This window comes from Bacillus sp. AFS041924 (assembly GCF_002577195.1).
Taxonomy (GTDB): domain Bacteria; phylum Bacillota; class Bacilli; order Bacillales; family Bacillaceae_G; genus Gottfriedia.
Window position 1 is genome coordinate 1 of the sequence record NZ_NULG01000056.1, and the last position, 53,274, is coordinate 53,274.

At 34.2% G+C, this 53,274-nt stretch carries 54 protein-coding genes and 2 tRNA genes; 1 reads left to right on the forward strand and 55 read right to left on the reverse strand.

Annotation, left to right across the window (positions count from 1 at the left end; translation table 11 throughout):
* Positions 1-351: 351 nt before the first annotated feature.
* From lysS to metG, 45 genes are all read right to left on the reverse strand, one after another.
* Positions 352-1,833 carry a lysine--tRNA ligase gene (lysS, locus tag COC46_RS14865; protein ID WP_098810487.1) on the reverse strand — a complete coding sequence of 494 codons (1,482 nt, stop codon included), beginning with the start codon at positions 1,831-1,833 and terminating at the stop codon, positions 352-354.
* A gap of 134 nt (positions 1,834-1,967) precedes the next feature.
* The gene (gene dusB, locus COC46_RS14870) at positions 1,968-2,966 is read right to left on the reverse strand and encodes a tRNA dihydrouridine synthase DusB (RefSeq protein ID WP_141550911.1); all 999 of its coding nucleotides are present in this window, start codon (positions 2,964-2,966) and stop codon (positions 1,968-1,970) included.
* 33 nt (positions 2,967-2,999) lie between these two features.
* Entirely contained in the window at positions 3,000-3,200 is a 201-nt protein-coding gene (locus tag COC46_RS14875) for a helix-turn-helix domain-containing protein (RefSeq protein ID WP_098810489.1), read from the reverse strand.
* Positions 3,152-3,649 (reverse strand): 2-amino-4-hydroxy-6-hydroxymethyldihydropteridine diphosphokinase, encoded by a 498-nt coding sequence (gene folK, locus COC46_RS14880; RefSeq protein WP_098810490.1) that lies wholly within the window; start codon positions 3,647-3,649, stop codon positions 3,152-3,154. Before folK ends, COC46_RS14875 begins: the two co-directional genes overlap by 49 nt.
* Complete coding sequence (gene folB / locus COC46_RS14885) at positions 3,646-4,008, reverse strand: dihydroneopterin aldolase (RefSeq protein ID WP_098810491.1); 363 nt, start codon at positions 4,006-4,008, stop codon at positions 3,646-3,648. The genes folK and folB overlap by 4 nt, the downstream gene beginning before the upstream one ends.
* A gap of 1 nt (position 4,009) precedes the next feature.
* Positions 4,010-4,843: a dihydropteroate synthase gene (gene folP / locus COC46_RS14890; RefSeq protein ID WP_098810492.1), complete on the reverse strand. Its 834-nt coding sequence runs from the start codon at positions 4,841-4,843 to the stop codon at positions 4,010-4,012.
* Positions 4,840-5,712 carry an aminodeoxychorismate lyase gene (pabC, locus tag COC46_RS14895; RefSeq protein WP_098810493.1) on the reverse strand — a complete coding sequence of 291 codons (873 nt, stop codon included), beginning with the start codon at positions 5,710-5,712 and terminating at the stop codon, positions 4,840-4,842. The genes folP and pabC overlap by 4 nt, the downstream gene beginning before the upstream one ends.
* Positions 5,709-6,296 (reverse strand): aminodeoxychorismate/anthranilate synthase component II, encoded by a 588-nt coding sequence (pabA, locus tag COC46_RS14900; RefSeq protein ID WP_098810494.1) that lies wholly within the window; start codon positions 6,294-6,296, stop codon positions 5,709-5,711. Before pabA ends, pabC begins: the two co-directional genes overlap by 4 nt.
* Positions 6,293-7,723, reverse strand: a complete 1,431-nt coding sequence (locus COC46_RS14905; RefSeq protein WP_369700059.1) for an anthranilate synthase component I family protein — start codon at positions 7,721-7,723, stop codon at positions 6,293-6,295. The genes pabA and COC46_RS14905 overlap by 4 nt, the downstream gene beginning before the upstream one ends.
* A gap of 135 nt (positions 7,724-7,858) precedes the next feature.
* Positions 7,859-8,779: a cysteine synthase A gene (gene cysK / locus COC46_RS14910; protein WP_098810495.1), complete on the reverse strand. Its 921-nt coding sequence runs from the start codon at positions 8,777-8,779 to the stop codon at positions 7,859-7,861.
* A gap of 154 nt (positions 8,780-8,933) precedes the next feature.
* Positions 8,934-9,809, reverse strand: a complete 876-nt coding sequence (gene hslO / locus COC46_RS14915) for an Hsp33 family molecular chaperone HslO (protein ID WP_098810497.1) — start codon at positions 9,807-9,809, stop codon at positions 8,934-8,936.
* 13 nt (positions 9,810-9,822) lie between these two features.
* Positions 9,823-10,587 (reverse strand): type III pantothenate kinase, encoded by a 765-nt coding sequence (locus COC46_RS14920; RefSeq protein ID WP_098810498.1) that lies wholly within the window; start codon positions 10,585-10,587, stop codon positions 9,823-9,825.
* A gap of 183 nt (positions 10,588-10,770) precedes the next feature.
* Positions 10,771-12,690, reverse strand: a complete 1,920-nt coding sequence (ftsH, locus tag COC46_RS14925) for an ATP-dependent zinc metalloprotease FtsH (protein WP_098810500.1) — start codon at positions 12,688-12,690, stop codon at positions 10,771-10,773.
* Between the two features lie 81 nt (positions 12,691-12,771).
* Positions 12,772-13,311, reverse strand: a complete 540-nt coding sequence (hpt, locus tag COC46_RS14930; protein WP_088014785.1) for a hypoxanthine phosphoribosyltransferase — start codon at positions 13,309-13,311, stop codon at positions 12,772-12,774.
* Positions 13,312-13,320: 9 nt separating this feature from the next.
* Positions 13,321-14,709 (reverse strand): tRNA lysidine(34) synthetase TilS, encoded by a 1,389-nt coding sequence (gene tilS, locus COC46_RS14935; RefSeq protein WP_098810501.1) that lies wholly within the window; start codon positions 14,707-14,709, stop codon positions 13,321-13,323.
* A 72-nt stretch (positions 14,710-14,781) separates the two neighbouring features.
* Entirely contained in the window at positions 14,782-15,867 is a 1,086-nt protein-coding gene (locus COC46_RS14940; RefSeq protein ID WP_176545169.1) for a protein kinase domain-containing protein, read from the reverse strand.
* Positions 15,836-16,570: a vWA domain-containing protein gene (locus COC46_RS14945; RefSeq protein WP_098810504.1), complete on the reverse strand. Its 735-nt coding sequence runs from the start codon at positions 16,568-16,570 to the stop codon at positions 15,836-15,838. Before COC46_RS14945 ends, COC46_RS14940 begins: the two co-directional genes overlap by 32 nt.
* Positions 16,571-16,649: 79 nt before the next feature.
* The gene (spoIIE, locus tag COC46_RS14950) at positions 16,650-19,124 is read right to left on the reverse strand and encodes a stage II sporulation protein E (protein WP_098810505.1); all 2,475 of its coding nucleotides are present in this window, start codon (positions 19,122-19,124) and stop codon (positions 16,650-16,652) included.
* 389 nt (positions 19,125-19,513) lie between these two features.
* Positions 19,514-19,585: transfer RNA gene (locus tag COC46_RS14955), tRNA-Glu, on the reverse strand.
* Positions 19,586-19,596: 11 nt separating this feature from the next.
* Positions 19,597-19,673 (reverse strand) — tRNA-Met (locus COC46_RS14960).
* Positions 19,674-19,825: 152 nt separating this feature from the next.
* Positions 19,826-20,296: a S1 domain-containing RNA-binding protein gene (locus tag COC46_RS14965; protein ID WP_098810507.1), complete on the reverse strand. Its 471-nt coding sequence runs from the start codon at positions 20,294-20,296 to the stop codon at positions 19,826-19,828.
* 84 nt (positions 20,297-20,380) lie between these two features.
* Positions 20,381-20,761 carry an FtsB family cell division protein gene (locus COC46_RS14970; RefSeq protein WP_141550912.1) on the reverse strand — a complete coding sequence of 127 codons (381 nt, stop codon included), beginning with the start codon at positions 20,759-20,761 and terminating at the stop codon, positions 20,381-20,383.
* Positions 20,762-21,373: a spore cortex biosynthesis protein YabQ gene (gene yabQ / locus COC46_RS14975; RefSeq protein ID WP_098810508.1), complete on the reverse strand. Its 612-nt coding sequence runs from the start codon at positions 21,371-21,373 to the stop codon at positions 20,762-20,764.
* On the reverse strand, positions 21,370-21,675 hold the full coding sequence (gene yabP / locus COC46_RS14980; RefSeq protein ID WP_098810510.1) for a sporulation protein YabP: 306 nt from the start codon (positions 21,673-21,675) through the stop codon (positions 21,370-21,372). Before yabP ends, yabQ begins: the two co-directional genes overlap by 4 nt.
* Positions 21,676-21,765: 90 nt before the next feature.
* A complete protein-coding gene (locus COC46_RS14985) occupies positions 21,766-22,035 on the reverse strand; it encodes an RNA-binding S4 domain-containing protein (RefSeq protein ID WP_056474461.1) in 270 nt (89 codons plus the stop codon).
* 33 nt (positions 22,036-22,068) lie between these two features.
* The gene (gene yabN / locus COC46_RS14990; protein ID WP_098810511.1) at positions 22,069-23,523 is read right to left on the reverse strand and encodes a bifunctional methyltransferase/pyrophosphohydrolase YabN; all 1,455 of its coding nucleotides are present in this window, start codon (positions 23,521-23,523) and stop codon (positions 22,069-22,071) included.
* Positions 23,524-23,541: 18 nt separating this feature from the next.
* Positions 23,542-25,131 carry a putative polysaccharide biosynthesis protein gene (locus COC46_RS14995; RefSeq protein WP_098810513.1) on the reverse strand — a complete coding sequence of 530 codons (1,590 nt, stop codon included), beginning with the start codon at positions 25,129-25,131 and terminating at the stop codon, positions 23,542-23,544.
* A 227-nt stretch (positions 25,132-25,358) separates the two neighbouring features.
* Positions 25,359-25,895, reverse strand: a complete 537-nt coding sequence (gene spoVT, locus COC46_RS15000; RefSeq protein ID WP_098810514.1) for a stage V sporulation protein T — start codon at positions 25,893-25,895, stop codon at positions 25,359-25,361.
* Between the two features lie 240 nt (positions 25,896-26,135).
* On the reverse strand, positions 26,136-29,666 hold the full coding sequence (gene mfd, locus COC46_RS15005; protein WP_098810515.1) for a transcription-repair coupling factor: 3,531 nt from the start codon (positions 29,664-29,666) through the stop codon (positions 26,136-26,138).
* A 218-nt stretch (positions 29,667-29,884) separates the two neighbouring features.
* Complete coding sequence (locus tag COC46_RS23145; protein WP_098810517.1) at positions 29,885-30,130, reverse strand: anti-sigma-F factor Fin; 246 nt, start codon at positions 30,128-30,130, stop codon at positions 29,885-29,887.
* Between the two features lie 78 nt (positions 30,131-30,208).
* The gene (gene pth / locus COC46_RS15015) at positions 30,209-30,772 is read right to left on the reverse strand and encodes an aminoacyl-tRNA hydrolase (RefSeq protein ID WP_098810518.1); all 564 of its coding nucleotides are present in this window, start codon (positions 30,770-30,772) and stop codon (positions 30,209-30,211) included.
* 104 nt (positions 30,773-30,876) lie between these two features.
* On the reverse strand, positions 30,877-31,830 hold the full coding sequence (locus COC46_RS15020; RefSeq protein WP_098810520.1) for a ribose-phosphate diphosphokinase: 954 nt from the start codon (positions 31,828-31,830) through the stop codon (positions 30,877-30,879).
* Positions 31,831-31,874: 44 nt separating this feature from the next.
* Positions 31,875-33,233: a bifunctional UDP-N-acetylglucosamine diphosphorylase/glucosamine-1-phosphate N-acetyltransferase GlmU gene (gene glmU / locus COC46_RS15025; protein ID WP_098810521.1), complete on the reverse strand. Its 1,359-nt coding sequence runs from the start codon at positions 33,231-33,233 to the stop codon at positions 31,875-31,877.
* A 142-nt stretch (positions 33,234-33,375) separates the two neighbouring features.
* On the reverse strand, positions 33,376-33,666 hold the full coding sequence (gene spoVG / locus COC46_RS15030; protein ID WP_056474486.1) for a septation regulator SpoVG: 291 nt from the start codon (positions 33,664-33,666) through the stop codon (positions 33,376-33,378).
* Positions 33,667-34,256: 590 nt separating this feature from the next.
* The gene (locus tag COC46_RS15035) at positions 34,257-34,628 is read right to left on the reverse strand and encodes a RidA family protein (RefSeq protein ID WP_098810522.1); all 372 of its coding nucleotides are present in this window, start codon (positions 34,626-34,628) and stop codon (positions 34,257-34,259) included.
* Between the two features lie 50 nt (positions 34,629-34,678).
* Entirely contained in the window at positions 34,679-35,521 is an 843-nt protein-coding gene (gene purR / locus COC46_RS15040; RefSeq protein WP_098810523.1) for a pur operon repressor, read from the reverse strand.
* A 53-nt stretch (positions 35,522-35,574) separates the two neighbouring features.
* Positions 35,575-36,444: a 4-(cytidine 5'-diphospho)-2-C-methyl-D-erythritol kinase gene (gene ispE / locus COC46_RS15045; protein WP_098810524.1), complete on the reverse strand. Its 870-nt coding sequence runs from the start codon at positions 36,442-36,444 to the stop codon at positions 35,575-35,577.
* 185 nt (positions 36,445-36,629) lie between these two features.
* Entirely contained in the window at positions 36,630-36,809 is a 180-nt protein-coding gene (locus COC46_RS15050; RefSeq protein WP_098810525.1) for a small, acid-soluble spore protein, alpha/beta type, read from the reverse strand.
* 94 nt (positions 36,810-36,903) lie between these two features.
* Positions 36,904-37,173: a biofilm formation stimulator Veg gene (gene veg, locus COC46_RS15055; RefSeq protein WP_097979271.1), complete on the reverse strand. Its 270-nt coding sequence runs from the start codon at positions 37,171-37,173 to the stop codon at positions 36,904-36,906.
* A 205-nt stretch (positions 37,174-37,378) separates the two neighbouring features.
* Complete coding sequence (yabG, locus tag COC46_RS15060) at positions 37,379-38,257, reverse strand: sporulation peptidase YabG (protein WP_098810526.1); 879 nt, start codon at positions 38,255-38,257, stop codon at positions 37,379-37,381.
* Between the two features lie 189 nt (positions 38,258-38,446).
* Positions 38,447-39,322, reverse strand: coding sequence for a 16S rRNA (adenine(1518)-N(6)/adenine(1519)-N(6))-dimethyltransferase RsmA (gene rsmA, locus COC46_RS15065; RefSeq protein ID WP_098810528.1), 876 nt, complete (start codon positions 39,320-39,322; stop codon positions 38,447-38,449).
* Positions 39,322-39,876 (reverse strand): ribonuclease M5, encoded by a 555-nt coding sequence (rnmV, locus tag COC46_RS15070; RefSeq protein ID WP_098810531.1) that lies wholly within the window; start codon positions 39,874-39,876, stop codon positions 39,322-39,324. The genes rsmA and rnmV overlap by 1 nt, the downstream gene beginning before the upstream one ends.
* A 137-nt stretch (positions 39,877-40,013) precedes the next feature.
* Positions 40,014-41,222 carry a resuscitation-promoting factor gene (locus COC46_RS15075; RefSeq protein ID WP_141550913.1) on the reverse strand — a complete coding sequence of 403 codons (1,209 nt, stop codon included), beginning with the start codon at positions 41,220-41,222 and terminating at the stop codon, positions 40,014-40,016.
* Between the two features lie 188 nt (positions 41,223-41,410).
* A complete protein-coding gene (locus tag COC46_RS15080) occupies positions 41,411-42,181 on the reverse strand; it encodes a TatD family hydrolase (protein WP_098810536.1) in 771 nt (256 codons plus the stop codon).
* 421 nt (positions 42,182-42,602) lie between these two features.
* On the reverse strand, positions 42,603-44,579 hold the full coding sequence (gene metG, locus COC46_RS15085; RefSeq protein ID WP_098810538.1) for a methionine--tRNA ligase: 1,977 nt from the start codon (positions 44,577-44,579) through the stop codon (positions 42,603-42,605).
* A gap of 301 nt (positions 44,580-44,880) precedes the next feature.
* Between metG and COC46_RS15090 the strand changes: the two genes are divergently transcribed.
* A complete protein-coding gene (locus COC46_RS15090) occupies positions 44,881-45,165 on the forward strand; it encodes a transition state genes transcriptional regulator AbrB (RefSeq protein WP_098810540.1) in 285 nt (94 codons plus the stop codon).
* A gap of 107 nt (positions 45,166-45,272) precedes the next feature.
* Here the strand turns inward: COC46_RS15090 and rsmI are convergent, their stop codons facing one another.
* From rsmI to COC46_RS15140, 10 genes are all read right to left on the reverse strand, one after another.
* Complete coding sequence (gene rsmI, locus COC46_RS15095) at positions 45,273-46,148, reverse strand: 16S rRNA (cytidine(1402)-2'-O)-methyltransferase (RefSeq protein WP_098810561.1); 876 nt, start codon at positions 46,146-46,148, stop codon at positions 45,273-45,275.
* A complete protein-coding gene (locus COC46_RS15100) occupies positions 46,120-46,410 on the reverse strand; it encodes a GIY-YIG nuclease family protein (protein ID WP_098810542.1) in 291 nt (96 codons plus the stop codon). The genes rsmI and COC46_RS15100 overlap by 29 nt, the downstream gene beginning before the upstream one ends.
* Positions 46,397-47,137: a tRNA1(Val) (adenine(37)-N6)-methyltransferase gene (locus COC46_RS15105; protein WP_098810544.1), complete on the reverse strand. Its 741-nt coding sequence runs from the start codon at positions 47,135-47,137 to the stop codon at positions 46,397-46,399. Before COC46_RS15105 ends, COC46_RS15100 begins: the two co-directional genes overlap by 14 nt.
* 183 nt (positions 47,138-47,320) lie before the next feature.
* On the reverse strand, positions 47,321-47,680 hold the full coding sequence (gene yabA, locus COC46_RS15110) for a DNA replication initiation control protein YabA (RefSeq protein ID WP_141550914.1): 360 nt from the start codon (positions 47,678-47,680) through the stop codon (positions 47,321-47,323).
* A 12-nt stretch (positions 47,681-47,692) separates the two neighbouring features.
* On the reverse strand, positions 47,693-48,520 hold the full coding sequence (locus COC46_RS15115) for a PSP1 domain-containing protein (protein WP_098810546.1): 828 nt from the start codon (positions 48,518-48,520) through the stop codon (positions 47,693-47,695).
* A gap of 3 nt (positions 48,521-48,523) precedes the next feature.
* The gene (gene holB, locus COC46_RS15120) at positions 48,524-49,519 is read right to left on the reverse strand and encodes a DNA polymerase III subunit delta' (protein WP_098810548.1); all 996 of its coding nucleotides are present in this window, start codon (positions 49,517-49,519) and stop codon (positions 48,524-48,526) included.
* A 151-nt stretch (positions 49,520-49,670) separates the two neighbouring features.
* On the reverse strand, positions 49,671-50,303 hold the full coding sequence (tmk, locus tag COC46_RS15125) for a dTMP kinase (protein ID WP_098810550.1): 633 nt from the start codon (positions 50,301-50,303) through the stop codon (positions 49,671-49,673).
* A gap of 11 nt (positions 50,304-50,314) precedes the next feature.
* A complete protein-coding gene (locus tag COC46_RS15130; protein WP_098810551.1) occupies positions 50,315-51,733 on the reverse strand; it encodes an aminotransferase class I/II-fold pyridoxal phosphate-dependent enzyme in 1,419 nt (472 codons plus the stop codon).
* 357 nt (positions 51,734-52,090) lie between these two features.
* A complete protein-coding gene (locus COC46_RS15135; RefSeq protein ID WP_255294920.1) occupies positions 52,091-52,279 on the reverse strand; it encodes a sigma factor G inhibitor Gin in 189 nt (62 codons plus the stop codon).
* Between the two features lie 651 nt (positions 52,280-52,930).
* The gene (locus tag COC46_RS15140; RefSeq protein WP_098810555.1) at positions 52,931-53,125 is read right to left on the reverse strand and encodes a hypothetical protein; all 195 of its coding nucleotides are present in this window, start codon (positions 53,123-53,125) and stop codon (positions 52,931-52,933) included.
* Positions 53,126-53,274 lie beyond the last annotated feature (149 nt).

The following is a 53,274-nucleotide window of genomic DNA, read 5'->3' on the forward strand; positions in this document are numbered from 1 at the left end:
ATCTTGTATTGCTCAAAAAAACTAATAATTGACGTTTACTTCATGTTTTGTTTAGTTTTCAAAGTTCACCTTGTCGCTCTGAGGCGACTTAAACATCTTAACACTTTCTTTCGAATGTTGTCAATGTTTTTTTAAAAAGTTTTTTCGTTGTTGTTTCGTATTAACGTGACAACGTTTAATAATATAACACCTAGAAAAACAAAATACAATAGCAAATATTAAATTCTTTTTATTCAGATATTTAATATCGGATTCCAATAAATAAATAATGTCCTTATTCCTTTAAAAAGATACATGCAAACATAAAAAAACTGGCTAAAATGTACTCTTTTAGCCAGTTTTGTAACTTATTTATTTATGTCTCATTAACGGGAACAATAGAACGTCACGAATTGATGGAGAATTAGTTAATAACATAACTAATCGATCAATACCAATTCCAAGACCTCCAGTAGGTGGCATACCATGCTCTAATGCTTCGATGTAATCATCATCCATCATATGAGCTTCATCGTTACCAAGTTCACGTTCTTTAAGCTGTGCTTCAAAGCGTTCTTTTTGATCAATCGGATCATTTAACTCAGTAAATGCGTTAGCATGTTCACGCGCTACGATAAATAACTCGAAACGATCAGTAAAACGTGGATCGTCAGCGTTCTTTTTCGCTAGCGGTGAAATTTCAACTGGGTGACCATAAATGAAAGTTGGTTGAATTAATGTTTCTTCTACTTTTTGTTCAAAGAATTCATTAATAATATGCCCTACAGACATATTCTCATTAATTTCAACATTTTGTTCTTTAGCATATACTCTTGCTTGTTCAACTGACATCTCTGGCCAGAAATCTACTCCACAAGCTTCTTTAATCGCATCAACCATATGAAGTCTAGTCCACTTTGGCTCAAGATTTACAGTATATTCACCGTAAGGAATAGTAGTAGTACCTAAAACTTCTTTTGCAATATGAGCAATTAGATTTTCAGTTAGTTCCATAATATCAGCATAATCAGCATAAGCTTCATATAATTCGATCATCGTAAACTCAGGGTTATGTCGAGTAGAAATACCTTCATTACGGAATACACGACCAATTTCGTAAACTTTCTCTAGTCCACCTACAATTAGTCGTTTTAAGTGTAACTCGATTGCAATACGCATATATAATTCCATATCAAGCGCGTTATGGTGTGTGATAAACGGTCTTGCAGAAGCTCCACCTGCAATTGCATGCAGCATAGGTGTTTCAACTTCTAAGTAACCTTGGCTATCTAAATAACGTCTCATAGATTGGATAATTTTACTGCGAGCAATAAACGTTTTACGGCTATCCATATTCATTAAGTCTAGATATCTTTGACGGTAGCGTTGTTCAACATCTTGTAGACCATGGAATTTATCAGGAAGTGGTAATAATGCTTTTGATAGGAATGTATATTCTTTAACTTTAATAGATAATTCCCCAACATTTGTTTTAAATACCACACCAGAAACACCAACAATATCACCTAAGTCAGTAATATCAAAGATTTCATATTGCTCTTCGCCTACAGCATCTTTACGCACATAGATTTGAACTTGTCCATTTAAATCTTGAACATGTGCAAATCCAGCTTTACCTTTTCCACGTTTAGTCATTACTCGACCTGCAAAAGATACAACAATTGCTTTTTCTTCTAATTCTTCTTTAGAAAATTGGTCAAATTGTGCTAATAAATCATTTGAAGAATGCGTGCGCACAAATTTTTTACCGAATGGGTCGATACCTTTTCCTTCAAGTGTTTTTAATTTTTCCCTACGTATTAGGGCTTGATCATTTAATTCTTCGTGACTCATTTTCTCAACTCCACGTTATTATTCATTAAGTATTTAAATACAATATGATTTTAATAGAAAAACTGCCAGTAATTCGATCTGGCAGTTTTGTTTACTATAACTTATTATATTTTGTCAAGCGAAACCTGTCAAACTTACAAAGCTTGGGCAGCTTTCATTTTTGTTTCAACTTCATTTACGTATGTTGTTAATAGCTCAACCATTTGAGCACGAGTGCTAGCCTCGTTAATTTGGCTGCGTAATATCGTAGTACCTTTCAAGCCTTTTAAATACCAAGCTGCATGTTTTCTCATTTCCATTACAGCTACATGTTCATTTTTCAATTCAATTAATCGTTCTAAATGCAATAAACATACATCAATTTTTTCACGAGGGGTTGGTTCTGGCATTAATATACCAGATTCCAAATACTTAACAGTACGATAAATCATCCATGGATTTCCTAATGCAGCGCGACCAATCATTACCCCGTCGCAACCAGTTTCATCTAGCATACGTTTAGCATCCTGAGGAGTCTCTACATCACCATTACCGATTACTGGAATCGAAACATTATTTTTAACTTCTTTAATCCAGCTCCAATCAGATTTTCCTTCATACATTTGATAGCGAGTGCGACCGTGGATAGCTACAGCTTTTCCACCCGCTGCTTCTACTGCTTTTGCATTTTCTACAACGTAAATGTGATCGTCGTCCCAACCAAGACGCATTTTAACTGTAACCGGCTTACTAACATTTTGTGCTACAGCATAGACCATTTCATGAATCTTATTTGGGTCTAAAAGCCACTTAGCCCCAGCGTCTACTTTTGTAATCTTTGGAACGGGACACCCCATATTAATATCTATAATATCTGCATTCGTGTTTTCATCAACGTACTTAGCAGCTTCAACAAGTGAAGATTTTTCGCCACCAAAAATTTGTAAGCTTAATGGCTTTTCTCGTTCATCCATATAAAGCATCTCTAACGTCCTTTTGTTATTGTTAAGAATCGCTTTATCACTTACCATTTCTGCACATACTAAACCTGCACCAAACTCTTTTACTGTTAGACGGAAGGCTGAATTACAAACTCCCGCCATCGGCGCTAATACGACGGGATTTTTCATCTCGATGTCACCAATTTTTAGCACATCCCATCCTCCTTCTTCCAATACATTAAAAATCTATATTGATAATTCCTCTACACTTACTTTTAACTGCTTTGCACAATCATGTAAAAACTGTTCAGTTGGCATACGATTTCCTCGCTCAACTTCCCCTAATACTGAAACAGAAACGCCAAGATTTTCCGCAAAACCTTCTTGGGTATAACCTTTTAATTTTCTAAAAGCCCTAATCCGTCTCCCCCACTTTTCAGCTTCCATAATCGAACTCCTTTATCCTCTAAAAATTTAGTTTCAATCTTAATTGAATCGTTAATTTCTTTTAAAGGGATTAGTACAAAGCTTCTTTCAAACATTCTAGGGTGAGGTATTCTTAGATGCTCAACTTCTATATTCTCGTGATTATAAAGTAAAATGTCAAGGTCTATTGTCCTTGGACCCCAACGTAATTCCCTTTTTCTACCAAGACTTTGTTCAATTCCTTGTGTAACCTCAAGCAATTGTAATGGTTTCAAATTGGTAGAAATTTTAATGACGAGGTTTAGAAATGGATCTTGGTCTATGTATCCAACTGGGTCCGTTTCATATATAGAAGAAATATGTTCTACTTGAATATCAGAATGATTCTCTAATTCCTTAATAGCCTTTGTAAGAAATCCTTCTCGATCGCCTATATTCGTACCTAAACTTAAATAAGATTCATTTTTCATATGCGACCTCTTGTTATTTCAACTGCTACGTAATCATAATGCCCCGGTATTGGTGGATCCGGCTTTATGACTTTTACAGTACATTGTTGAATTAAATCATATGTAACTAATATTTGTTTAGCTACCTTTTCAGCCACTGATTCAACTAAATCATACGACTGACCTTGAACTACTTCCTCACAGGTTTTAAATAAGTCTGCGTAACTTACTGAATACGCCAAATCATCGGTTTCTCCTGCTTTTTTTGTATCTAATTCGACAATTAAATCAACGTTAAATCGTTGACCTAATGTTTTCTCCTCTTTAAAAACGCCATGGTACCCATAGAATTTCATACCTGTTACATAAATTTTATCCATTTTATACTCCAATCTTTAACATCGCATCCATCATTTTAGTCATACGAGAAATCGCTAATACATCATGTACTCGTACAATTTCGCAACCTTTTGTTATGCCTAAACAGACTGTAGCACCTGTACCTTCCATTCGTTCATGCACTTCCGTACCAAGAACCTCTCCTATAAACCTTTTACGTGAAGTACCAAGTAACACTGGATAATCCAATGCTTTGATTTGCTCCATTTGGTTTAATACTTCTAAGTTCTGCTGTGCCGATTTAGCAAAACCTACACCAGGATCCAAGATAATCATTTCATCTTTTACTCCTGCACGTTTTGCAATATTAATACTTTCGACTAAATCACAGACAAGATCACTCATTAAGCTATAATAGTTTTCGTCTGTTCGATTGTGCATTAAACAAATTGGTACATTGTATGCCGCTGCCACTTCAGCTATTTTAGGGTCTTTCTTCGCTCCCCAAACATCATTTATTATTGTAGCTCCCGCTTCTACAGCTTGTTTAGCCACTTCAGATTTATATGTATCAATTGATATCGGAACGTCTATTTCTTTAGATAAAGCTTTAATAATCGGTACTACTCTTCTTAATTCTTCCTCTTCATCAACAAAAGCAGCTCCGGGTCTAGTTGATTCGCCACCTATATCGATTATTTTTGCTCCATCTGCAATTAACTTCTTTGCATGCTGAACTGCTAATTCGATTTCATTGTATCGACCACCATCAGAAAACGAGTCTGGTGTTACATTTAAAATTCCCATAACGATCGTTTCATTTTGGATTGCTAATGAGTAATTTCCACAAATCAAAGGTTTTGTTGCTCTTCTCATCCTAGTTCACTTCTTTCCATTTCATTCATGCTTAATAAGGATCTACTGTAATATCGATAATCCTTTTGCAATTTCTTAATTATGCTACTTTCGCTAACGCTGTAGAAACGCTCACCAATTACAGTGACAGGAATGATTTCTTGGATTGAGTTAGAAATAAATATTTCATCCGCTTCTAACAACTCTTGCTCTGCGTAAAAACCTTCCTCCACTGATATCCCGTTTATTTTGGACCAATAGATGACAAACTGTCTCGTTATTCCATTCAAGATCCCTGTATCAACATGTGGCGTAAATAATCGTTCTTGTTTAATAAAGAATAGATTTGAAACGATTCCTTCTGAAAGAATTCCATCTTTATTCAAGAAAATACCCTCTATATTCGGAGAGTTACCAATCTCCTTTTTTCCAATAATATTATTTAAATAATGATGAGACTTTAAACGCTCTTTGCCTTCAGGAGAGTTTCGAGGGGTATTTAAGATTACCCCTTCCTTCTCTACAACATTACTTTCATGCATAGGCTTTATAAAAATGATTGTATTTGGATTCGTATACGTGCCGGTGTATAGACCTATTTCTCCTTCACCTGCTGAAACATTTAAACGTATATACGCATCCTCTATTCCGTTTAGTTCAAGCAAATTACTCAAAATCGTTTGAACTTCCTCGTTTGACAAATTCCATTCAATATTCAAGTTTAATAATGACTTTCTTAAACGCTTTAGGTGATCAAACAATAAAAATGGATGTCCATTATAGATACGAAATGTTTCAAATACTCCTAATCCATATAAAAACCCGTGATCATAAGGAGATATTTTCACTTCATCATCGTTCATGAATTCCCCATTACAATATATTTTCATACTGTACTCCTAGAAGGTTTATATAGTTGCAAAAAGTTTCTAAGCATCTCTTTACCGAATTGCGACATAATTGATTCCGGGTGAAATTGCACTCCTTCGATCGGTAATGTCTTATGTTTTAAAGCCATAATTTCTCCTTCATTTGTCCAAGCTGTTATTTGAAGGTCTTCAGGAAAAGTTTCTTTCTTAACGATTAAAGAGTGATATCGCGTAACGTCAATTGGCGATGGTAAATCACGAAACAAACCTAAACCTTCGTGTGTAATCGCCGATGTTTTTCCGTGCATTAAACGTTCTGCACGTACTACATCTCCACCGAATACTTGAGCGATTGATTGGTGGCCTAAACATACGCCTAAAATTGGAATTTTCCCAGCAAAGTGTTCAATTGCTTTTAAACTAATCCCTGCTTCGTTCGGTGTACAAGGACCAGGTGAAATCATTAAATAAGAAGGTGCTAATGCTTCAATTTCTTCTAGCGTAATTTCATCATTTCGTTTTACAATTAGCTCTTCCCCTAATTCTCCTAAATATTGGACCAGATTATAGGTAAACGAATCATAATTATCAATCATTAGTATCATTTTACATTACCACCCAACTTAGCTTTTTCTTCACTTATTTTCTTTGCTGTCCATAAAGCTTGAGCTTTCTTTAGGCTTTCTAAATACTCATGTTTTGGATTTGAATCAATGACAATACCAGCACCTGCTTGTACAAATGCTTGTTTGTCCTTTGTAATCATCGTTCGAATCGTGATATTTAATTCCATATCCCCAGTGAAGCTGATCCATCCGACTGAACCTGTATAAATACCTCGTTTCGTTGGCTCTAATTCTTCAATAATTTCCATCGTACGAATTTTTGGAGCTCCAGTGATTGTTCCCCCGGGAAATACTGCCTTTAATAAATCAAATGAATCTTTATCCTTTTTCAGCTTACCTCTTACATTCGAAACAAGATGCATTACATGCGAGTACTTCTCAATAACTAATAATTCATCTACTTCAACAGTTCCGTAATCACATACTCTTCCTAAATCATTACGTTCTAAATCAACTAGCATAATATGCTCAGCTTGTTCTTTTTCATTTGAACGTAATTCTTCCATTAGTTGCTGCTCTTCTTCAATTGTTTTCCCACGAGATCTTGTACCAGCAATTGGTCTTGTCCATACTTCTTGATCACGTTTTGCCACTAATAATTCTGGTGAACAACTAACAATTTGAAATTCTTCAAAATCTAAATACGACATATACGGTGATGGATTGATATCTCTAAGCTGCTCATATATATACAATGGATCCGTAACCAATGTTTCTGACTGCAGTACAGATAAATTCACTTGGAATACATCTCCTGCACCGATATACTCTTTTACTTGCCCGACAGCATCCGTAAACTTTTGCTCAGACATGTATATCGTTTTTTCCAATACTTCAGTAGAAGTTAGACTAGCTAAATCTATTTTTTTCGATTCATTACTAAATAACTTTTCAAGAGAGTCTAGTCGTTCATTTGCCATTTGTTCATTTTCCAGCTCATCAATAACAATAAAATATAATTGCTTTTCTTGATGATCAAAAATGACCGCTTCGTGGAAGATTAATAAATAAACGTCCGGAATGTTATAGACATCCTCAGCTAGTGATGGTAACTCTTCAATATACTGGTTGCAGTCATATGTGAAATAGCCAATCGCACCACCTTGAAATGGTGGTAATTCGTCTCTTTTTTTTACTGCGTACTTAGTAATATACTCTTTTGCTAAGTCGATTGGATTACCTATATACTCGACTTTTTCAGATTTCCCTTCAATTCCTTCTTCAACCGTTAATGTTTGATCTTTGCCATATAACTTCGCAACAGGATTTGATGCCATAATCGAATATCTCCCGTCACGACCACTTTCAAGAAGTACGGCATTCTTTTTCTCTTTTGCCGTTTCTACAAAGTGATTAAAGAAAGGTGCAGTATAATTAATTACTTTTGAAAAAATTTCATAATTCAAGTGAATATCCCCCTCTGATAGCGCTTCTTTTTTCATTTTACACAAAAAATAGGAAGTATACATCAAAGCATTTTATGGAAAAACAAAAAACCCCTATGCAACTAGCAAAGGGGTTTTAAAAATTTTTTTAATATATTACTCAAATTGGTATAATGCAGTACTTAAATAACGTTCACCATTACTTGGAATGATTGCAAGTACTTTTTTACCTTTTCCAAGTTTTTTAGCAACTTGTATAGCAGCACTTATTGCAGCTCCAGATGAAATACCTACTAGTAAACCTTCCTCTTTCGCCACTTTTCTAGCCGTCTCCATTGCCTCATCATTTTTGATTTGAACAATTTCATCATAAATATCAGTATTCAAAATTTCAGGAATAAAACCTGCTCCAATACCTTGGATTTTATGAGGTCCTGGTTTACCTCCAGATAAAACAGGAGAGTCTACAGGCTCAACTGCTACAATTGAAATTCCAGGATATGCTTCTTTTAAAACAGCTCCAGCACCAGAAATTGTTCCTCCTGTACCTACTCCTGAAATAAATGCATCAAGTTGGTCCCCCATTTGTTCAACAATTTCAGGACCAGTTGTTAAGCGATGAACTTCAGGGTTTGCAGTATTCTTAAATTGTTGAGGAACGAAGTAGCCATTTTCTTTTGCTAATTCATCAGCTTTACGAATTGCTCCGCCCATTCCCTCAGGCCCTGGAGTTAAAACTAATTCTGCGCCATATGCACGTAATAGATTGCGTCTCTCGATACTCATCGTTTCCGGCATTACTAGAATTGTTTTATACCCTTTAGCAGCCGCTACCATTGCTAAACCAATACCAGTATTCCCACTAGTAGGCTCAATAATTGTATCACCTGGTTTTATTAATCCTTTTTTCTCTGAATCCTCAATCATAGCAAGAGCTATACGATCTTTAACACTGCTACCTGGATTCATAAATTCTAGCTTTAAGTAAACTTCCGCGCTGTCCTCGTCAACTGATCTGTTAAGTTTTACAATTGGAGTTCTACCGATTAATTCGTACACTGAATTTGCAACTTTCATTCCAACCACTCCTAATCCCTAGTATATTGACCTGTTTAATATACATTATGTAAAAAACAAAAGAATCTGTCAATTACTTTCTCCTATACATAACTTGTATGAATTACATCATAAATTATGAAAAGAAAGTTCGACAAATCCCTTCATTTATCACCTACAATTGATTTATTAATTCTTTTAATTGTTCACCAGAATAATGATAAGGTTCATTACAGAAATGACACTTCACTTCTGCTTCTCCATCTTCTTCCAAAATTAATTCTAATTCTTGTTTCCCTATACTTAAAAGGGCACCTTCAATTCTCTCTCTTGAGCATTGACATTGGAATTTTACATCCATCGTCTCTAAAACTTTAACTTCTTCTTTACCTAATACTTCATATAGAATTTCTTCTGGGGAAAGTCCTTCTTCGATTAATTTAGAAACTGGTTTAATTGTTTTTAAGCGGTTTTCAATTTTTGTAATACACTCTTCGCTAGCACCAGGTAGAATTTGAATTATAAATCCACCACTTGCCAAAATTGTATGATCCGGATTTACTAATACACCTACACCTACAGATGATGGAGTTTGTTCAGATACAGCAAAATAATAAGTAAAATCTTCTCCAAGCTCACCAGATACAATCGGTACTGACCCAGTAAATGGCTCTCTCATACCAATATCCTTAACAACTGAAACTGTCCCTACAGTACCAACAGCTTTTGCAACATCAATTTTGCCATGTTTGTTAAGCTCAGTTTGAACATGTGGATTTGCTACATATCCTCGTACTTCGCCTTTTGCATTACTATCAACTAAAATATGGCCAAGTGGACCATTTCCTTCAACCTTCAATGTTAATTTTTCTTCACCCTTTAACATTGCACCCATCATTGTAGCAGCTGTTAGTGTTCGTCCTAAAGCTGCAGAAGCATTTGACCAAGTATCATGACGTTCTTGAGCTTCCTTCACGATATTCGTTGATCTAACACTATATGCACGGACTTCACCGTTAAAAGCTAATGCTTTTACTAAATAATCTTTCATGTTGTACCCCTTTTTATGAATTTCGTTTATAAATTAAATGTAGACCTTTTAATGTTAAATACGGGTCCATAATATCAATGATATCCGATTCCTTTGATATTAATGCCGCAAGACCACCTGTTGCTATAACAGTAGGTTCTACTTTTGCTTGAGCTTTCATTCGTTTTACGATTCCTTCAACTTGACCTACATAACCATATAAAATCCCAACCTGCATTGCCTCAACAGTGGTACGACCAACAATATTAGATGGTCTTGAAAGCTCAATACGAGGTAATTTAGAAGCCTTTGTATATAGTGCCTCAGTAGAAATATTGATCCCTGGTGCAATAGCTCCACCAATGTAATTTTTATTTTCATCTATATAACAATATGTAGTAGCTGTTCCGAAATCCACTATGATTAGCGGACTTCCGTATTGTGCAATTCCTGCTACTGCATTAACAATTCGGTCTGCACCCACTTCTTTCGGGTTATCATATTTTATGTTTAGACCTGTTTTTATACCAGGACCAACGATTAGTGGCTTTTGTTTAAAATATTTTGTTGCCATTCTTTCCAGCGAGAACATAATCGGTGGGACAACCGATGAAATAATAACTGCATGAAACTCATCAAACCCTATACCAGCATATTCAAGTAAGGAACCGATGACCATACCATACTCATCTTCTGTTTTATAACGATTTGTCTCAATTCTCCAGTGATGAATTAATTCATCTTCTTGATATACACCTAAAACAGTATTTGTATTTCCTACATCGATTACAAATAACATATAATCCACCGTCTCTCCATTTCGAAAATAAACCTTTTATTTTATATTTTTTGTTTCAATCACATTTTTTAATCACTATAAAAATAATGATAACACAACTTGTTAGTAGTTTAAAAATAGATGCTTCTCTATAAATATGGTCTATAAACAAAAGAAAGAGTGTCTAAAAGACACTCTCTACTTTTATTCAGTGATTTTTGGCTCAGTTGGTTCATCGTCCTTTTTAGTAAGGATGTTAACTTTAATATCATCTGTTGAAGTTGGAGATGGTGGAAGTGTGCCTTGTTCCCAAAGACTCTTAATTCCTTTTGCATCTAAAGTTTCAACTTCTAATAATGTGTTTGCAAGCAGATCCAATTTATCGCGGTTTTCCTTGATAATATCCGTCGCTTTTGCATAACACTCTTTAATAATTGTTTGGATTTCCACATCGATTTCATAAGCAATCTTATCACTGTAATTTTGCTCATTATTAAAGTCTCTACCAAGGAATACATTTCCACCTTGTGATTGACCAAATTGAAGTGGACCTAATTTATCACTCATACCAAACTCTGTAACCATTCGGCGAGCAATACCTGTCGCACGTTGGAAGTCATTATGAGCTCCAGTACTTACTTCACCAAATACTACTTCTTCAGCTACACGTCCACCAAGTAGACCTGCAATTTTATCAAGTAATTCTGGTTTCGTCATAAAGTATCGATCCTCTTTTGGAAGCATTACTGCATAACCTCCAGCTTGACCACGAGGTACGATTGTTACTTTGTGCACTACTTCAGCATCGTCTAATACTTGACCTATAACGACATGGCCTGCTTCATGGAATGCAACAATCTTACGCTCTTTTTCCGATATGACTTTATTTTTCTTAGCAGGTCCCGCAATAACACGGTCCGTTGCTTCATCAATATCAAGCATATCGATTTTCTTTTTATCTCGACGAGCAGCTACTAATGCCGCTTCATTTAATAAATTTTCTAAATCTGCACCAGAGAATCCAGGAGTTCTTTGGGCGATAGCCTTTAAGTCTACCTCTGGAGACAATGGTTTATTTCTTGAATGTACTTTTAATACCGCTTCACGTCCGATTACATCAGGTCGATCAACAGTTATTTGTCGGTCAAAACGACCAGGACGTAATAACGCTGGGTCTAATACATCAGCACGGTTTGTTGCAGCGATGATAATAATACCTTCGTTAGCACCGAAACCATCCATTTCAACAAGTAATTGGTTTAATGTTTGTTCACGCTCATCGTGACCTCCACCTAAACCTGCACCACGTTGACGACCTACAGCATCGATTTCATCTATAAATATGATACATGGAGCGTTTTTCTTCGCATTTTCGAATAAATCACGAACACGAGAAGCACCGACCCCAACAAACATTTCAACGAAATCAGAACCACTGATTGAGAAGAATGGAACTCCAGCTTCTCCCGCAACAGCTCTTGCTAATAATGTTTTACCTGTTCCAGGAGGTCCTACTAAAAGTACCCCTTTAGGTATTCTTGCACCTAATTCAGCAAATTTACGAGGATCCTTTAAGAACTCTACAACTTCAACAAGTTCTTGTTTCTCTTCATCTGCACCTGCAACATCTTTAAATCGCACTTTCTTTTTCTCGTCATTATAAAGACGAGCTTTGCTCTTCCCAAAGTTCATAACACGGCTTCCGCCACCTTGTGCTTGATTCATTAAGAAGAAGAATAGAATGAAAATAATAACAAATGGTATGAGTGAAGTGAAGATTTGCACCCATGCACTTGTTGTTTCAGCTGGATTCCAATTAGCCTTTATATTATAGTCAGCAACCGCTTTGTTAACTATTTTTGTCGTTTCGTCACTAATTGGTACTTGAGTTTGGAAAGATTCGCCTTTTTTTACATCTGTAAAGTGACCTCTTACTATGTACACTCCATTTTTAGGTTGGATAGATGTTAAACTGCTAACATCTCCATTTTGTAGCTTAGTATAAAATGTATCGTAACTTACTTTCTTAACTTGAGATTCTGGCCCATTGAAATATGTAACAACACCGATCACAACTAAGAAGATTAATATGTAAAAGACTGTATTACGGAAAATTCGATTCAATTCCAAACCTCCTCTCTTTCGATTTAATTACTTTATATAGTAGCATAGTTATACCATGTAAACAAACGAATAAAACTTGACTTATTTCGTGTATACTTCAGGCTTTAAAACGCCAACATATGGCAAGTTTCGATAACGTTCAATATAATCTAAACCATATCCAACTACGAATGCATCTGGTACTTCGAAGCCAACTAAATCAGCCTCGATATTCGCTTTACGTCCACTTGGTTTATCTAATAAAGTAACGATTTTAACTGTATTAGCTTTTCGATGTTTAAATAGTTCAACTAAATAGTTTAAAGTTAGACCACTATCAATAATATCTTCTAGAATGATGACATCTCTTCCTTCTACAGAAGTATTTAAATCTTTCACAATTTTAACTTCACCAGAAGAAACTGTGCTATGTCCATAACTAGAAACATCCATAAAATCAATTTCGATATATGTATCAATATGCTTGATAAGATCAGACATAAACGGAAGAGCTCCTTTTAAAACACCCACTACTAGTGGAAAGCGGTCTTTATACTCTTCTGTTAGTACTGCACCTAATTCTACTACTTTTTGTTGAATTGCCTCTTCACTTACTAATACTTGTTGAATGTCTTGTTTCATCTTTTCCTCCTAGAAACTCTTAGAAACCACCTGTATTGCAATGAGTGACTCATCTGTCGAAAAATTTCTTTCAAATGCAGATTTTTTTACGAAAGGTACCCATAATATATTATTTTGACTATCCGTAATTATTGGCCATTCATCACGTAATGATTGTTTCATTTTTTCATCAATAAATATATCTTTTAACTTTTTTGACCCATTCATACCCTTTAATGACATTCGATCACCATTCTTTCGATTCCTAACTATGAGTGGAAAAGAAACATCCTTGACAGAACAAATAAACATGTCGTTTTTTGGTTCAAGACATTGATTGTTTAATTCAACTTTTATCGAAAAACCATTTGGTAGTTCATATACACCTGGCTCGTTTATAGAAATAGTATAATACTTCACATTCAATTGTTCGAATGTAAATGTGCATTCATTATATGAGCGTGTAACAAAAAGCCCTTCAGGTAAATGCTGTTCCCACGTGGTTTTTTCGTTATGTAATAAAGTCAGAATTGAATTAAGATGCCCTTGTGTCAAGCCTTCAGGTAGATATAGGTAGACATATTCTAATATTAGTTGAATACATCTTCTTTGTAAAGATATAGGCACATTTAAAAACTGTTTCACATCAATCGTGACTGCTTGTTTTTGTTTATTTTTTATAACTGTATTCAATTTTTCTTCAGTTAATTCCATTAAATATAGTTCATCTTCTAATTGCTGTCTACTAAACTGTTGGAATCGCTTCTGTGCAGTTGGATTTTCTTCAAATATAAAAGGTAGAATATGATGTCTAAATCGATTTCTAGTGTAAACATCTTTATCATTACTTGGATCTTTTCGAGGAACTATACCTTGTTTTTGGCAATATGTAGTTAAGTCTTGTTTTCTTAGGTCCAAAAATGGACGAATAATTTCACCAGTACTATAAGGCCTTTTTTCTCTTATGCCGGCGTAACCGATCGATGAGCTACCTCTTACTAAGCGCATTAAAATGGTTTCAACTTGATCTTCCCCATGATGACCTAACGCTAAATAATTTGCTTGATATTTTCTCATCATTTCGTCAAAAAAACGATAACGACATTCCCTAGCAGCTAATTGGCTACTTAACCCCGTTTCTTCGATATACTGATTAACATTTATGCTCTTTCCTTCAAACTGAATGTTATTCATCCGGCACCAATTCTTAACATATTCTAAGTCATCCAGAGATTCCTGACCTCTAAACATATGATCCACATGTGCAATTACAATAGAGAAACCGTAGTCCTCTCTAATTGATAGAAAAGAATGAGCTAATGCCATTGAGTCTGGACCGCCAGATACCCCGATGACCACTACACTGTTACGAATAATATTATTTTGTTTTATAAAATCTTTTAATTGATTAATTACCATTTACCAATACTCCTAAATGAAAGTAAAATTCATATCTTTATGTTAACATTCCCACACTTGGAGTACTATGATTTAAAGCTGATAATAAAAATATAATGCATAAGCCAAACCCATTAGTAAAAGAATGGTAGATGTTTCGAACCAATGTATTCTTTTTTTCTTTTGCTTTACCTTCACGTTGCTTCCCGCTCTAGTCTGATTTGCTTGGTTTTGCATTTGATTTTGACCACTTGTATGTCTAGCTTGATTGGCAGACCGATTTTGATTTTTTGATTGCCTTGTTTGATTAGTAGAATTGTTTTGTGTTGCCGTTGTTTGAGCCTTTTTATTCTTCTTTTTTGTAGCATTTATTTTTTGTTCGTACATTAACAAAGCCTGCTTCATCGCGTTTGCACTTACATATTCACCCTTCAACCCCTTCATCAGAAAATCTTTGTATGGTTTGAGGGATTGCGTCTGGTCTATTACTTGTTCAATTTGCTTAATTCCTTGACCGTTTTTTAAAAACTGCTTTTTACAATGCAAGTGGATAAAAATCATTGTAATAGCAAATAAATCATAGGAAATTTCTGCTTTTCTAGTGCCTAATCCCCAGTAACCGCGATCAAAGAATTCTGTGAACTCTTTAACCGCTCGACCAATTTGGGTTACTCCCCCAAAATCGATCCACTGGATTTTGTTTGGTTCTTTCGTGACTAGTAGATTATCTGTTTTTAAATCTCCAAAAATAAAGCCTTTATGGTGCAATTTATCTAATAACGACAATAATTGAATGATAAAAATACTACTCCATTCAATTCCATTTCTCTCGATAAATTTTGGTAGACTTACACCATTTACATAATCCATTACATAGTAATAGCAACACTCTTTTGTGCCTGGATTTATATAATCGTCTACATCGATAAAAGAAGGCCCAAGGAAAGTATCCTGGACCTGGGTGATTTTTTTTAAAACATTTACTTCATTTGTAATATTAGTAGAATCCTTACTCAACTTAAGAGCGACATCTCCATTTTTTCCGGAGGCAAGATAAACTGTTCCATTCGCTCCGTTTCCAAGTAAACTCTTAATTTCGTATTGATTTTTATTCCACTTTCCAGTAATAAGAGTCCCTGGTGCTAGATTAATCTGCCCATTCAATTGATTGTTCATCATCACCATGATTACCTCTATCATATTTTTGTTCGTTAAAATAGTCTAATGCTTCACGTAACGCAGGCCCAGTTGGTGTCATACCACCCATCGTTAACTTAGGAAAGATTGTGTTTAGTTTTTCTAACTTAGGAGTCCAATCTAGTAATTTATCAACATCATCATGTTTCCCGGGAAATATAAATAATGAGTAGGCATTTTCTCCTGTTCTAGAGTTTAAACTAATTTGCAAATCAAATAATGACTCTTTAACAGTTTCGAGTTTATCTTTCATACTTGCACTCGTATCTACTAAAATAATAACTTCTAAGCCTACAGTTTCGCCAATATCCTCAACAACCTCATATACCTCTTCTCGCTTTGAAGGAGGAAGTGATTCAATTGAATTACTGGAGCCTAAAATTTGTTTTAATTCTTTATTTACAAATCCTTGAATTGTTTGGGTCATCGCTTTTCTAGTAACCATTTGGACAGTTTGAGAGAGTTGTTTCGTGTACACGACTTGACTAATCCCGCCACCTGCTTTTGCGATCTCTTCAATTTCCTTTAATCCGTCACCATTTTGTACATTTTCATCTAAAATTCCAATTACATTTACGGTAATACCATATTCTTGCGCCAGGCTTGAAACAGCTAGTGGATCTTCACCATGATTTGAATAACCATCTGTAATTAATAAGATTTGCTTTAAATTTCCCTTATACATACTTAATCCCCTCCGCGTAAAAGTTGTTACCATTTTGTCCAATTACGGGAGGGGATAAACCTTTATTTATTTAATTTTACTAGGCCATCGCACTATATGAAGAGATAGATGACCACTCCGGTAAGTTCCGTTTTACAACGGCAACCACAACCGTCATATCATCATTAATATCGCCTGTATTCGAACGAATCACTTCCTCTAGTAACAATTCTGCTACTGATTGTGGATCTTCCGTTTCAAGTTCACTTATTTTACGCTTCATCCACATTTCATAGTTTTCGACATGTTTAGGACCTTCAAAAATCCCGTCACTCATCATAATTAATAAATCTCCAGCCTTTAACTGTTCACTAACAACCTCTACATCAAATTCATCAATAATTCCAATTGGTAAATTACTACCCTCTATTTTAATAACTTGTTTTCCTCGTTTAACAAAGCTTGGGGAAGATCCAATTTTTAAGAATTTCGCTGAAGCGTCATGTAAATCTACCATTGCTAAATCTAAAGTAGCGAACACCTCTTCAGTAGTACGTAATGATAGAATCGAATTGATCGATTTAATTGCGACTGTTTCTTCAATACCTGAATTCAGTATCTTTTGTAGTAGTTTTAATGTTTCATTACTTTCAATATGGGCTCGTTCACCATTTCCCATTCCATCACTAATTGCAATCGCATGCTTTCCTGCCCCAACATCCATTATTTTATAGGCATCACCGGAGATAAATCCTCCACCTTTAGCCGCAGTCGCAACCCCGGTTTCAATTACAAAAGCCTTATCTGATCCAAATGTAACTAAGTAATTACCTCCATTTGGAATGGTTGCTGGCTCTTCTTTTAATACGACAATCGTCTCCTTTAAAATATCTGATAGAATTGGTGCTATCAATTTTTGACATTCACCATACTCATTTTCAAAAGGAATTAATATATCTATATCAATATTTCCTTGCTCTAAATTATAAATTTCAACTTGGCTAACATCAATTCCAAAGTTTAATAAAGCCTGAAGGATTTGATCCTCTTGCAATTGATGATTTTCCTTTTCTCTTTGAATTTCTTTTGCAAAGTCAACCATCACTTTTGAGACTCCACGTAATTGCTCTGCCACCAATCTTCTACTTTCTTGAACTTGTTTTTTCAGTCTTTGATTAGCACGGAAGTAGAATACCTCTTGCTTCATTAAGTCCGCCATTTTTGAAGAACGTTGGCAATATTTTTCCCACTCTCTCATAAATTGACCATTCTTAATCAGCTGATCCTTTTCAACTAAATGCATCATATTCTCCATGTACTGGTACGTTCGGTCACCATTGTTTGACCAGCAATGGTCCTTTTTCATACAACTGTTACAGCATTTATTTGAAATACTACAAATGAATAGCTCTTCGTCAGTTAACTCGTCTTCTATTTGTGCAAATTGGCTAGGTTGAGAAAAACTCGCAGATAATGCTTCAAACACATTTGAGAATTGAGTAATACGATTAGCCGTCAAATCCCTTATTTTTCGCAAGTATTGCTGTTGGTCTGTAGAATGTTCTTCTGTTCCAGGCACGAGTTTGGCTAATTGTTTTAATAGGAATGATGGTGTTATTAAGAATAGGACGATCGCAATAACGGATTCAATAATAGAAAAGATAATATCAGACTGTTTCTCTGCATAAAAGCTTATTAGGCATGTCCCAATTAGAAGACCTGCAGCTGCACCTAATCTTTTACCTTCCTTAAGTAGGCCCCCAAGCAATCCTGAAAATGCTAATAAGCTCATTTGATATAAGCTCGAAACACTTGCTAGACTTAAAATAAGCCCCGTTACAACCCCTACAGTACAACCAACCGTCCCCCCCGCTACGAAGGCAAATAGTAAGACAATGTATCTAGTAACGATATGCTGGATTGATAAGTCTTGAATATACCAGTCAGTTGTCCCCGTCACAACTGAAGCTAATAAAATAACTAAACAGACAATCTCCTCGACACCTAAAAGTTGCTTTCTTTTAGGAACAGCTAGTAGAGGTACACTTTGGAAAAAGATCATCGTTAAAATAAAACTCAATCCCGCTTCAACTGAAGCCATTAAAACATCGTACATTAGAACTTCTTGTTGGAAAGCATATGCAATTAATAGATGACTAATAAAAACTGATAAAAAAACTTGAAAAGGTACTAAACCTATATAGTGTCGTTTAACTCTAGCAAAGAAAATATTGAGGATAAAAAATAGAATAACTGTGGCAAATGCATAACTAACCGTTTCAATTGATACGGTTAATGAACCGATCATAAGGGCAACAAATGCTATACCAGTACGTTCGCGTTTCATCATATACACTGAGGCAAAAAAAGGTAATACAAACGGGAGAATATGTGATAGTATCAACGCGCGTCCTAATAAAAATCCCGTTAAAAAGATAAGTAGCCCCCAGTCAAAGAATGCCCTCTCTAACTTAGACTTAATTGATTTAGAAGATTGCCGAAATACTGATTGAAATCCATTAGTAGGGACCAAGCTTGCTGAAGAATTAGAAGACCCTCTTTGCAGTTTCGTCATATTTCCACCTCATCCGATTTGGTTTATTGACCATATTTTAACTTGTCTACTTGAAAGAATATGTCAAAATGACAAAGTCGATTAAGAGTTTTCTTCGACGGAAAAAGCATTTACGTACAACTGTTTTACAAAATATGAGAAAAGCTTGCAGCATAATTTCTCTAATAGGGTAAAAGAAACGCAATTATTAAATTTTATGTCAATCGAAATTCAGAATAAAAGGAGAGATTTAGGTCATAAAAAACTTCATCAAGAAAATGCTAGAAAATAGGAGAAAAAATCCTTGAAAAGATAATAGCTATTATAGGCATTAAAAATCGAGGTAATATATAAATAAATAAATAAAAAACGCCTAGCCTCTCTTATAGAGACCAGACGTTTTTGTTGTATGACCCGTACGGGACTCGAACCCGTGTTACCGCCGTGAAAGGGCGGTGTCTTAACCGCTTGACCAACGGGCCGTTAAAGGGAATGGTAGCGGCGGAGGGAGTCGAACCCACGACCTCACGGGTATGAACCGTACGCTCTAGCCAGCTGAGCTACACCGCCATTGTCTTCAAACGACAAGATTTATCTTATCATGGTACTAATTGACCGTCAATAGTTTTTTAACTATTATTTTAAAGTTTTTTTCATACAAAAACGCACTCGATTAGAGTGCGTGTTCTATATAAGCATTTATGTCCCTACAAGGTAGTAAATTAACCTCGACGAGCTCCACGGCCACCACGCTTAGATTCTGTGTTGCGTTTTAAAGAAGCTAGACGATCTTCACTGTCTTTTAAAAATTTACTCATTTTTTGATCAAAAGTTTCTTTTACTGGGCGTTGTTCTGAACGGTTTTGGTTTCTACCACGGTTCCCACCATTGTTTCCTCCATAAGAAGGTCTGCTAGTACGAGGTCTTTGCTCACGTTCTCCCTCTTTAACCTGTGGACGTTCTTTCGCTTTTTTAATCGAAAGGCCGATTTTACCGTCTTTCTCAACATTGATTACTTTTACTTCGACTTCATCGCCAACTTTTAAATGTTCGTTAATATCTTTAACATAGTTGTCAGCTACTTCACTAATGTGAACAAGTCCAGTTACTCCTTCTGGTAACTCTACAAAAGCACCAAAATTTGTAATACCTGTAACTTTCCCACTAACTTTGCTGCCTACCTCAATTGACATAAAAAAAATGCTCCTCCTTAAAATGTTTAACTGGATTTACTATATTATATAAAATTATAAAAACAAGTGTCAATGAAACGATAATTACTTAATATTTGGGAAAATTATTTCTCCTTTTTTAGAAAAAAATAAGTTTTTCCTAGCAAGTTCAATAATATATTGATCATCGTTCAATTGGTCAATCATTCGCTTTGAATCAACTACTTTACTTTTAGTTTTCTTTAAATCGATCTTTTCTAGCTTTAATTGCTTTACTTTAGAAGAATAAACATGTTGTTGTGTTGCATTATAGGATTGTAATAAAAAGAATAGGGGGACAGTTAAAAAGCAGAATAATGAAATGCGCACTAAAAACTTTTTAAAACTCCTTCTCCTAGGCTTAACACCTTGTTCTTCAACTATAGTAATATTATGTTGTTTATCTTGAACTTGCCTCGTTAAATCCAGCTTTCTCGCATGTTCCACCTATCTCTTCCTCCTATCTAAAAGATCCTTTACTTTTTTAATAGTAGTAAGGAAGATATTCTTGAATTTTCCGAAAACTCCTTTAAATTGCATTAAATAGTTTTTGACTCGTTTTGGCACAAAAAACCAACATACTCTGCCGAAAAACAAAAGAATTGATAGTACAACGTTGTAAAGTAAACGGATTAGTCGAATAATAAGTCCATAAACAAACAAAAGTATGACGATTATTAGCTGAATAATCCACTTTATTGGTTTGATGACAAAGATGACAATTAACTTCACTATAATACGGTAGATTCTAATTACTAGTTGAATAATAAATTCTAAAAGCTTTTTATAAATAGATCGTAATAAACTTTGGTATGCCGCATAGCCGCATAGTAAAGCTAATAGTAAATAAAACCTTAGCGCACCTTCGTTGACTAAATATAAAACATAAAAGACTAATAGCGCCTGAAAGACCCAAAACAATATATCCGTAGCAAATACAATCATTCGATTACGAGTACCTCGATATAAAAAACGATGGTATGTATCTAGTGCCATACCAAGATAAGCACCCATACCGACCATCGCTATCATTGAGTAGAACTGAACGTTTAAGCTCATTTAAATAGCTTGCTAAAGATCCCTTTAGCTTTCCCTGATTGATATTCGTCAATATAACAAAGTTCATTGATTTTTCCCTTTATTGCTACATGACCTTTTTCAACATCGAGGTTTTTCATTTGTAAATTATGACCTTTAATATGCAAAAAGCCTAAAGTGGTTTCTAACAAGAACTCTTCACTATCAAAGCTCTCAACCTGTTTTACCCCAGTAATTTCAAGATACCTTCTACTTTTTAGCGATAAATCTTGCTCGACTATTTGACTTGTATTTTTCGCATTTAACTCATACGGATTATTCATACTAGTCCCTCCATTTACATAAACTGTATTTTTTGCTAATGAATTCTTAATACAGTGTTATTTGTACAAGTATATGAAGGGACAACTTTTTTAGAACAAGCTATCAGACAGTTTTTCCTCACTTATAATCGTATACATTGCATCCGCTTCTTCTTTTCGAACAGTTTCTTTAAGTAAATTAATTTTTGCTGTTACAATTTTCTGTCCGAAACGAATTTTTAATTCATCATTTACTTTGACTTCTGTAGATGCTTTTGCGACTGTTCCATTAATCGTGATTCTTCCTTGATCAGCCACTTCTTTGGCAAGTGTGCGACGTTTAATAATTCTCGATACTTTTAAAAATTTATCAAGTCTCATATATTATTCTCCTCAATTCTTTTCAATTAGAGATTATTCGAATTTTTTAGCTTCGTTCCAGATTTCGTCCATCTCTTCTAATGAAACATCCGAAAATGTCTTATTCATTTCACTAAGTCTTGATTCAATATATTGAAAACGTTTTGTAAATTTCATATTTGTTTTTAAAATCGCTTCTTCAGGGTTTACCTTAATAAAACGTGCTAAATTAACAATACTGAATAATAAATCTCCTAGTTCAGCTTCAATTTTTGACTGGTCCTTTGATTGAACAGCATCAAGAACTTCAGTTAGTTCTTCCTTAACTTTGTCTACTACTGGTGGTAGATCTTTCCAATCAAATCCAACTTTCGCTGCTTTACTCTGTAGTTTCTCAGCTTTTAATAAACCTGAAAGATCCTTCGGTATGCCTGAAAGAACAGATTCAATTACATTTCCTTTTTCAGCTTGTTTTAACTCCTGCCAATTTTTTAATACATCCTCTTCACCATCTACATGAACAGTTGAAAATACATGCGGATGACGATAAATTAGTTTGCTTACTAACCCTTGAATTACATCTTGAATTGAGAAGTAACCCTCATCTTCTCCAATTTGAGCATGTAACATTACTTGAAGTAATACATCACCGAGTTCTTCGATTATATGATCATCATCTTCTTCATCGATCGCTTCAAGAAGCTCGTAGGCTTCTTCCAATAAATATTTCTTTAAAGATTCATGAGTTTGCTTTTGGTCCCACGGACATCCATCAGGCCCTCTTAAAGTAGCAATGACAGAGCGCAGTGTCTCGAATTGATGGTATAAATCCTCTTCTTTTTGAACTGGCGGTACGTATACACTAGTTAAATTATTTATAGATGTATCACGATCCAATTCAAATAAAGGTACTCTTCTTATTTGCTCATCTGAGCTACCAGCTGCAGTAACAATAACAACTTCATAATCATCTGGAAGTTGTTCCATCAGCTTTAATTTTGCATGTGAAGCAGTCATTTGATCGTAAACCTGGCATATGATCAAATGCTGTCTAAACGTAATATATTCCGACTCTAAATCCGTAGCATCAACAAACTGAAAACCTTCAATTGGATCAATTTTCAAACTAGTAAACATTGCATCTAAAAAGCTTTGTCCGCCTTTAATTTCTAGCTGGATATCTCCTTTATCTGCAAGTTCTATTAATAACTGAACAGTCTTTTCTGCCACTAGAGGATGTCCTGGCACAGCGTATGTAATTGATTCTTTCCTAGATGCATCCACTAATAATTGAACAATTTCTTGATATACATCTTCAAAGCGATCGTGTTTTTCATAAATTTCATCAAAGGATTGAAAAGTTAATCCTTCTTTTTCTAACTCATTAATAACAGGGTGGTCTTTTGTACGTAAATAAAGATTGTCAGTTTTTTGTAAAACTTTATAAATTCCAAACGGAAGTTGATTCAGATCACCTGCTCCTAAACCTAAAACTGTAATCCTGTTCATTTTGCTCCTCCTGTTCTTTTAAGAGAGCCATTTTTGTAATTTTTTACTTTTAACGATTGAGCTTAGCTCTTCTACTGTAAATAACTTTATTTTAATTAAAACAATCGCAAAGACGATTGCTCCTATAACCGCTGAGGATAACGCCTCAACTAACATTCTTAAACGAAGTGGGTTAATAAACATTGCATATTTTTCAAAAACAAATTCGTAACCATATACACTACCATACATAATCGCCAGTGCAACTAATAATTTCACAATAAATTTGATGTCAAAAAATGTTACTTTTGACAATTTATAAATATAGGCTAAATTAAAAATCGTAACGATGACTAGAGCAATCACTGTAGAATAAGCTGCTCCCTTAGATCCAATTTGCTCCATTAAAATCACGTTACCAATGAATTTAACACATCCTCCAGCAATTACATTTAATGCTGGGATTAAGCTTTTCCCTAGCCCTTGTGCGATTGAAGACGTCGTAACCGATACTCCCGCAAAGAAGATCGAAATACATAAAATAGTTAGGACATCCGTTCCTAAATCATTTCGGTAAAGCATTATATTCGTAGGGTGGATGATTGATATTAGACCAATTGTTGCTGCTGCTCCTGCTACAATACTTACTCTAATGGCACCAGAAATTCTCGTGTTAATCGAATGATGTTCTTTACGAACCAATTCGCTAGATAAATACGGGATTAAAGCAAGTGAAAAGGATGAAGCAATAACAGAACCTAATTGAATTAGTGGAAATCCACGGTCATAAATCCCCTTTACTAGTTTAGCTCCTTCAACATGATAACCATACTGAACTAATAATGGGTAAAAAGAAAGTGAATCAATAAACTGAATGAATACTAGCACTAAACTACTTAAGCTTAGTAAGATACCTTGATATAAAATTGTTTTTAATTCAGTACGATAGGTTTTAATTAAACCAAATGATGGTATCGTTAAACCAGAGCCGCGGAAAGAAACCCAATAAAAGAAGTACAGTATCGCTGCTATACTACCCAGTATTGAACCTGAAACAGCCCCAGCACCTACAATATAAAGATTGTCCGTCGTTTGCATTAAATAAAGTGACAATACTAAGATTGTAATCACTCGAATTAACTGTTCAATCACCTGGCTGACCGATGTAGGTCCCATATCACCTAACCCTTGATAATAACCTCGAAACGCTGAAGTAATTGGAACAAATAAAAATCCAACACTAACAACGCGAATTAGCATCGCTAGGTGATCATCACGCATAAACTTCGCTATACTATTACTTCCTACGTATAAAGTAAAGAAACATAATATACCAATGACTAACAACATCATAAATGTTGCGTAAACTAAATCTCTAGCTCCTTTATCATCTTTTTTCGCCAATCTTTCAGCCACATACGATGATAAAACTAATGGAAAGCCATATGTAGAAAAAGCTAAAGCAATTGCATAGACAGGATAGACCTGCTGGTAAATATAGTAACCTAAATCGCCTGCAATATTTTGATAAGGAATTTTATAAAATGCACTTAATACTTTTGATAATAAGGATGCTATTGTTATGAATAAAGCCCCTTGTAGGGCCGCTTTTTGCTTAGCTTTTTGCAAAAGGATAACAACTCCTTTGTTAGAGGGTTCACCCTTTAATGTATTACATTATTAGGGCTTATGTAAAGAGTTGCCAAAAGAAAATACCCCTTATTTCCAAATTTGGTAACTAATGGTTTCGTTTTAAGTGGGATAATAGAGGGAAAATTGAAAAGAAAAAACTAAAAAGCAAAGACCAGCTAAGGTAGAAATTCCCCTCAACTGGCCCTTGCCAAATCAATATATGATTATTGCTCCATTTGTCTAGCTAAGAAGTTAGTAGCAGTGTCTATTGCTTTCTTTTCAACTTCAGAAATTGTTTTATCTTTTGAAAAGATTACGACAGCTCCAATTGGATCCCCACTTGCAATAATTGCTCCTACTGAATAGGATTGATATTTTTCAATTACACTTTCGATAAATGAAGCTTCTCCAGGCTCACCAACTACTTTTGAGTTACGGTCTGCCATGGTTTTTTCGATAATATCACCGATATTTTTGTTTAAGTATTCCTTTTTGGATGCTCCTGCAACTGCTACAACTGAATCACGGTCGCTTATAATGACTGTATGTCCAAGTGTGTCGTATAGTGCATCAGCGTATTCCTTCGCGAAATCACTTAATTCACTAATTGGTGAGTATTTCTTTAAAATGACTTCTCCATCTCTGTCCACAAATATTTCTAATGGATCACCTTCGCGAATCCGCAAAGTTCTCCTAATTTCTTTTGGTATTACTACTCGACCTAAATCGTCAATTCGACGGACAATACCTGTTGCTTTCATACTTGTAAAGCGCCTCCTCACTTACTTGCATGTCTACGTTGATGAAAGATATCCGAGTGACAATGAGGTAAGGTCACCCTTAATTAATGATAGTATCCTACACAACGAAAGTTCTATACAAAATAAGTGAGATTTTTTAACACCTTTACTAAAAATATAGTACTGGAAGCACTTTTTGGTAACTTTTTTTCTTGATTGTCAAATTACAGGCCGATTAATTTCACTTTCTTAACTTCTCATCTAAGCATTTACACTTTCTTTTTTAACATTTTTTAGCCCATTAATTAAGCCTTCTAGTGTAGTTAGCCAGTCTGCTGGATTTTTCCCTTTTACATCTAAAGTAATTTTTAGTTTTGATCCATCCATACCTAGACCAATACCTCTACCGTATGAATTACATAATTGGAATAACTTCCCGCCGTCAATATTAGCACTTGCTTTCTCAGAGAAATACACACTGACTTCTGACTTAACTTGCTTTATAAGTTCTATTTTCTCTGCAATTGCTAAAAGCTTTATATGAGCAACCTGACATAGATAGCCTACCTCCACAGGGAAGTCACCAAATCGGTCCATTAATTCGTCTTGTAGGTCATTTAACTCCTCAAATGTTTCAATTCGTCTAAATTGTTTATACATCTCAATTTTTTGCTTACTATCTTGAATATACGTATCAGGTAAATAAGCATCTACTTCAATATCAATTTCAATTGAAATAAAATCTTCTTTCTTAATTCCTCTACGTTGCTCAATTGCATCTTTTAACATTTGAGAATATAGATCAAACCCGACAGAATCAATAAATCCATGTTGTTGGGCACCGAGTAGATTTCCTGCACCTCGAATTGAGAGGTCACGCATAGCAATTTTGAACCCAGAACCTAATTCTGTAAACTCTTTAATTGCTTGCAAACGCTTCTCGGCAACTTCAGTTAATACTTTATCCTGCTTATAAGTGAAATAAGCATATGCTACTCTATTTGAGCGTCCTACACGCCCTCTTAGTTGATAGAGTGTAGAGAGGCCCATTCGATCCGCATCATATACAATTAATGTATTTACATTCGGAATATCCACGCCTGTTTCAATAATCGTCGTGCTTACTAGTACATCATATTGACCATCCAAGAAGGCATACATAACTGATTCTAGTTCCCCTTCATTCATCCGCCCATGTGCAACAGCAACCTTTGCATCTGGTACAAGCATCGAAATCTGTTCAGCCATACGCTCAATATCTTCCACACGATTATATAAGAAATAAATTTGCCCATCACGAGCAAGCTCTCTTTCAATCGCTTCCCTAACTAATGCTGCATTATATTCAACAACATATGTTTGAACTGGAAAACGATTTTCTGGAGGCGTTTCGATAACTGATAAATCTCTTACACCTAACATCGACATATGCAATGTACGAGGTATCGGAGTTGCAGTTAACGTTAAAACATCAATATTTGCTTTTAACTGTTTTATTTTTTCCTTATGAGATACACCAAATCGTTGCTCTTCATCAATAATTAAAAGCCCTAAATCTTTATATAGAACATCCTTTGATAATAAACGATGTGTTCCAACTACTATATCAACAGAGCCCTCTTTTAACCCCTTCATTGTCTCAAGCTGCTGTTTACGAGATCGGAAACGATTTAACAGTCCGATATTGATTGCGTGATCCTGGAATCTTTCTCTCAATGTTTCAAAATGCTGTTGTGCTAAAATTGTAGTAGGAACTAAAATAGCAACCTGCTTACCTTCAACAATGGCTTTGAAGGCAGCACGAATAGCTACTTCAGTTTTTCCATATCCAACATCCCCACAAAGCAGTCGATCCATCGGGCGTTCTCTTTCCATATCCTTTTTAATTTCATGAATTGATCTAAGTTGATCGTCAGTTTCCTGGTAAGGAAATGAAGACTCGAATTCTTGTTGTTCCAAACCATCAGGTGAAAAAGCGTAGCCCTTTGATGCTTCGCGTTCTGCATAAAGCTTGATTAAGTCATCAGCTATATCTTGAACGGAGCCCTCAACCTTTTTCTTAACCTTTTTCCAATCAGTTCCACCAAGCTTATAAATCTTTGGCTCCTTACCTTCAGATCCAACGTACTTTTGTACTTGATCAATTTGCTCAATCGGTACGAATAATTTATCATCACCATGATATCGAATATGTAAATAATCTTTATGAATTCCATTAATCTCTAATGTTTCAATTCCTAAAAATTTACCAATACCATGATTAACATGAACGACATAATCACCGACTTTTAATTCTGAATAATTTTTTATTCGTTCTGCATTCGATAATTTTGTATTGATCCTTTTTTTCTTCTTAGCTTTTTTGGTGAATAACTCACGCTCTGTTATGAGTACAAATTTCTCTAAAGGAAGTTCAAATCCAGAACGAAGATCACCTTTCATGATGTATACTTCACCATTTTTTATTTGCTCAATTGAAGAAATTATTTTACCTTCAATTTTGTAATCTGCTAATATATTCTCAATTTTACTTGTTCGATCATCACTTTCACCAAGCATAACGATCGTGTATTTATTTTTCTTCCAGCGATCTAATTCATTTTTTAACAAATTCATTTGCCCATGAAACTCTTGCATCGATTTACATTGAATCGATACTACTTGTTCAGGGTGCGTATGAGGAACTCTTCTTGGAAAAAGACTCGTATGAATTTGTTGGCGCTTTCTTGATTGTAGTAACTCAAAAAAGTCATGTGAAAATGTTACGCCATGTAACGCATTTCCTTCTGCCAATAAGGAAGTATACCACTCTGCCTCATCTTTTTTAAGCTGTTCAACAATTTCATGAACTCTCGAAATTTCATCTATAACGACAACTGTTTCCCCGGGAACGTAATCTATTAAACTAAATTGATTTTCATAGATTAGCCCAAAGTATTTGTATATTTGATCGATCAACTGTCCTTGCTTCAGTTGCTCAATATCATAGGTTACTTTCTCAACTAGTAGCTCTTTTACTTGTTGATCACTTATTTTTGATAGAGTCGATTTAAAAGCTTGCTCAATTCGTTGAACTCCTAATTGCAAATCCGTTTTGGAAATAATTCTTTCTGTCGCAGGACCAATTTGTACATTCTCATATTTTGTAATCGACCTTTGAGAATCAGGTGAAAACGAACGGATTGAATCGATTTCTGTATCAAAAAGTTCAATACGTATAGGATCTTCATAGGTTAACGGGTAAATATCAAGAATCCCTCCGCGTACACTAAACTCTCCTTTGCTTTCGACCATTCCAACGCGTTCATAGCCCATTTGAACAAATTTTGAAATTAGATAAGATAAATCGATTTCTTCCCCAATTTCAAAATTTATCTGATAGCTAGCCCATAAATCAGGAGACGGTAAATACCCAATTAGCCCCGACACAGGTGTAACTACTATCGATGGTTTTTTTGACATTAAACTATTTAATGCAATTAGTCTTTGAGATCTAAGCTCAGGACTCGATACTGCAATCTCTGAAGCAATTAATTCGTTTGCAGGATATAAAAATACCTTATCTTCCCCAACTACTGATTTTAAGTCTTCCGATACTTTTTGGGCTTGAAGAAGATTATTCGTCACGATTAACTGTGTTTGTCCAGTTTCTTTAAAAACAGCTCCAGCAAGCAACGTTTTGGCAGACCCTGTTAAATTTGTAACCAATTGTTCTCTTAGCCCATTTTTTAGGCCCGTTATTATTTTTTTAATATCTTTATACTGGTTAAATTGTTCAATTAAACCAATCACGAAGTCAATCTCCCCTAACAGTCAATCTAAGTAAACAATCGTCTTAGTTGAAGTTTATATTTATAGTTTTTTAGTAAAATCTTCTGTCAATAAGGCATGTTAGCTCATAAAACCCACTCTTTTTCATGAAAAAATGACTTTAATAAATAACAACACCATTAGTTTAACAGAGCCTAAGAAAAAACAGAAAAACGCCTCAGTTAAAAACCAAAGGCAATTTAATTTATGAAATTCTTATATCCATGATAATGCGGAAACTCAGATAGGGCATTTTCGCAATCCTCGCACACAATATAAATTACTTGATTAGGAGATTGAATAAAATTTACAAAATCGCTTAATTCTTCATCAAAAGAATGACAATACGATGATGAAATTTGTAACAACTGATGCTTTTCAATACTCCCCATCTGTTTACAGCAATACCGACACTGATAATCTAATAATTCCATTACTTCCTCCATACTACAAAAAAATTCATATATACAGTATGGATTGTACTAACTATACTTATTCAATGTGAAAGCTTAAATTCCTGTTTTTTATTTTTTATTAAATTGATTCATTACATCCACGAAAGAATGCTTTAAAAAATATTCACATGCATCCGCGGCCCTTTTCACACCATCAACCACTTCAGCTACTTCTTCTTCATAAAAGTTAGATAATACGTGATTTACGACACTCATACCATTCGATGGACGATCTACACCAATTCGAATACGTTGAAATTCTTGAGTTCCTAAATGCTGAATTAATGACTTTATACCATTATGCCCACCAGCGCTTCCTTTTGTACGTAAACGAAGCTTACCAGTTGGAATATCCATTTCATCGTAAAGTACAACAACATCTTCTATATCAATATTAAAATAATCCATAAAAGGTCTTACACATTCACCTGACAAGTTCATGTATGTTAAAGGTTTTAATAAATAGACTTTTTCTCCATTTACAATACCAGAAGTATAAATACCATTAAATTTTTGTTGAGTTAATGAAATGCCCCAGCGGTGGGCTAATTCATCGATAGCAATGAACCCGATATTGTGTCGTGTTCTTTCATACTCTCTACCTGGATTACCTAATCCTACAAACAACTTCATCCTAATACCCTCCATTCTAATTCTCTCGGTTATATTACGAAAAGACGTAACCACTTCTGGTTACGTCCTCTTATCAGTTTTAAAGCAAAGATGTAATTTTTATATTAATCAAATAAAGTACTTACTGATTGCTCTTCGTATACGCGAATAATCGCTTCGCCTAGCAAGCCTGCAACTGATAATTCAACAAGTTTATCAGTCCTTTTATCTTCAGTAAGACAAATTGAATTTGTTACAACTAATTCTTTAATACAAGAGTTTTCGATACGATCAATTGCCGGTCCAGACAATACAGGGTGTGTACAACATGCATATACTTCTTTTGCACCGTGCTCTACTAATGCATTAGCAGCAAGTGTAATTGTACCCGCTGTATCAATAATATCATCAATTAAGATAGCCGTTTTACCTTCAATATTACCAATGATGTTCATAACTTCAGCAACATTTGGTTTTGGACGACGTTTATCAATGATAGCAATTGGAGCTTTAAGACGATCAGCCATTTTACGAGCTCTTGTTACTCCACCGTGGTCAGGAGAAACAATTACGATATCTTCAAGCTGTTTTTTTCTAAAATAATCTGAAAGGATAGGTACACCTAGTAAGTGATCAATTGGAATATCAAAGAATCCTTGAATTTGTGGAGCATGTAAATCAAGTGTAATCACTCGAGTAGAACCAGCAGTTTCAAGAAGGTTTGCAACTAATTTAGATGTAATTGGCTCACGTGAACGAGCTTTACGATCTTGACGTGCATAACCGTAGTAAGGAATTACAATGTTAATTGTTTTTGCTGATGCACGTTTTAAAGCATCAATCATGATTAACAATTCCATAATACTTTCGTTTACTGGGAAACTTGTTGATTGAATGATAAATACATCACAACCACGGATACTTTCCTCAATGTTAATTTGCACTTCTCCATCGCTAAAACGAGAAACCGAACATTTACCAAGCTCTACACCAATATGCTTTGCAATTTCTTCCGCCAATTTAGGATTCGAGTTTAGAGTAAATACTTTTAAATGCTTGTCTGGATAATGATTAGGCATGTTTCGTGTACCCTCCGCTTTTTTCTTTTCTTTTTTATCTATAATTAATTTTTATAGTAACCTTCTTTTGTCACTTGCCTTGCTCTCGCAATTGCTAGTGATTCCTCTGGAACTTCATCAGTAATTGTTGAACCAGCTGCAATGTATGAACCTTTTTTCACAGTTACAGGTGCAATTAAGTTTGAATTACAACCAACAAAAACATTGTCCTCAATCGTTGTTTTAAACTTGTTTTTACCATCGTAATTTACAGTGATTGAGCCACAACCAAGATTAACGCCTTGACCTACTTCAGCATCACCAATATAGCTTAAATGAGATGCTTTACTTCCGTTACCGAAAGTAACTTTCTTAGTCTCAACAAAATTACCAATTCGAACTTCATCACCTAATGTTGATGCAGGTCTAATATGAGCAAACGGCCCAACTGTAGTTGAATGACCAATTTTACTTTCATGTACAACTGATTGTTTAATAACTGTATCATTACCAATTTCACTATTGATAATTTCAGCATTTGGGCCAATTGTACTATCTGATCCAATTATACTATTTCCATAGATCATTGTGCCAGGGTAAATAATTGTATCCGAACCAATTATTGCATCTGCAGAAATGTATGTGCTTGCTGAATCGATAATCGTTACACCGTTCAACATATGTTTTTTGTTTATTTTTTTTCGCATGATTGATTCTGCTACAGATAATGCGTATCGATCATTTACACCTAATGTTTCATCGAAATTTGCTGTTTTATACGCAGCTACAATTTCACCTTTTGCTCTTAGTATCTCAATAACATCTGGTAAGTAGTACTCACCTTGAGCGTTATCATTATTTACTTCATTTAATGCATCGAATAATGCTTTATTATCAAAACAATATGTACCTGTATTAATTTCTTGAACTGTAAGCTCTTCCGGACTTGCATCCTTATGCTCGACAATTTTTAATACAGATCCATTTTCGCCCCTAATTATTCTACCATAACCAGTTGAATCCTCAAGGTGGGCTGTTAAAATGGTAGCTTTTGCCTGTAATCTTTCATGTTCATTGAATAAAGCTTCAATTGTTTCAGGTGATATTAATGGTGTGTCACCACAGATTACTAAAGTAGTACCTTCTTTATCGTTTAACATTGGCGCTGCTTGAATAACAGCATGTGCAGTACCTAATTGCTCAGCTTGTAGAGCATATTCACTAACTTCACCTAATTGTGTTTTAACTAATTCCGCTCCGTGTCCTACTACCGTAACAATATTTTGTACACCAACTGATTTTACGTGGTCTACAACATGTTGAACCATAGGTTTCCCACAAACAGGGTGGAGTACTTTATATAATTTTGATTTCATTCTAGTGCCTTTTCCTGCCGCTAGAACAATCGCATATTTATTTGACATAGTCATCCTCCATCAATCACTAAATACCTATACTAGTTAGCTCAAAACGCTAATTTTAATATTTTTCACAAAATACATCCATTTTATTATACCATAAAAAAAGAACCCATTATACATTAATGGGTTCATTTCGGTCATATTTTTAAGAAGCACCTGCTTCTTCAAAGTCTTCTTCTAACTCACCTACACGGTGATATTCTGCTAATACAGAATCCTGTATTTTGCTACGAGTTGAAGAGTTAATCGGATGAGCGATATCACGGAATTCTCCATCTGGAGTACGTTTACTTGGCATTGCTACAAATAAACCGTTATTACCATCGATTACGCGAATATCATGAACGACAAATTCATGATCTAATGTAATTGATGCAATAGCTCTCATACGACCCTCCGTGTTTACGCGGCGTAGTCTTACGTCTGTCACTTCCATCTTGTTCACCACCTTTTTCAACTTAAACCATAATTAGTAAGTTTCAACAATTATCAATAATTTCCTTCTTTTTGGAAAATTTTTTATTTAAATTATTTAATTTTTAAAAATGTTTACTAAATTAGAGGCCTCAACTTATTTATCGGTGTTTCTCAATTGAATTTTAGTGAAAATAAAAAAAACCTAAAGAAATTTTCAGTTTTTTTACGCTGCTGTAATCAATCCTGTCAATTAATTACCAAATTTTCATAAAGCGAGTTTAGTGATGTTGATTTCCACTACGGGGTGCTCACTTTCCATGGGGCGAGAACCGAGCCTCCTCGGCGAGCCTACGGGGTCTCGGCCTTCCCGCATATTCCATAGGAGTCGAGCACCCCTTCGTTCCAACCAACTTATTCATCAAAAAAAGTCTGCAATAAAAATCTAATTAAATAGCCCTTTACTTAGCGTAAACTAACAGCTGTTTATTAATCAGTTTTTGGGTCAATCAATATCGAGCACATTTTAATAAACTATTAATTGAACTTGTTTTTCTAAACATGCTGGGCGCACCAATAAAAAAAACCTGAAAATAATTTCAGGTTTTTTTCTTATATAGCTGCGATACACTCGATCTCTACCAATACGTCCTTTGGTAGTCTTGCAACTTCAACACAACTTCTTGCAGGTTTGTGGCCATTAAAGAATTCTTCATAAATCGCATTAAACTCAACAAAAGTTGATAAATCTTTTAAAAACACAGTCGTTTTAATAACCTTTGATAAATCTGTACCAGCTTCTTCTAAAACGGCTTTTAAATTAGCAAATACTTGCTTTGTTTGCTCTTCAACTCCGCCCTCCACAATGGTTCCATCTACAGTTAATGGAATTTGTCCAGAAGTGTACAGTAATCCATTTGCGATGATTGCTTGTGAATATGGTCCAATTGCTTTTGGTGCATGATCAGTATGAATTAATTGCATATATGTAATTCTCCCTTCTTTATTATGACAAACAACTTTTTTATCAATGACTATAAGCTTTTAGTTTCAATAAATGATTCTTCTAGGTAATTGCCTCTTTCAACTCGAATAAGTTGCTCTCTTTCATTTACCTCAGATAATTTTACAAGCGAGATATAATCTTCAACTAATCTTTCTTCAATATTTACTGCTTCAACTAATACACCAATTCCTGCGACATTAGCTTGAAATTCTTTTAGTAAATTTTTCATACCAGTAATTGTTCCACCAGCTTTCATGAAATCATCGATAATTAAAACATTTGAACCGGCCTCGATGCTTCTTTTTGCCAATGACATAGTTTGTATACGTTTTGAAGAACCAGACACATAGTTAATACTTACAGTTGACCCTTCCGTAACTTTGTTGTCTTGGCGAACAATCACAACTGGTACATTTAAAAAGTTTGCAACAGCATACGCTAATGGAATTCCTTTAGTAGCAATTGTCATAACGATATCTATTTTTTGATTACCGAATATTGATGCAAACATACGGCCTACACTATTAACATAGTTAGGATTGCTTAATATATCAGTCATATATAAGTATCCACCAGGTAACACACGATCTGGTTTTTGTAGTAAATCGCATAATTCTTCAATTAATGTATTTACTTCTTGATCACTAATACTAGGAATATACTTTACACCACCAGCTGCTCCTGGCACAGTCAATAGCGTTCCAATCCCTTGCTGTTCAAAAGTCTGTTTAATAATACCTAAATCCTCACTTACAGATGATTTAGCAGACGCATATAAATCAGCAAAAAATGTTAATGATACTAACTGTTGTGGATGATGCAACAAATAGTGTGTCATACCTACAAGACGAGAGCTTCTTCTAATTTTCATGCAGCACCTCAAATCACGAATATTTTATAAAAATTTTATAATAATATTCGTTTTTAATCAAGTTTTTCCCTTTCACCTAACATCCGAACAGCGTAAACTTGATCGCAGAAACCTTTTAACCCATTATAAACACGATTCATTCTAGAATCATGACGAACTAGTCCGAATACTGTAGGACCACTTCCGCTCATTAAAACAGCATCAGCACCAAAACGTTTCATTTGATCCTTAATCATAGCAACCTCAGGATGTAATTGTAGTGTAACCGTTTCTAATACATTACCCAATGACATGCAAATATCGTCGTAATTTTTATTCGAAATGGCATTGACCATACGATCTACATCAGGATGTTGAACATTTTCTAATTTAAGCTTTTGATAAACAGTTGCCGTTGAAACACCTTGTGTTGGTTTCGCTAAAATAACCCAACAAGGTGGTGGCGTATCAATATGTTTAATTTTTTCGCCACGTCCTGTTGCAATAGCTGTTCCACCGTAAACACAAAACGATACGTCCGACCCAATTTTAGAACCAATTTCAGCTAATTCATCTAACGAACAATTTAAATTCCAAAGCTTATTTAATCCTCTTAATACTGCCGCAGCATCTGAGCTACCTCCAGCTAAACCAGCAGCAACAGGTATATTTTTTGTAATAAAAATATGCGCTCCTAATTTAACTCCGAACATTTCTTTCAATAGCATAGCAGCTTGATAAGCCAAATTACGTTGATCATCAGGCACGTATCGATTGTGAGATGTAACAACGATCTTATCTTCTAAAATAAGCTCTAACTCAATTCGATCAGCTAAATCGATCGTTGTCATGATCATTTTCACATCATGATAACCGTCGTCTCTTTTTCCTACTACATCTAATGAAAGATTAATTTTCGCAGGAGCCTTGACCATTAATTTCATTATTCTCACCTTCTTATGAACACTTACTTTTTTGCTATTGTATCATAATTAACTCATAAGAAAAATGTAGCCTATTGAAAGTGATAGATCTCAGTGAAATTTCTTTAAAAAGATTCACAAAAACCGAAGCAAAATGTGCTTCGGTTTAATGTGTAGACAAATTCTTTTGTCGAAGTGAAGATTGTTTATTGTTGCTTATTTGATAATTGTAACTCAGCTAATTCGATTGCCCTTTTAACCATGTTGCCGGCATCCTTCGCTCGAATGCCTCCCCAGCCTTCTTTTTGAACAACGTCATAGAAACCAAGATCTTTTGCAAGTTCTTCTTTAAACCCCTGTGACATTATACCTTTTCTTCTTCCCAAAAAAAGCAACCCCCTTTTTCCACTTCGACATTATTAGTATGTGTAAAAAGGTTAAATTCATGAATAATAAAAAGAAAAGAGACAGTAGATAATTCTACTGCCCGTTCGCCATCAGTCCACTTGTATGGTCATCACAGAAAAACAATTCAACTGTTTCTGTTAAAATATCTGCATAACTAAAAGATAAGCGTTCAAATGTGTTCTCTTCTTGATCTAATTGTACTACGAATATGGATGGATATGTTTCTGCTAATACACCGGATCGCTCCACAGTCTTTCTACGTCCGCTGTTTGCTTTCAATGTAAGTCGTTGTCCAACATGACTATCTAAAGTATCCTTTATTTCAGATAATTTTTTTGCCATTTCATACCACCTCACTATGACAAGTATACCATCTTATGTAAACTAAGTCAAAAAAAGATAAAATTATACCAACGATACGGGTTACCTGTCAATATTTTTTTGCAACACCCGATTATTATTTGTTTAAATTTTAAGTTTTATGTATCATAATGAAAAAAAGATTTTCTACAGACGAGTCCACTCGTTTATGTAGAAAATCTTTTCCTCATTCCTCTTCCATCGATTGGAACGGAAGCCCTGTTCTTAAAATTCCTTTTGTTTCAACTCCACCTAGTCCTTTTTCACCTGTAATTGTATTTCGAACAACTTCATATACATTTACTCGATCCATAAACGATGTAAAGCTTATTTTCCCTACTACATAAACAGGATCTAATGCATGTATGTTTACCCTAGTTGGCGAGCTTGCAAAGTTTGCTCCCGCACGTATAATCGCTTCAAAATGCGATTGACATGCTCCCGCAAAAATAACAAGGTGGTCTAAAGAAGGAACTTTTTTTCGCGCTTCTTTTACAGCGTCGACGAAATATCTTGAATGTCTATAAGCTTCTATATCAGTAACGTCCCCTTTTGCCTTCGTGTAAGCATCATGGCCAGTTATAACTAATATATCAGGGCGATAATGGTCTAAATAATAACCAATTTTCGTTGGTAATTCTGTTTCCTTACAATAGATTCCTTCAACAGGAACACCCATCTTATTGTACATCTCAAGACATTTTTTTAAGTAAATTGGATCTCCATCGATGTGAAGAACCCGACCTGGTATTTGAAAAAGATTTACATCTGTTCTAAAACCATTCGTTGCTTGAAATCTTCTTTTTTCTTTTTGTTCCCTAGCTTCCATTTTAAATAATTTGTAGTTTTCCTCAATTTGAACAGATGATCTTTTACCTTTTTCTCGATACTCTGATTCAATGATTACTCGCAGGTCGGATAAAGGCGCATCAGCAATTAAACGAAAATCGTCACCATATAAAACAGCAATGACTTCATCTCCGATTTGTTTTACCTCCACTACTCGAAAAACTAAGTCATATTTATAAGATGCTCGTTCTACAATATCTCCTACATTAATATTCACATGCCTTCCCCTCCAAAATTGCTTAAATCTCTACGAGTTAGCTTTCTTTTCTTAGATTATGTATGGACAAAAAAAAGGGTGAAAAGAAGGTTTATTGAACTTTAGTGGGGCATCGGAACTAAAATAGTACATCAAATAAAAAAGACGATTACAAACCAATTAGAAAATTAGCTTATAATCATCTTTTTGTTATTTTAACTGTTTATACAGACTATTACTTAATGTTGCAAATTCTTGAATTGATAAAGTTTCTCCTCTTCTTGTACCTTCAATACCAGCTTCTAAAAAGCATGCCTCAAGGATTGACTTATCTTTTTTCAATTTAGAAAAATTATTTAATAAATTATTATTTAATGTTTTTCTTCTTTGAGCAAAGCTTGCTCTAACTACTTCAAAAAAGAATGACTCATCAATTACCTCTGCCGCCGGTTTTTCACGTTTTATCAGTTTAATAACAGCCGAATCAACATTTGGCTGTGGCATGAATACTGTTCTAGGTACGGTCATAACAGTTGAAGCTTGAGTATAAAACTGTATTGCGATTGATAGTGATCCATAATCTTTTGTTCCTGGCTTTGCAGCGATACGATCAGCTACCTCTTTTTGTAACATACAAACAATCCCTCTAATTGGTAAGCCTTCCGTTAATAGCTTCATAATGATAGGTGTCGTTACATAATATGGCAAGTTTGCAACGACCATAATGTCTTTCTCATTCGGTAAATATTCGTTGATCGCTTTTTCAACATCTGCCTTCAGCACATCTTCATTAATGATTTGAATATTATCATACGGTGATAGAGTATCCTCTAAGATTGGGATTAGTCTGTTGTCAATTTCAAAAGCTAAAACCTTTTTAGCTCGCTTAGCAATTTGCTCTGTTAATGCTCCTATTCCAGGACCAATTTCAATTGCACAACTTTCTTCAGTTAAATCTGCATAACTTACAATGTTCTCTAGTATATTTGTATCAATTAAGAAATTTTGTCCATAGCTTTTCTTAAAGAAGAAATCGTATTTGGCTAATATTTCTTTCGTTCTACTAGGTGTCGCGATATCCTTCATTATTTTTCCTCCATAAAAACTTTTTTAACTGCTTGTGCAAATTCATCTTTTGATATTTGAAACATTTGCAGTCTTTTCTCTAGTTGTTTACCGTTCGTATAACCTATATTAAGAATTTTACCAAGTTTATCTCGTCTTTCACTTGATGAAGGAAGACCAATTAATCCTGCATCTATTAAATCTTCTTTTGTAATTTCCGATTTAACTTCAGTAAATTCCTGCTTTACATGAATTAAGGCATTTCGAATAGATTCTCTTGTAGCATGCTCGATCCCTAATCCTTTTTTACCTGAACGAACTGCTTCCTCCTTTGGTAAAAACGCATGCTTACACCCTGGCACATGTTCTTTAATAATCGAACGAATACGTTGACCAGGATAATCGGGATCTGTAAACACGATTACTCCTCTAGTCTCCTGAGCATGCTTTATTAATTTTAAAGTATCTTTATTGATAGCAGAACCACTTGTTTCAATTGTATCTGCATCCACTGCTCTTTTAATTGCCGCTGTATCATCTTTACCTTCAACAACGATGATTTCTTTAATTTTCATTTGTTCCTCCAACCATTACAAGTATATGTAATCATACCATAAGGATAATAAAACTTCATTCTCTGTTAAAATTAGTATAAAAAAAAGCAGAAGGACTTATCCTTCTACTTTCTCTATATCGATCTATTTTAAAAATATTAACTAATAATACGGACCTTAACAGTACGACGACCAAAGTCAAAACAAGCATCTTTTGTAGGCATTAAGATATCAATTCTTTTTCCTTTAATTGCTCCACCAGTGTCACCAGCAATAGCAATACCATAGCCTTCTACCCAAACTTTTGATCCTAGTGGAATAACATTTGGATCGACAGCAATCAGTTTCATATTAGGTTTTTTACGAATATTAATACCTGTAGCTGTTATACCAGACATACCAGCATCATAAGGAGAATATGCAGTTGCTTCAACATACATTTCTTTTACTTTACTGTTAGATTTTGGCGCACTAGATTTTACTAATGCACTAGATTTAGGAACAGACTTAGTTCCTACTGCGACCACTCGATCAACAGGATCTTTTAATAGAGTTTCGTCTACTAATGTTTTAGAAACTACTTTACCATTTTCCTTAATCAATTCAAAGTTACGTTTAACAAGTCCTTTTACACCTTCTGAAATGACCGATGATTCACCTTTATACATAGAAGAATCTTCTTGTTCTTTCTCTTTAAAATCCACAGGCTCTTCCACCACATCGTTGACTTTTTCGACACGGATAACTCGAACTGTATCATTTTGTTTGATCATTTCGCCAGCATCTGGTTCAACTCGGTCAAGTTCGTTTAATGTAATGTTCTGCTTTTCTAAAAAGTCAGCGACAGTAGTCGAAGTTGCAAATACTTTTTTAGAAACTCCTCCGTCATTTAAAACCATAGGGAATGCTTTTTCGTAAGATACTTTACCATTTTCCTCTAAAGGTGTTGACAGTGCAGGCATTATCACATCATTAGGATTAGTCTTAATATTTTGTTCTTTTAATAATTCTTTTACAGTTTGAGCAGTTGTCATAATGACTTTTTCCTGCCCATCGATCGTAAGTTTAACAGGCTTTGCTAGATGTACAGTAATATCCATATCATCTGATATTTTCGTTTTGGTTGACGGATATACTTCATCTTCATTTGTAATTTTTACATTTTGTTCTTTCAATAATTCAGCCACAGTATTTGCATGTGTTTGAATAACCTGTTCTTTCCCGTCTACCTCAAGAGTTACCTGTTCTTTAAGTCCCTCATATGCTCCTGTACCTACTGATCCAGTGAAAACTAAAGCTCCTGCAAGTTGTACTGCTAGTTTTTTACTACTCCCAAGTCTAGAAAGTAACCTATTCGCGTCTATCACGATTTTACTCCTCCTTTTCGCCTGAGAAAAAAGATTGACTAGCTCCAAACCTATTAACTAGTGCTTCTACTCTACTGAATGTATGTTTACTAGATTTAGAAGTAGAAGAGTTTTCTTTCGACAAATTCTTCAACTCTTCATACGTGAACTGTGACGAATGATATATATATTCGTACTAGTTCATGAGATCATTTGTTAATCTGAAAAACATTACACGCATTCTCAAAAGTTCGTTTCTGAACTTCCTCGACTGATATGTTCTTTAATCGTGCAATTTCTTCAGCAACAAGTGATACATAGCTAGGTTCATTTCTTTTTCCTCTATACGGATGTGGGGTTAAGTATGGACAATCCGTTTCGATTAATAGATTTTCTAACGGAATTTCTGTCGCAACTTCTTTTGGTTTTTTTGCATTTTTAAATGTAACTGGTCCTCCTAATGAAATATAGAAGTTCATATTAATACATTCTTTTGCAGTTTCCACACTTCCGCCGAAGCAGTGCATGATGCCACCTACTTCTGATGCATTTTCTTCTTTTAAAATGGTAACAATGTCTTCTGTTGCGTCTCGATTGTGAATGACAATCGGTAGTTCGCATTCTTTTGCTAATTGAATTTGTTTTCGAAATACTTCTTTTTGGATTTCTTTTGGTGACTTATCCCAGTAATAATCTAATCCAGTTTCACCAATTGCTACTACTTTAGGATGTTTTGATAATTCCTTAATCCAATTGAAATCTTCTTCTGTTGCATCAATTGCATCAACTGGATGCCAGCCAATTGCTGCATAAAGAAATTCATATTTCTCAATTAATTCCATAGCTTTCGTAATTGTCGGGCGATCAAAGCCAACAACTACTTGATGAACAACTCCTGCTTCTAGAGCTCTACTAATTACTTCTTCAAGGTCTTCTTTGTATTGATCTGCATTTAAATGTACATGTGTATCAAAAAGCATTTTTACTTCCCCTTTGCTCATCTGAGATTTAGTCTAGCATACCGTAAAATTTCTTACCTAACGCACAGTTAACAATTCCGTTACAAAAAGAAACAGACGAAATTAAGCAATTTCTAATAAAATTTTAAAGCTGTTTTAAATCAATTCCATGTTATATCAAGACTTTTATACTTTTTGTCATAGAATTCAGATAATTTGCTCATTTTACCATTGTAATGTATCTGTAATATTTTCTTCATATAATGACATTTTCTAACAATATATGGGTAACAGATGCCATATTTCAACATATTATTATTATATTTGTGGTTTTTATGATATTTTTACAAAATTCTGCACAACACAACAATTATTTCAGTAAAACAAATAAAAAAAAAGTATTTCATGTTAGTTTTTACACGAAATACTTTTCTTAGCAACATTATTTAATAATAGTACCGTTTGGTAATGATTGATCAATTGTTGCAAGTGATAGTTTACCTTCAATACTACCTGCAAGAATCATTCCTTCGGAAAGTTCTCCTCTAAGTTTTACAGGTTTTAAATTCGTCACACAAATCACTTTTCTACCAATTAAGTCTTCTGGTTTATAGTATTCCGCTATACCTGAAACAACTTGTCTTGATTCATTTCCTAAGTCTAACTGTAGTTTAAGAAGTTTTTTTGCACCTTTTATAGGACCACATTCTTTTACTTCAGCAACTTTTAGTTGGACTTTAAAGAAATCATCGATTGTAATTTCAGGAATAGTTTCTTCTACTTTCTCTTCTTCCACAGGTTTTACAGAACCTTGCATTTGCTCTTTAATATATGCAACTTCAACCTCTGTCTCTAAACGCGGGAAAATTGGATCACCTTTTTGTACTCTTGTATCTTCTTGAATTGCCCCAAACTTGTTAAGGCTGTCCCAAGATAGTATTCTTTCATCGTTTAGTCCTAATTGAGTGAATATTTTTGTTGGTGTCTGAGTTAAGAAAGGTTTTAATAAAATTCCTACATGACGCAATGATTCAGCTAAATGTGCCATTACAGATGCTAGTTCTGTAACGCGGCTTTCGTCTTTAGCTAATACCCAAGGCTGCGTCTCATCAATATATTTGTTCGTACGACTAACGAACTGCCAAATATTTGTTAACGCAACTGAAAACTCCATATTTTCCATTGCAGCTTCCACAGTTTCTTTCGTACTTTTTGCTATTTGTTGAAGGTTATTATCAAAGTCCGTTACTGCACCGTTAACTGCAGGAATATTCCCATCAAAGTACTTTTGAATCATTGCAATCGTTCTATTCAATAAGTTACCTAAGTCGTTCGCTAAATCAAAATTAATTCTGTCAACGAATCCTTCTGGCGTAAAAATTCCATCTGAACCAAAAGGAACTTCACGTAATAAGTAATATCTTAGTGCATCTAAGCCATATCGATCGATTAATACTACTGGATCTACAACATTTCCTTTTGATTTACTCATTTTACCGTCTTTCATTAATAACCATCCGTGAGCAAAAACCTTTTTAGGTAATGGTAAATCTAGCGCCATTAACATGATTGGCCAATAAATAGTATGGAAGCGAACGATTTCTTTACCAACTAAATGAACATTTGCCGGCCAATACTTTTTATAGTTTTCATCTTGATCTGTACCATATCCTAGTGCTGTAATATAGTTCGATAATGCGTCAATCCAAACATAAATAACATGTTTAGCATTACCTGGTACTTTTACTCCCCAATTGAATGAAGTACGTGAGACAGCTAGATCTTCTAAACCTGGTTTAATGAAATTATTAATCATTTCATTTTTTCTTGATTCAGGCTGAATAAAATCTGGATTCTCTTCATAATACTTCAGTAATCGATCAGCATATTTACTCATTTTAAAGAAATATGACTCTTCTTTCACTAGCTCTACTGGATGACCGCTGTCCGGACTTTTTCCACCAATTATTTTTCCTTCTTCATTATGTATAGGATCTACGATTTGAGTCTCAGTATAGAATGTCTCATCCGGTACTGAATACCAACCTTCGTACTCGTCCAAATAAATATCACCTTGATCAAGTAACTGTTTAAAAATCTTTTCAACAATATCCTTATGTCGATTTTCTGTTGTACGAATAAAATCATCATATGAAATATCTAATTTTGTCCATAGATCCTTAATCCCAACAACGATATTGTCTAAGTATTCTTGAGGCGATACATTTAACTCTTCAGCTTTTCGTTGAATTTTTTGACCATGTTCATCTGTACCCGTTAAATAAAAAACATCAAATCCTTGAAGTCTTTTATATCTAGCCATTGCATCCCCAGCAACAGTCGTATAAGCATGACCTATATGTAATTTTCCGCTCGGATAATAAATTGGGGTTGTAATATAAAAACTTTTATTACTCATTTTCCAATAGTCCTCCTTCAAAAATTTCTAAATATTGACACTAAATTATTCGCATGATTTTGCATTTCATTATAAAATGAAAAATGAGTTATCTGCATATCCCATCTACTATTACAACTTCATACTTATTTTATAAGTTAAATTTTACACAATAGTAACATCTATTTCTATTATTTCTCATAAATATACACACATTTTCTCTTTATTTTATCCATTTAGCCATAACAGCATTAAGTAGTTGTATTTTAAGACTACATGCACATTTATTTTTATAAAAATTTTTTATATAGGAGGCTTACTTATGAAATCTACGGGAATCGTACGTAAAGTAGACGAGCTTGGCCGAGTTGTAATTCCAATTGAACTTAGAAGAACACTAAACATCACAGAAAGAGACACACTTGAAATATTTGTACAAGATGATCGAATTGTCTTAAAAAAATATGAACCAAATATGACTTGTATGATGACTGGAGAAATTTCTAAAAATAATCTCGAGATTGCTGATGGCAAAATTGTATTAAGTAAAAAAGGCGCAGAGCTTTTAAAATTCGAGATCGAACAATTTATAGCTGATAATAATTAAATTGAAGAGGCTGCTTATTATAATTGCATTCTCTAGATCATCACTAAGTAAAAATGAGTAGAGAAATTCATATAAATAAGACAGCCTAACTTCATTTTTAATACCTATTAAATTTCGTGATATTCTGCATAGACATCTCTTTTATTTAATGACCGATCCTTTGCAACCAGTTTTATTGCGTCTTTACTTTTTTCATTTTTTTCATTTATGTACCAATCCACATGTTGGTTAATGGAGAGCTCTTCCCACCAACATTCCTCATTGTTTTTCACTTCTTCCTCAGAGGCACCTTCTAATATCACTACAAACTCTCCACGCACTTCTTCATTCGTTGACCAACTTATCGCGTCACTAACTGTGCCTCGTAAAAACTCCTCAAACTTCTTCGTTAATTCTCTACAAAGAACAACTTTTCGATCACCTAACACTTCATGAATAACTTGAAGCGTTTCTTTAAGGCGATGTGGAGACTCATATAAAATAACCGTACTTCGCTGACTCTTTAACGGTTCAAGTTGTTTCTTCTTATCTTTCTTTTGACGAGATAAGAATCCTATGTATAAAAATGAATCTGTAGGTAGTCCAGATGATATTAAAGATGTTAATGCAGCATTTGCACCAGGTAAAGGAATGACAGAGATTCCTTCTTCTAAACAAAGCTTTACGAGCTCATAACCTGGATCATTAATGCATGGCATACCTGCATCGCTTACTAACCCGATCTTTAAACCTTTTTTTAAATCCTCTACAATTTTCAATCCTGCTTTTTCTTTATTATGTTCATGATAGCTTATTAATGGTGTCGGTATTTCAAAGTGATTACAAAGCTTTTTAGAGTTACGTGTATCTTCCGCTGCAATATAATCTACTTCTTTTAAAATACGTACGGCTCTAAACGTCATATCTTCTAAGTTCCCAATAGGCGTTGGTATTAAATATAGACACCCTAGCTCTTCATTTAAAAAGCTCTTTTGGCTTTTTATCATAGCTCGTTCCCTCTCTCATATATCGTTCTTTATTTTCTCTTGTTAATTGCTTAAATGCATATTCAGCTTGCATCGCTTCTCTTTTCGTTTCATACTCCTCAAAAAATATACACTTTACAGGTACTCTACCTCTCGTGTATTTTGCGCCTTTACGATCATTATGTTGTTTTACTCTACGCTCAATATTTGTCGTATAGCCCGCATAGAAAGTTGCATCGGAGCATTCTAGCACATATAGATAATGTTTATGGTCTTCCATATAGAATTTCCTTTAACTCAGCTGTATACTCATTATTTTCTTCATACACATAAACTGGAGGTAAAATTTTCAGGTCCGCTTTACCACCTTTTATTCCCTCAATAAGAAGTGTATTTGCTTCCTTACCCATTTTAGGGTAAACAAACTGAATTCTTTTCGGCTCAATGCCGTGTTTACGCATAGTAGTAACAATATCCAACATTCGTCCAGGACGATGAACCATCGCCAATTTTCCGCCATGCTTTAAAAGCTGTTTACTTGCATTAATTACTTCTTCTAAATTTGTCTTAATCTCATGTCTAGCTATTGCATAATGCTCATTCATATTCTGTTCTGAAGATGGAATATCTTGAAAGTATGGAGGATTACATGTAACGACATCTACAAATTCTCTTCCAATTTTAGCTGGTGCATTTTTTAAATCGTCATGTATCATTGATATTTTTTCATCTAGCTTGTTGTATTCAATACTTCGTTTAGCCATATCATACAATCGCTCTTGTATTTCTACACCTATTATGTTTGCCTTAGATCTACGATGAAGCATTAATGGAATAACACCATTCCCAGAACATAAATCAACAATTGTACCTTTTTGAATCGGTACATATGTAAAATTAGATAAAAGGACTGCATCTAATGAAAATGAAAAAACAGATGGGCTTTGAATAATCCTCATATCATCGGTTAATAAGTAATCTAAGCGTTCGTCACCTTTAAGCATAATTAATTCCTTTCAAATAACAGACCAATATTTATCTTTTATCTTTGCCTAATCGTTTAATAATTAACTAGTAATACATAAAAAGAAGCTATTCCAATTAGAATAAAGCCTTCTTACCTATTCATACAGCTTATCTAATGGCTGCATGAATAGATAATCGTTCGCTTCTTCCGGAATAGCCTACAATTACTTTTTATCAAAGAAGGATAAACAAAACAGACAGTCCTCACCATGACGCACGCTTCCATAATGTAGATTACAAATATGGAAACCTTCTTGGTATAGTCTAGCTAAATTATCATAGCCTTCCCCAAGATCCTTATCCTTTTGTACCTTTTTCTTCTTTGAGTCTTTTATTTGTTCTTTTTCTTCTACACGCTTGTCTAGACCTAATCGTTCTCGTAAGTGGTCATTTTCAATTTTCGTATAGTGGTTTTCTTCTAGAAGCTCAGCAATATATTGTTTTAAGTCACTAAGCTGTGTTGATAAATCTTGAATTTGTTCTTCCATATTGGAAAGAGATAAGAATATATTCTTCTTGTCCAATCTTACCACCTCTTAATCTGTGGTTTGTATTGACACAACTCCCTCATGAATTAAATCATCCAGAGTATACTCCACAACGCGTTCTTTTTTGATCAATTCTACTTGAATAACTCGTTCTAAGATGTTCAATCCTACTACTCTTCCAGGACCTTCAGCTGTTTCAATAACATCCTCTAAGTCTGGAAGTTGTTCTTTTGCAGCTTCATACTCATCATTCTCATACTTTAAGCAACACATAAGTCGGCCGCAAAGTCCCGAAATTTTTGCTGGGTTAAGAGAAAGATTTTGATCTTTTGCCATTTTAATGGACACTGGTTCAAAATCACCTAGGAACGTTGAACAACACAACATTCTACCACAAGGTCCAATCCCACCTAGCATTTTAGCTTCATCTCGTACTCCTATCTGTCTTAACTCGATTCGAGTACGAAATACTGCAGCCAAATCCTTTACTAATTCCCTAAAGTCTATTCTACCATCCGCTGTAAAATAAAAGATGACTTTATTTCGGTCAAACGTATATTCGACATCAACTAATTTCATATCTAGTTCATGTTGCATAACTTTACTAGAACAAACTTCATATGCTTCTTTAGCTGATTGTTTATTCTCTTCAACAATCATACGATCATGCTCATCAGCTAATCGCATAACTTTTTTTAATGGAAGGACTACGTCATTTTCTCCGACCTTTTTATTTGGTACAACTACTTTACCAAATTCAATCCCCCGCACCGTTTCAACGATGACAAAAGTATCTTTAGGGATTGCTAATCCATTTGGGTCGAAATAATAGATTTTACCAGCTTTTTTAAAACGTACTCCGACTACTTCGTACACAATCTACAATCCCTCCTGTAGCTCTATAATCATTTGCTCTAAAACCATTAACATGTTTGCGTTTGATGTTAATCGTTTTTTAGCATCAAGGATGATCTCTAAACAAGTAGTTATTTTCTCTAATGAAATACGGTTTAATGCTTGTCTCATTAATGATTCTTCATTTTTAAAAACAACATTTTGATCTTGTTCAGCATATATATATAACATATCTTTAAAGGCTAATACAAGCATATCAAGCATCATTTGTAACTGTTCTTTCGTATCGAAATGACGAGAAACATTTTGTTGCATGACTAAAAGACTATCTTTTTTTGTCGTTAATAATGCTTCATATAATTCTATCACTAAATCTCTTGCTTGTGCAAACCATTCTTCTTCAGCAATTTGGACTGCTACAGCCTCACTATTTGTTAGTCTTGCTAATAAAGGAATTATGTTTGATTGTAGCTCAATTTTTCCTAAATGTTCTTCAAAATATTTTGTTGGTAATGGATTAAAATGAATTGATTGACAGCGAGATAGGATCGTCGGCAAAATTTGTTGTACTTGTTCGGTTAATAAAAACGCAGTTGTAATTGAGATAGGCTCTTCCAAAAATTTTAATAATGAATTAGCTGCATTCGTTGTCATCCGATCAGCATGGTCTATTATATAAATTTTTCGATTCGATTCAACGGCCGTTTTAGCGAATTCTTCTTGTAATTCTTGAATTTGATGTTTCTTTATTGATGTTTCTTCCGGTTTAATTAAGTAAACATTTGGGTGATTACCGGAATCAACACGCCTGCAATTGCGACAAGTTCCACAAGGTGTAGCTTCACTTACATTCTCACATAGTAATACTTTTGCGTAATACAATGCAAGCTCACGTTTACCCGTTCCTCTTGGGCCTTCAAATAAGTAAGCATGTGCCACTCTGTTTTTAATTACTGCATTTTTTAACATTTTTGTAGCAACTGGCTGACGCTCGCTTAGTTCCTCCCAAGATGTTTTCATGTTTACACCTACTTATATATTTAAATTGATTGATTACATAATTCTAAACTCACTTTTTATTTGCGATTCAAGTTAATTTTTTTAACTCTTCCTACTTCTATTATAACAGTTCATTGATTTTATTGTTCATGTATTCAATTTTAGAAATTAATTAAATTTGATCTATTTTTTCCAAAATAACTTCTAGTGTATCTGTGAATACTTGATTAATTGAGTTAGAAGCATCAATTTTTTTAAAGCGTCCTGGTTCCCTTTTCATTATTTCAGCGTAGCCACTTTGAACCTTTAAATGAAAATCTAGCTCTTCTAAATCAAGTCTATTGACTTCTCTCTCATCCGCTTGGTGAACTCTTTTCAGCCCAATTTTAGGGTCCAAATCAAAATAAATTGTTAAATCAGGCATTAATCCATCGATTGCAAACTGATTAATATTGTAAATTTCATCTATACCGATTCCTCTACCAACTCCTTGATATGCAAGTGAGCTATCTACGAATCGGTCACATAATACAATTTTTCCTTCTTCTAATGCCGGGATTACTTTTTCTGCTAAATGTTGTCTCCTAGCTGCAGCGTATAACAAAGCCTCCGTACGCTTGTCCATTTCAACATTTTCAGTATTTAAAATAATATTTCTTATACTTTCAGCTATTCGAATACCACCTGGTTCACGAGTAGATATAAAATTTACGCCTCGATTTCGAAGTTCTTCTGATACCATATGAATAATTGTTGTTTTTCCAGCACCCTCTGGTCCCTCAAACGTAATAAATAAAGATTTCAACCTATTTCCTCCTAAATCAGTACTTCAATTTGTAAATTTTTATTCTCAATTAAGTTATGAATCGTCATTCCATATTGATAGATATTGTGAATATAATCAACATGCTTAGTAGTGATTAATTCACCTTTTAATAAAATTGGAACTCCTGGTGGATATGGAACAATATTTTCTGCCGAAATTTCTCCAACAGAATCAGCCAAATTTTTTACCATCTTTCTTTTTTTCTTTAAACCTGCGTAGCTATATGAAACTGTACTTGTAAAATTAGGTACGGTAAGCTTAGGCTGTTTATTTTCAATAAAATTCATCGAATCAGTTGCTTTTTTTATACGACTAATAAGGTCATTATAGTCAATTTTTTCATCTAGAGGTAGGATAAATAGAACATGTCCCCAATCTGAAAGTTCAGTATAGATTCCCTCTGTTTCAAATATTTCCTGTAATTGCTTACCGGTATGTCCTTTTTTACTTTTTACGATTAGTTTTAATAAATCCTGCTTATAGTTTAAATGACCAGTAGTAACAATGTTTAAATTAGATAGCTCACAAACACCCTTCATGAACTGTTCAATTTTCCTCTGAAGTTGGATAATCCTATCAGAAGAAAATGATTCGACAAAGTTCCTTGCGTAGTCTAAAGAAGCCATTATCGGATAAGAGGGACTACTACTTTGTAGCATTCTCAGCATTTCTTTTATTTTTTCTTTAGAAACAAGTTTTGATTTTATGTGTAGATATGAACCCATTGTCATCGCAGGTAAGGTTTTATGCGCCGACTGTATAACGATATCTGCCCCCATAGAGAGTGCGTCTTCTGGAAATGGTGTCCCAATAATAAAATGCGCTCCATGAGCTTCGTCAACTATTGTAGGGATTCCCATACTATGGGCGAATTCAATTATATTTCCTAAATTCTGAGACATTCCATAGTAGTTAGGATTCGTTAAAATCATTGCCTTTGCATTAGGATAATCTTTTATTACATTCATTGATTGGTTAATATTAATCCCAAGCGGCTGTCCTAACTCTTCATCAATATCTAAAGGCAAGAATATAGGCTTAGCTCCAGCAAGTAATAGCCCATGAAAAATTGATTTATGACAATTGCGTTGAACAAATACTTCATCATTTTCATTACATATAGCTAAAATAGAAGCTAAATTACCTACAGTTGATCCATTCACTAAAAAGAAACTCTCTTCCGCATTATATACTTCAGCTAATATTTTTTGAGCCTCATAAATTACCTCTGAAGAATAATGTAAGTCATCCAATCCGTTTAATTCCGTCACATCATAACTTAATATATTAGGTAATTCTAAATCCTTTATGTATGTATGCTTTCCATTTTTATGTCCTGGAACATGTAGAGATATTGTTTCTTTATTAACAAACTCTTTCAGTGCATTTAGTAATGGCATATTATTCATATTTAACGCTTCCTTTAATTACACAATTTATTTATATGTTCGCTATATTAGTATATTTTTTTATTTATAGATTTAAATAAATCTTTAAAATCCATTTAAAAATTTAAAGACATTCGCCTAATTCCAAGCACATATCTCAGTGCTTTACGATTAAGTTTTAGTGGCAATATAAAAACCGATTACATTTACAAGATCTCTCCATGACTTAAAGGTTTAGTCACTTAAGAGCAACCAAACAGTAATTTATTATGGCAGAGGTCCTTGTATTCAGTAATCGGTCCTTCATTTTATACTTTATTTTATCTTACAACACCTTATAAGACTACTACTATTAGTCTACTATGTTTATGTTAATCTTTAATTTGCAATTTCTTGTTTCACCGTATTAATACTTCTTAACTTCTCTACAAAGGAATTGTATATAGGTGCATCTGTTTCAGTTGTTACAATTTTCTTTTCACACTCTTCACAAACGAATGCCTCAATAATATGAATACCTTGTTCCTTTTTCTCTTCACAAACAATACATTTTGTTAATTCATTCACCTTAATTCCTCCTCGAATATTTCTTCAGTACAAATCCTCATTGATTAAACAATTTCGTTTATTATTTAGTTTTGCAAATTAAAAACTTTTTATACAATTTAGAGCCTATTTTTTTGTAATATATGAAAATAGTTCTAGTTTTGTGCTTTATTTAGAAAAAAATTACACCTAATCCATTACTACACTCCTGCTTTGTTCTATTTCCCACCAGGTTCTACTAATAAAAAAGGACTACATAATTTGTAGTCCTTTGAAAAATTTTATTTATCTTTAATTTTTGGTCCTAATAATCCAGCAAATCAAAGAATTGCTAGCTCAGAATTAACTGTACAACCATTCAAATTTTCTTATCTAAAAATAATTAATCAAAGTAGCAGCGCTTTTGAGCAATACCTTTAAGTGAAGTGCCAGTTAAATTAGCCTCGTTTAAGTCACATTAATCAAATTTCAATATTACTTAACTTTGAATAGTAAAAATCAACTTTTCTTAGCAAACTCTTTTAAATTTTTATTCGTTTTAATTTTCCATATCTACATAATGTTAAATTCGATAAGAAGTCATTAAATAATCCATTCTGAAGTGTCGCCTCCGTCAAGTCAAAGTCTAAAGTTTTTGTTTCATTCAATTCAATTAGATGAACAGATGCTTTCCTAAAGACTAAAGTCTGTATTTAACAAATCACATTTATTAAAAATCACTTGTTCAAATTTAATTCGTTTTATTTCCTCACCAATAATAGAGCAATTATTAAATTCTGTTTCACTGAAATAACGATCCTCTTCCAGTTCAATTGCACTCAATGTAGTGAGCTCTCTTCGGATTATAGGTTGCTGAAATTTACTCATTGATTTATACGCATCCTTCTCTTTTCAAAACGATTATTTTTTTGATCATATTCGTTATTCGACAAACAGAATCAATTAATCCTTTTTATTTGATAGGCTATTTTCGCATAGATTATTGCATGTTTAAATACAAAAAAACATCAGCCAAA

What these genes read in the sequence shown, in the direction of transcription:
- lysS (WP_098810487.1), bottom strand. Translation starts at nt 1,833, where the DNA reads ATGAGTCACGAAGAATTAAATGATCAAGCCCTAATACGTAGGGAAAAA.
- COC46_RS14875 (WP_098810489.1), bottom strand. Translation starts at nt 3,200, where the DNA reads ATGGAAGCTGAAAAGTGGGGGAGACGGATTAGGGCTTTTAGAAAATTA.
- folK (WP_098810490.1), bottom strand. Translation starts at nt 3,649, where the DNA reads ATGAAAAATGAATCTTATTTAAGTTTAGGTACGAATATAGGCGATCGA.
- folB (WP_098810491.1), bottom strand. Translation starts at nt 4,008, where the DNA reads ATGGATAAAATTTATGTAACAGGTATGAAATTCTATGGGTACCATGGC.
- folP (WP_098810492.1), bottom strand. Translation starts at nt 4,843, where the DNA reads ATGAGAAGAGCAACAAAACCTTTGATTTGTGGAAATTACTCATTAGCA.
- pabC (WP_098810493.1), bottom strand. Translation starts at nt 5,712, where the DNA reads ATGAAAATATATTGTAATGGGGAATTCATGAACGATGATGAAGTGAAA.
- pabA (WP_098810494.1), bottom strand. Translation starts at nt 6,296, where the DNA reads ATGATACTAATGATTGATAATTATGATTCGTTTACCTATAATCTGGTC.
- cysK (WP_098810495.1), bottom strand. Translation starts at nt 8,779, where the DNA reads ATGAAAGTTGCAAATTCAGTGTACGAATTAATCGGTAGAACTCCAATT.
- hslO (WP_098810497.1), bottom strand. Translation starts at nt 9,809, where the DNA reads ATGAAAGATTATTTAGTAAAAGCATTAGCTTTTAACGGTGAAGTCCGT.
- COC46_RS14920 (WP_098810498.1), bottom strand. Translation starts at nt 10,587, where the DNA reads ATGTTATTTGTAATCGATGTAGGAAATACAAATACTGTTTTAGGTGTA.
- hpt (WP_088014785.1), bottom strand. Translation starts at nt 13,311, where the DNA reads ATGAAACAAGACATTCAACAAGTATTAGTAAGTGAAGAGGCAATTCAA.
- tilS (WP_098810501.1), bottom strand. Translation starts at nt 14,709, where the DNA reads ATGGTAATTAATCAATTAAAAGATTTTATAAAACAAAATAATATTATT.
- COC46_RS14940 (WP_176545169.1), bottom strand. Translation starts at nt 15,867, where the DNA reads ATGATGAACAATCAATTGAATGGGCAGATTAATCTAGCACCAGGGACT.
- COC46_RS14945 (WP_098810504.1), bottom strand. Translation starts at nt 16,570, where the DNA reads ATGTATAAGGGAAATTTAAAGCAAATCTTATTAATTACAGATGGTTAT.
- spoIIE (WP_098810505.1), bottom strand. Translation starts at nt 19,124, where the DNA reads ATGACGAAACTGCAAAGAGGGTCTTCTAATTCTTCAGCAAGCTTGGTC.
- COC46_RS14965 (WP_098810507.1), bottom strand. Translation starts at nt 20,296, where the DNA reads ATGTCAATTGAGGTAGGCAGCAAAGTTAGTGGGAAAGTTACAGGTATT.
- yabQ (WP_098810508.1), bottom strand. Translation starts at nt 21,373, where the DNA reads ATGAGCTTAAACGTTCAGTTCTACTCAATGATAGCGATGGTCGGTATG.
- yabP (WP_098810510.1), bottom strand. Translation starts at nt 21,675, where the DNA reads ATGAATAATCCGTATGAGTTAAATGCGAAAAATACAAGTCAAATAGTC.
- COC46_RS14985 (WP_056474461.1), bottom strand. Translation starts at nt 22,035, where the DNA reads ATGAGACTTGATAAATTTTTAAAAGTATCGAGAATTATTAAACGTCGC.
- yabN (WP_098810511.1), bottom strand. Translation starts at nt 23,523, where the DNA reads ATGAACAGGATTACAGTTTTAGGTTTAGGAGCAGGTGATCTGAATCAA.
- spoVT (WP_098810514.1), bottom strand. Translation starts at nt 25,895, where the DNA reads ATGAAAGCAACAGGTATTGTCCGTCGAATTGACGATTTAGGTCGAGTA.
- COC46_RS23145 (WP_098810517.1), bottom strand. Translation starts at nt 30,130, where the DNA reads ATGGAGGAAGTAATGGAATTATTAGATTATCAGTGTCGGTATTGCTGT.
- pth (WP_098810518.1), bottom strand. Translation starts at nt 30,772, where the DNA reads ATGAAGTTGTTTGTAGGATTAGGTAATCCAGGTAGAGAGTATGAAAGA.
- COC46_RS15020 (WP_098810520.1), bottom strand. Translation starts at nt 31,830, where the DNA reads ATGCCTAATCATTATCCAGACAAGCATTTAAAAGTATTTACTCTAAAC.
- glmU (WP_098810521.1), bottom strand. Translation starts at nt 33,233, where the DNA reads ATGTCAAATAAATATGCGATTGTTCTAGCGGCAGGAAAAGGCACTAGA.
- spoVG (WP_056474486.1), bottom strand. Translation starts at nt 33,666, where the DNA reads ATGGAAGTGACAGACGTAAGACTACGCCGCGTAAACACGGAGGGTCGT.
- COC46_RS15035 (WP_098810522.1), bottom strand. Translation starts at nt 34,628, where the DNA reads ATGCAATTAATTCATACTGATCATGCACCAAAAGCAATTGGACCATAT.
- purR (WP_098810523.1), bottom strand. Translation starts at nt 35,521, where the DNA reads ATGAAAATTAGAAGAAGCTCTCGTCTTGTAGGTATGACACACTATTTG.
- ispE (WP_098810524.1), bottom strand. Translation starts at nt 36,444, where the DNA reads ATGAAATTAATGGTCAAGGCTCCTGCGAAAATTAATCTTTCATTAGAT.
- veg (WP_097979271.1), bottom strand. Translation starts at nt 37,173, where the DNA reads ATGGCAAAAAAATTATCTGAAATAAAGGATACTTTAGATAGTCATGTT.
- rsmA (WP_098810528.1), bottom strand. Translation starts at nt 39,322, where the DNA reads ATGAAGGATATCGCGACACCTAGTAGAACGAAAGAAATATTAGCCAAA.
- rnmV (WP_098810531.1), bottom strand. Translation starts at nt 39,876, where the DNA reads ATGAAAATTAAAGAAATCATCGTTGTTGAAGGTAAAGATGATACAGCG.
- COC46_RS15080 (WP_098810536.1), bottom strand. Translation starts at nt 42,181, where the DNA reads ATGCTTTTTGATACACATGTACATTTAAATGCAGATCAATACAAAGAA.
- metG (WP_098810538.1), bottom strand. Translation starts at nt 44,579, where the DNA reads ATGAGTAATAAAAGTTTTTATATTACAACCCCAATTTATTATCCGAGC.
- COC46_RS15090 (WP_098810540.1), top strand. Translation starts at nt 44,881, where the DNA reads ATGAAATCTACGGGAATCGTACGTAAAGTAGACGAGCTTGGCCGAGTT.
- COC46_RS15100 (WP_098810542.1), bottom strand. Translation starts at nt 46,410, where the DNA reads ATGGAAGACCATAAACATTATCTATATGTGCTAGAATGCTCCGATGCA.
- holB (WP_098810548.1), bottom strand. Translation starts at nt 49,519, where the DNA reads ATGAAAACATCTTGGGAGGAACTAAGCGAGCGTCAGCCAGTTGCTACA.
- COC46_RS15130 (WP_098810551.1), bottom strand. Translation starts at nt 51,733, where the DNA reads ATGAATAATATGCCATTACTAAATGCACTGAAAGAGTTTGTTAATAAA.
- COC46_RS15140 (WP_098810555.1), bottom strand. Translation starts at nt 53,125, where the DNA reads ATGAGTAAATTTCAGCAACCTATAATCCGAAGAGAGCTCACTACATTG.